Source organism: Streptomyces sp. NPDC049585 (assembly GCF_040675615.1).
GTDB lineage: Bacteria > Actinomycetota > Actinomycetes > Streptomycetales > Streptomycetaceae > Streptomyces > Streptomyces luteosporeus.
The window spans coordinates 56,199-113,869 of record NZ_JBFAPE010000015.1 but is presented as its reverse complement, the minus strand read 5'-3'; the positions used below and the strand labels follow the sequence as shown (position 1 = coordinate 113,869).

At 72.2% G+C, this 57,671-nt stretch carries 48 protein-coding genes (1 of these 48 only partly in view); 26 read left to right on the top strand and 22 right to left on the bottom strand.

The features are described from left to right. Nucleotides 1-1,243, top strand: the 3' portion of a protein-coding gene (locus AB0K17_RS17755) for a nitrate/nitrite transporter (protein WP_365983482.1). It extends 101 nt beyond the left edge of the window; 1,243 of the gene's 1,344 nt are visible here — the last part of the coding sequence; its start codon lies beyond the left edge, outside the window; it ends in the stop codon at nt 1,241-1,243. 172 nt (nt 1,244-1,415) lie between these two features. After that, the gene (locus tag AB0K17_RS17750) at nt 1,416-2,444 is read left to right on the top strand and encodes a hypothetical protein (RefSeq protein WP_365983481.1); all 1,029 of its coding nucleotides are present in this window, start codon (nt 1,416-1,418) and stop codon (nt 2,442-2,444) included. Between the two features lie 46 nt (nt 2,445-2,490). Here AB0K17_RS17750 and AB0K17_RS17745 read toward each other — a convergent pair whose 3' ends face one another. Genes AB0K17_RS17745 through AB0K17_RS17735 form a run of 3 tightly spaced genes read right to left on the bottom strand, consistent with a single transcriptional unit; the run spans nt 2,491 to nt 6,573 of the window. After that, the gene (locus tag AB0K17_RS17745) at nt 2,491-3,486 is read right to left on the bottom strand and encodes a serine/threonine-protein kinase (protein ID WP_365983480.1); all 996 of its coding nucleotides are present in this window, start codon (nt 3,484-3,486) and stop codon (nt 2,491-2,493) included. Further along, nucleotides 3,486-4,157 (bottom strand): hypothetical protein, encoded by a 672-nt coding sequence (locus AB0K17_RS17740; RefSeq protein WP_365983479.1) that lies wholly within the window; start codon nt 4,155-4,157, stop codon nt 3,486-3,488. The genes AB0K17_RS17745 and AB0K17_RS17740 overlap by 1 nt, the downstream gene beginning before the upstream one ends. 34 nt (nt 4,158-4,191) lie before the next feature. Further along, nucleotides 4,192-6,573 (bottom strand): FHA domain-containing protein, encoded by a 2,382-nt coding sequence (locus AB0K17_RS17735; protein WP_365983478.1) that lies wholly within the window; start codon nt 6,571-6,573, stop codon nt 4,192-4,194. A gap of 86 nt (nt 6,574-6,659) precedes the next feature. Between AB0K17_RS17735 and AB0K17_RS17730 the strand changes: the two genes are divergently transcribed. After that, nucleotides 6,660-7,088, top strand: coding sequence for a gamma-glutamylcyclotransferase family protein (locus AB0K17_RS17730; protein WP_365966299.1), 429 nt, complete (start codon nt 6,660-6,662; stop codon nt 7,086-7,088). A 335-nt stretch (nt 7,089-7,423) separates the two neighbouring features. Further along, nucleotides 7,424-9,250, top strand: coding sequence for a M4 family metallopeptidase (locus AB0K17_RS17725; RefSeq protein WP_365966298.1), 1,827 nt, complete (start codon nt 7,424-7,426; stop codon nt 9,248-9,250). Nucleotides 9,251-9,327: 77 nt separating this feature from the next. Here the strand turns inward: AB0K17_RS17725 and AB0K17_RS17720 are convergent, their stop codons facing one another. Together AB0K17_RS17720 and AB0K17_RS17715 are read right to left on the bottom strand one after the other, a co-directional pair. After that, entirely contained in the window at nt 9,328-10,779 is a 1,452-nt protein-coding gene (locus tag AB0K17_RS17720; protein WP_365983477.1) for an NAD(P)/FAD-dependent oxidoreductase, read from the bottom strand. Nucleotides 10,780-10,843: 64 nt separating this feature from the next. Next, the gene (locus AB0K17_RS17715; RefSeq protein WP_365983476.1) at nt 10,844-12,124 is read right to left on the bottom strand and encodes a streptophobe family protein; all 1,281 of its coding nucleotides are present in this window, start codon (nt 12,122-12,124) and stop codon (nt 10,844-10,846) included. A 448-nt stretch (nt 12,125-12,572) separates the two neighbouring features. On the opposite strand from AB0K17_RS17715, the gene AB0K17_RS17710 reads away from it, so the two are divergent. After that, the gene (locus AB0K17_RS17710; protein ID WP_365983475.1) at nt 12,573-13,484 is read left to right on the top strand and encodes a DUF6777 domain-containing protein; all 912 of its coding nucleotides are present in this window, start codon (nt 12,573-12,575) and stop codon (nt 13,482-13,484) included. Nucleotides 13,485-13,496: 12 nt separating this feature from the next. Beyond that, nucleotides 13,497-14,219, top strand: coding sequence for a DUF998 domain-containing protein (locus tag AB0K17_RS17705; RefSeq protein WP_365983474.1), 723 nt, complete (start codon nt 13,497-13,499; stop codon nt 14,217-14,219). A 62-nt stretch (nt 14,220-14,281) separates the two neighbouring features. Here the strand turns inward: AB0K17_RS17705 and AB0K17_RS17700 are convergent, their stop codons facing one another. Both AB0K17_RS17700 and AB0K17_RS17695 read right to left on the bottom strand, forming a co-directional pair. Continuing rightward, a complete protein-coding gene (locus tag AB0K17_RS17700; protein ID WP_365983473.1) occupies nt 14,282-14,890 on the bottom strand; it encodes an RICIN domain-containing protein in 609 nt (202 codons plus the stop codon). Nucleotides 14,891-15,009: 119 nt separating this feature from the next. Then, a complete protein-coding gene (locus AB0K17_RS17695) occupies nt 15,010-16,566 on the bottom strand; it encodes a hypothetical protein (RefSeq protein WP_365983472.1) in 1,557 nt (518 codons plus the stop codon). 174 nt (nt 16,567-16,740) lie between these two features. Between AB0K17_RS17695 and AB0K17_RS17690 the strand changes: the two genes are divergently transcribed. Genes AB0K17_RS17690 through AB0K17_RS17670 form a run of 5 tightly spaced genes read left to right on the top strand, consistent with a single transcriptional unit; the run spans nt 16,741 to nt 19,569 of the window. Further along, nucleotides 16,741-17,787: an SDR family oxidoreductase gene (locus AB0K17_RS17690; protein WP_365983471.1), complete on the top strand. Its 1,047-nt coding sequence runs from the start codon at nt 16,741-16,743 to the stop codon at nt 17,785-17,787. Between the two features lie 7 nt (nt 17,788-17,794). Beyond that, on the top strand, nt 17,795-18,391 hold the full coding sequence (locus AB0K17_RS17685; RefSeq protein ID WP_365983470.1) for a TIGR03086 family metal-binding protein: 597 nt from the start codon (nt 17,795-17,797) through the stop codon (nt 18,389-18,391). Nucleotides 18,392-18,432: 41 nt separating this feature from the next. Then, complete coding sequence (locus tag AB0K17_RS17680; RefSeq protein WP_365966289.1) at nt 18,433-18,858, top strand: peptidoglycan-binding protein; 426 nt, start codon at nt 18,433-18,435, stop codon at nt 18,856-18,858. Between the two features lie 10 nt (nt 18,859-18,868). Continuing rightward, a complete protein-coding gene (locus AB0K17_RS17675; protein WP_365983469.1) occupies nt 18,869-19,135 on the top strand; it encodes a peptidoglycan-binding domain-containing protein in 267 nt (88 codons plus the stop codon). A 35-nt stretch (nt 19,136-19,170) separates the two neighbouring features. After that, complete coding sequence (locus AB0K17_RS17670; protein ID WP_365983468.1) at nt 19,171-19,569, top strand: nuclear transport factor 2 family protein; 399 nt, start codon at nt 19,171-19,173, stop codon at nt 19,567-19,569. 17 nt (nt 19,570-19,586) lie between these two features. Here AB0K17_RS17670 and AB0K17_RS17665 read toward each other — a convergent pair whose 3' ends face one another. Next, nucleotides 19,587-20,594, bottom strand: coding sequence for a hypothetical protein (locus AB0K17_RS17665; protein ID WP_365983467.1), 1,008 nt, complete (start codon nt 20,592-20,594; stop codon nt 19,587-19,589). Nucleotides 20,595-20,649: 55 nt separating this feature from the next. Here AB0K17_RS17665 and AB0K17_RS17660 point away from each other — a divergent pair, with 55 nt between their 5' ends. Continuing rightward, nucleotides 20,650-21,099, top strand: coding sequence for a hypothetical protein (locus AB0K17_RS17660; protein ID WP_365983466.1), 450 nt, complete (start codon nt 20,650-20,652; stop codon nt 21,097-21,099). Nucleotides 21,100-21,110: 11 nt separating this feature from the next. Here the strand turns inward: AB0K17_RS17660 and AB0K17_RS17655 are convergent, their stop codons facing one another. From AB0K17_RS17655 to AB0K17_RS17625, 7 genes are read right to left on the bottom strand one after another with little or no spacing between them, the layout of a single operon-like run. Further along, on the bottom strand, nt 21,111-21,659 hold the full coding sequence (locus AB0K17_RS17655; protein ID WP_365983465.1) for a type 1 glutamine amidotransferase domain-containing protein: 549 nt from the start codon (nt 21,657-21,659) through the stop codon (nt 21,111-21,113). Continuing rightward, complete coding sequence (locus AB0K17_RS17650; RefSeq protein WP_365966282.1) at nt 21,656-22,282, bottom strand: diguanylate cyclase; 627 nt, start codon at nt 22,280-22,282, stop codon at nt 21,656-21,658. The genes AB0K17_RS17655 and AB0K17_RS17650 overlap by 4 nt, the downstream gene beginning before the upstream one ends. A 41-nt stretch (nt 22,283-22,323) precedes the next feature. Further along, nucleotides 22,324-23,436, bottom strand: a complete 1,113-nt coding sequence (locus AB0K17_RS17645; RefSeq protein WP_365966281.1) for an enolase C-terminal domain-like protein — start codon at nt 23,434-23,436, stop codon at nt 22,324-22,326. Continuing rightward, nucleotides 23,433-25,100 carry a GMC family oxidoreductase gene (locus AB0K17_RS17640; RefSeq protein WP_365966280.1) on the bottom strand — a complete coding sequence of 556 codons (1,668 nt, stop codon included), beginning with the start codon at nt 25,098-25,100 and terminating at the stop codon, nt 23,433-23,435. Before AB0K17_RS17640 ends, AB0K17_RS17645 begins: the two co-directional genes overlap by 4 nt. Next, complete coding sequence (locus AB0K17_RS17635; protein ID WP_365983464.1) at nt 25,097-25,705, bottom strand: gluconate 2-dehydrogenase subunit 3 family protein; 609 nt, start codon at nt 25,703-25,705, stop codon at nt 25,097-25,099. The genes AB0K17_RS17640 and AB0K17_RS17635 overlap by 4 nt, the downstream gene beginning before the upstream one ends. A gap of 2 nt (nt 25,706-25,707) precedes the next feature. Next, nucleotides 25,708-26,160 (bottom strand): hypothetical protein, encoded by a 453-nt coding sequence (locus tag AB0K17_RS17630; RefSeq protein ID WP_365966278.1) that lies wholly within the window; start codon nt 26,158-26,160, stop codon nt 25,708-25,710. Then, a complete protein-coding gene (locus AB0K17_RS17625) occupies nt 26,157-27,992 on the bottom strand; it encodes a thiamine pyrophosphate-requiring protein (protein WP_365966277.1) in 1,836 nt (611 codons plus the stop codon). The genes AB0K17_RS17630 and AB0K17_RS17625 overlap by 4 nt, the downstream gene beginning before the upstream one ends. A gap of 316 nt (nt 27,993-28,308) precedes the next feature. Between AB0K17_RS17625 and AB0K17_RS17620 the strand changes: the two genes are divergently transcribed. From AB0K17_RS17620 to AB0K17_RS17585, 8 genes are all read left to right on the top strand, one after another. Further along, on the top strand, nt 28,309-28,479 hold the full coding sequence (locus AB0K17_RS17620) for a hypothetical protein (RefSeq protein ID WP_365966276.1): 171 nt from the start codon (nt 28,309-28,311) through the stop codon (nt 28,477-28,479). Nucleotides 28,480-28,822: 343 nt separating this feature from the next. Next, nucleotides 28,823-29,254: a monovalent cation/H+ antiporter complex subunit F gene (locus AB0K17_RS17615; protein ID WP_365966274.1), complete on the top strand. Its 432-nt coding sequence runs from the start codon at nt 28,823-28,825 to the stop codon at nt 29,252-29,254. Then, nucleotides 29,247-29,540, top strand: coding sequence for a hydrogenase subunit MbhD domain-containing protein (locus AB0K17_RS17610; protein WP_365966273.1), 294 nt, complete (start codon nt 29,247-29,249; stop codon nt 29,538-29,540). The genes AB0K17_RS17615 and AB0K17_RS17610 overlap by 8 nt, the downstream gene beginning before the upstream one ends. Next, complete coding sequence (locus AB0K17_RS17605; RefSeq protein WP_365983463.1) at nt 29,537-30,277, top strand: MnhB domain-containing protein; 741 nt, start codon at nt 29,537-29,539, stop codon at nt 30,275-30,277. Before AB0K17_RS17610 ends, AB0K17_RS17605 begins: the two co-directional genes overlap by 4 nt. Then, on the top strand, nt 30,274-30,618 hold the full coding sequence (locus AB0K17_RS17600) for an NADH-quinone oxidoreductase subunit K (protein WP_365983462.1): 345 nt from the start codon (nt 30,274-30,276) through the stop codon (nt 30,616-30,618). Before AB0K17_RS17605 ends, AB0K17_RS17600 begins: the two co-directional genes overlap by 4 nt. A gap of 16 nt (nt 30,619-30,634) precedes the next feature. Further along, nucleotides 30,635-32,422, top strand: coding sequence for a complex I subunit 5 family protein (locus AB0K17_RS17595; RefSeq protein WP_365983461.1), 1,788 nt, complete (start codon nt 30,635-30,637; stop codon nt 32,420-32,422). A 241-nt stretch (nt 32,423-32,663) separates the two neighbouring features. After that, nucleotides 32,664-36,974 (top strand): LamG-like jellyroll fold domain-containing protein, encoded by a 4,311-nt coding sequence (locus tag AB0K17_RS17590; RefSeq protein WP_365983460.1) that lies wholly within the window; start codon nt 32,664-32,666, stop codon nt 36,972-36,974. Between the two features lie 141 nt (nt 36,975-37,115). Next, on the top strand, nt 37,116-43,958 hold the full coding sequence (locus tag AB0K17_RS17585; protein ID WP_365983459.1) for a polymorphic toxin-type HINT domain-containing protein: 6,843 nt from the start codon (nt 37,116-37,118) through the stop codon (nt 43,956-43,958). A gap of 536 nt (nt 43,959-44,494) precedes the next feature. Here AB0K17_RS17585 and AB0K17_RS17580 read toward each other — a convergent pair. Beyond that, on the bottom strand, nt 44,495-44,866 hold the full coding sequence (locus AB0K17_RS17580; RefSeq protein ID WP_365983458.1) for a hypothetical protein: 372 nt from the start codon (nt 44,864-44,866) through the stop codon (nt 44,495-44,497). 112 nt (nt 44,867-44,978) lie between these two features. On the opposite strand from AB0K17_RS17580, the gene AB0K17_RS17575 reads away from it, so the two are divergent. Together AB0K17_RS17575 and AB0K17_RS17570 are read left to right on the top strand one after the other, a co-directional pair. Then, nucleotides 44,979-45,710, top strand: a complete 732-nt coding sequence (locus AB0K17_RS17575; RefSeq protein ID WP_365966266.1) for a L,D-transpeptidase — start codon at nt 44,979-44,981, stop codon at nt 45,708-45,710. Nucleotides 45,711-45,816: 106 nt separating this feature from the next. Beyond that, nucleotides 45,817-47,466 (top strand): GAF domain-containing protein, encoded by a 1,650-nt coding sequence (locus tag AB0K17_RS17570; RefSeq protein WP_365966265.1) that lies wholly within the window; start codon nt 45,817-45,819, stop codon nt 47,464-47,466. A 480-nt stretch (nt 47,467-47,946) separates the two neighbouring features. Here the strand turns inward: AB0K17_RS17570 and AB0K17_RS17565 are convergent, their stop codons facing one another. Together AB0K17_RS17565 and AB0K17_RS17560 are read right to left on the bottom strand one after the other, a co-directional pair. Further along, a complete protein-coding gene (locus AB0K17_RS17565) occupies nt 47,947-49,290 on the bottom strand; it encodes an MFS transporter (protein ID WP_365966264.1) in 1,344 nt (447 codons plus the stop codon). 60 nt (nt 49,291-49,350) lie between these two features. Then, on the bottom strand, nt 49,351-50,046 hold the full coding sequence (locus tag AB0K17_RS17560; RefSeq protein ID WP_365983457.1) for a response regulator transcription factor: 696 nt from the start codon (nt 50,044-50,046) through the stop codon (nt 49,351-49,353). A 170-nt stretch (nt 50,047-50,216) separates the two neighbouring features. Between AB0K17_RS17560 and AB0K17_RS17555 the strand changes: the two genes are divergently transcribed. Continuing rightward, a complete protein-coding gene (locus AB0K17_RS17555; RefSeq protein WP_365983456.1) occupies nt 50,217-50,789 on the top strand; it encodes a hypothetical protein in 573 nt (190 codons plus the stop codon). 15 nt (nt 50,790-50,804) lie between these two features. On the opposite strand, the gene AB0K17_RS17550 is transcribed toward AB0K17_RS17555, so the two are convergent. Further along, nucleotides 50,805-51,851 carry a zinc-dependent alcohol dehydrogenase family protein gene (locus tag AB0K17_RS17550; RefSeq protein WP_365966261.1) on the bottom strand — a complete coding sequence of 349 codons (1,047 nt, stop codon included), beginning with the start codon at nt 51,849-51,851 and terminating at the stop codon, nt 50,805-50,807. Nucleotides 51,852-52,033: 182 nt separating this feature from the next. Here AB0K17_RS17550 and AB0K17_RS17545 point away from each other — a divergent pair, with 182 nt between their 5' ends. Continuing rightward, a complete protein-coding gene (locus AB0K17_RS17545; protein ID WP_365966260.1) occupies nt 52,034-52,894 on the top strand; it encodes a universal stress protein in 861 nt (286 codons plus the stop codon). Nucleotides 52,895-52,970: 76 nt separating this feature from the next. On the opposite strand, the gene AB0K17_RS17540 is transcribed toward AB0K17_RS17545, so the two are convergent. Beyond that, nucleotides 52,971-53,618 carry a 50S ribosomal protein L25/general stress protein Ctc gene (locus tag AB0K17_RS17540; protein ID WP_365966259.1) on the bottom strand — a complete coding sequence of 216 codons (648 nt, stop codon included), beginning with the start codon at nt 53,616-53,618 and terminating at the stop codon, nt 52,971-52,973. 260 nt (nt 53,619-53,878) lie between these two features. Here AB0K17_RS17540 and AB0K17_RS17535 point away from each other — a divergent pair, with 260 nt between their 5' ends. Next, entirely contained in the window at nt 53,879-54,541 is a 663-nt protein-coding gene (locus AB0K17_RS17535) for a hypothetical protein (RefSeq protein ID WP_365966258.1), read from the top strand. Beyond that, nucleotides 54,534-55,409, top strand: coding sequence for a hypothetical protein (locus AB0K17_RS17530; protein ID WP_365983455.1), 876 nt, complete (start codon nt 54,534-54,536; stop codon nt 55,407-55,409). Before AB0K17_RS17535 ends, AB0K17_RS17530 begins: the two co-directional genes overlap by 8 nt. A 22-nt stretch (nt 55,410-55,431) precedes the next feature. Here the strand turns inward: AB0K17_RS17530 and AB0K17_RS17525 are convergent, their stop codons facing one another. Further along, nucleotides 55,432-56,949, bottom strand: a complete 1,518-nt coding sequence (locus tag AB0K17_RS17525; RefSeq protein ID WP_365983454.1) for a hypothetical protein — start codon at nt 56,947-56,949, stop codon at nt 55,432-55,434. Between the two features lie 10 nt (nt 56,950-56,959). Continuing rightward, on the bottom strand, nt 56,960-57,559 hold the full coding sequence (locus AB0K17_RS17520; protein ID WP_365983453.1) for a hypothetical protein: 600 nt from the start codon (nt 57,557-57,559) through the stop codon (nt 56,960-56,962). Between the last annotated feature and the right edge of the window lie 112 nt (nt 57,560-57,671).

Genomic DNA, 57,671 nt, shown 5'->3' with positions numbered 1-57,671 from the left:
CTTCTGGGACGCCACCGGCGCCCGCGTCGCCCGCCGCAACCTCGTCCACTCGGTCCTGTGCGAACACATCGGCTTCTCGGTGTGGAGCATGTGGTCCGTCCTCGTGCTCTTCCTCGGGCCCGAGTACGGCATCGACCCCGCCGGCAAGTTCCTGCTCACCGCCGTGCCCACCCTCGTCGGCGCCCTGCTGCGCCTGCCCTACACCGTCGCCGTGTCCCTCTTCGGCGGACGCCGCTGGACCGTCGTCAGCGCCCTGGCCCTCCTGGTGCCCACCGTGCTGACCGGCTGGCTCCTGCGGCCCGGCGTCTCCCCGACCACCCTGCTCCTGCTCGCGGCCGCCGCCGGCGTCGGCGGCGGCAACTTCGCCTCCTCCATGGCCAACATCAACGCCTTCTACCCGCAACGCCTCAAGGGCCGGGCCCTGGGCATCAACGCCGGCGGCGGCAACCTGGGCGTCCCCGTCGTCCAGCTCGCCGGACTGCTGGTCCTGACCACCGCCGGCGCCTCCCACCCCCGCCTGGTGCCCCTGCTCTACGTCCCCCTGGTCGTCCTGGCCGCCCTCGCCGCCGCCCTGCGCATGGACGACCTGCCCCGCTCCCGGCCCCCCGGGAACCCGCTGCGCGAGGTGGCCCGCGACCCCCACGCCTGGGCGATCTCCACGCTCTACATCGGCACCTTCGGCTCGTTCATCGGCTTCGGCTTCGCCTTCGGACAGGTGCTGCTCGTGCAGTTCCCCCACGACTTCCCCACCCCCCTGCGCGCCGCCTGCCTGACCTTCCTCGGACCGCTGCTCGGTTCCCTGGCCAGGCCCGTCGGCGGCGCGCTGGCCGACCGGCTCGGCGGCGCCCGGGTCACCTTCTGCGCCTTCCTCGCCATGGCCGCGAGCACCTGCCTGGTCCTGCTCGCCTCCCGCGAAGGCTCGCTGCCGCTCTTCCTCACCGGCTTCGTGCTGCTCTTCGTCCTCAGCGGCGCCGGCAACGGATCGACGTACAAGATGATCCCCGGCATCTACCGGGACCGGCCCGCACCGCTCGCCCACCTGCACGCCAACGCCCTCATGGGCATCGCCGGCGCCGTCGGCGCCCTCGGCGGCGTCCTGATCAACCTCGCCTTCCGCCAGGCCTTCCTCGCCCACGGCACCGGCGAGCAGGCCTACACGGCGTTCCTCGTCCTGTACGTGCTCTGCCTGGCACTCACGTGGGCGGTTTATCTCCGCGGGGCCCGAGCAGTGCGCGGGAACTGAGACCGATTCCGTTCCGCTTGGGGAACCATCGGGTGGGGAAGGCCCTCTGACAGGCCGGAGGCGCACGCACGTGCGCCCGCACAGACAACCCACCACGCGGGGGCGGTACATGACGCGGACAATGCCACGACAGCCCGCACAGCGGCACGGCGCACCGGCAGGACGCCGGGCCATGACCAGAGGCGCGGCGGCGCTCGCGGCCGGGCTGGCGCTCGCCGTGGGCGCCATCGCACCCGACCAGGCGGCCGCCGCCCCGGCGGGCCCCACCTGCGGCGGCGACAGCGCGAGCGCCCGGCGCGCCGCCGCCGAGGCGGCCACCGCGCCCCTCGTCGACGAGACGCCCGCCCTCGCAGCGACCGGCACCGCCACCGACAAGATCTCCTCCAGCCTGCCCGGCCGGCTCCCCATCGGCCTGTGGTCCTCCTCCGGTGTCACCCTGCGCACCCCCGTCGCCAAGGGCGGCACCGTGCGCCTGGACGTCGACAGCAAGGGCTTCAGCACCGACTCCCTGACGGTGCAGCGCTACGACACGGCCACCCGCCGCTGGGTCGACCTCGACACCAGGTCCGGCGGCGGCAGCCGGCCCACCCACGGCGTCTTCACCTTCCCCGTGACGGCCCCCGCGGCCGGCCCCCGGCAGCCCCACACCGTCGCCCTGCGCCTGCAGGACCTCGACCGGCCCGGCACCGTGACCGTCGCCGCCTCCGTCTCCGACGGCCGCGGCCACACCTACCGCGCCCCGGCCCGCACCGCCACCGCCACCCGGCCCCAGGTCGCCCTGACCGGCTGGCAGCGCGGCGCCACGCTGCAGCGCGGCGGGACGGGCCGCGAGGTGACCGTGACGGTGAAGAACACCACGGACCGCACCTACCCGGCCCTGGCCGCCTCCTACTTCGCCTTCGGGGTCGGCACCGGGCACGCCCTGACCCCCAAGGACATGACCCTGCGTCAGTACCGGGCGGGACGGGGCTGGGAGACGGTGCCGCTCGTCGCGACGGGCTGCGACCCGGGCATGAGCGCGGGCCTGCGGCCCGAGAGCGGCACGAAGGCGCTGGCGCCGGGGGCGACGGCGACGTACCGCCTGAAGATCGCCGTCAACCGGGGCGCGCCGCGGGACGTGAAGTCGGCGGACGCGGGCGTCTCGGTGGGCACGACGCAGACGTCGTTCTTCTCCCAGGAGCTGCCGTTCACGCTCCGCTGACGCAGGGGACCGGGGTCCGGGGGCGGAGCGCCCGGGAGACGAACCGTCACAGTTCGGGGAACACCGGTGCGGCCCACATCGGCGGCGCCCGCACCGGCTCCGGTGCCTCCGGCGCCACCGGCTTGGCGGGCGGCGCGCCGCCCGCCCGCCGTAGCGCCGTCACGAAGCGCAGGCAGCTGTCGAAGCGGTCGTCCGGCGATTTCGCCAGGGCCTGCGCCAGGACGTCGTCGACCCCCGCCGGCAGCTCCGGCACGTACTCCGTCAGCCGCGGCGGCGGCTCGTTCTGGTGGGCCCACAGCAGTGCCATGTCGTCCTCGCGGCGGAACGGCGGCGCCCCGGTGAGCGTTTCGAAGACGACGCAGGCCAGGCTGTAGACGTCGCACCGCCCGTCGACCGGTTTGCCGGAGATCTGCTCGGGCGCGACGTAGTCCAGCGTCCCGACGAACTGCCCGACGCGCGTGTAGCCGGTCAGGGACAGCGACTTCTTCGTCAGGCCGAAGTCGGTGAGGTAGACGTGCTCGGGGTGGTCGCTGTCGGTGCCCTCGGCGACGAGGATGTTGCCGGGCTTGACGTCCCGGTGCACGAGGTCGTGGGCGTGGGCGGCGTCGAGGGCGGAGGCGACCTGTCCGGCGATGCGCGAGGCGGTGGTCAGGGGCAGCGGGCCCTCGCGGTCGAGGAGGGCGCGCAGGTCCTGGCCGGGCACGTAGCGCATGGCGATGTACAGGACGCCCTCGACCTCCCCGGCCTCGAAGACCGGCACGATGTGCGGGTGGTCGATGGCGGCGGCGACCCGGGACTCGTGGGCGAAGCGCTGGCGGAAGGTGTCGTTGCGGGCGAGTTCGGGGGCGAGGAGTTTGAGGGCGACGGTGCGCCCGAGGCGCAGGTCGCAGGCGCGGTAGACCACGGCCATGCCGCCGCGCCCGATCTCGCTCTCCACGCGGTAGCCGGCGATCTGCCGGCCGATGAGCCCGCCGGGCCCGGCGCCCAGCGAGGCGTCCGGCCGCGGCAGGCGGTCGCCGTCGCGGTCGTCCGGGGCGCCCATCAGCGCTCACCGCCGGGTCCGTGCGGCGGTCGCCCGGTGCCGTCGTCGAGCCGGGTGGGCGGCGGGGCGCCGGGCGGCCCGGTGTCCAGGCGGGTGGCCTCGGGCGGTACGGAGGGCGCGGGCGGCATGGAGGAGGGCTTGGGGGAGCGTTCCCGGCCGGCGATGCCGGTCAGCGAGGTGCCGTCGCAGTAGCCCCAGTTGTCGCGATCGGCGTCGTACAGCCACATGGAGTCGCCGTCGACGACGACGCCGATGCGCAGGCCCTGGGTCGTCCTGCCGAACGTCTCGCCGTCCGTGCGCCCGGTGGCCAGGTCCTCCACGGCCCGCCGGTAGTGCTCCAGCGTCTCCTGCACCTGCTGCAGCAGCCGCCGGGCGTCGGCGGTGCGGGTGAGGGCGCCGCCCGCCGGGGGCGGGTCCTGCGGCAGGGTGACCAGCAGCCGGGCGTCGACCCAGGCCGACCAGCCGTTGGAGCACAGCACCTGCCCCCAGTCGCCGCGCCGGTCGAGCAGCTGTACGGGCAGCAGGGGGTCGAGGGGGTCGGTGGGGACGACGGCGTCGGGTGCGGACCAGGTGGACAGCCCGCCGGGGGGCACCACGTGGGTGGGCAGGAAGCCGGGGACCTCCTGGCCCTGGGCGCCCGCCGAGCCGTACGGGAACGCGGCCGCGCTCACGGTCGGTCTCCTTGCCCGGTCACGTGCGGCCCGGTCACTTGCGCATGACCTCCGGCTCGTGGCGGCGCAGCAGGCGCGCGACCAGGAAGGCCATGAGGAGGGAGAGGACCACCAGCATCCCCATGTCGAGCGCCCAGGTGCCCATGTCGTGGCTGAGGAGGGGGTCGGCCTTCTCCCCGCCGGGCGGCGGCAGCTGCCCCGTGGCGGGCGGGATGTGGGAGAAGTCGACGGTCGCGCTCATGGCGGCCAGCGCCCATCGCGAGGGCACGAACCAGGCCAGCTGCTCGAACACCAGGCGGCCGTTGACGTCGATCATGCCGCCGCAGAAGACGACCTGCACGAGGGTGATGAGCACCAGCAGCGGCATGGTGACCTCCTCGCGGCGCACCAGCGCCGAGACCACCAGGCCCAGCAGCATGGAGGTGAAGGACAGCAGCGCCACGGCGAGGGTGATCTCCACCAGCGGCGGGGCGAAGACGCCCTGGCCGCCGGGTGCGCGGGTGTCCACCCCGCCCAGGCCCACCACCGACAGCACGATCGCCTGCGCGACGGTGATCAGGCCCAGGACCACGATCTTGGACATGACGTACGCGGATCTGGACAGGCCGACGGCTCTCTCGCGCTGGTAGATCACCCGTTCCTTGACCAGCTCGCGCACCGAGTTGGCAGCTCCCGTCAGCACGCCGCCCACGCACAGGATGAGCAGCACGGTGTTGGCCTTGTCGGCGGAGGCGAAGCGCACGCCGGCGGACAGCCGGGCCATCGCGCCGGTCAGGACCGGCAGGGCGATCATGATGGCGAGGAAGGTGCGGTCGGAGCTCAGCGCCCTCACGTAGCGGCGCATCAGCGTCCACAGCTGGGCGCCCCAGCTCTGGGCCTTGACCGGCTGCAGGGGCTCGGCGGCGGCCGTGCCGCCGACGAGCGGCCGGGGCCGTTCGGTGGCGCTCGCGATGTACTGGCGGTGCAGCGGCGAGGCGCGGAACTCCCCGGCCCAGTCGCGCTCCCGCTGGTTCTCGAACGCCTCGAAGGCCTGCGGCCACTGGGTGAAGCCGAAGAAGCCGAGGGTGTCGCCGGGCGGTCCGTAGAAGGCCGTGCGCCCGCCGGGGGCGAGCACCAGCAGCCGGTCGCAGACGTCCAGGCTCAGCACGCTGTGGGTGACGACGATGACGGTGCGCCCGTCGTCGGCGAGCTCGCGCAGCATGGTCATCACCGAGCGGTCCATGCCCGGGTCGAGGCCGGAGGTGGGCTCGTCGAGGAAGAGCAGCGAGGGCTTGGTGAGCAGCTCCAGGGCGACGCTGACGCGTTTGCGCTGGCCGCCGGAGAGGCTGTGGATGGCCTGGTCGGCGCGCTGTTCGAGGCCGAGTTCGCCGATGACCTCCTCGACGCGCGCGTTGCGCTCGCTGCGGGCGGTGTCGCCGGGGAAGCGCAGTTCGGCGGCGTAGCGCAGGGCGCGGCGCACGGTCAGCTGGGCGTGCAGGATGTCGTCCTGCGGCACCAGGCCGATGCGCGAGCGCAGCTCGGCGTAGTCGCGGTACAGGTCGCGGCCGTCGTACAGGACGGTGCCGCGGTCGGCCGGGCGCAGCCCGGTGAGCGCGTTGAGCAGGGTGGACTTGCCGGCGCCGCTGGGGCCGACCACGGCGAGCAGGGACTTGGCCCCCACGGGGAAGGAGACGTCGTCCAGCAGGGTCTTGCGGCCCTCGTCGACGCTGACGGACAGCTGCTGGACGTCCAAGGAGACCTCGCCGGTGTCGACGAACTCCTGCAGCTCGTCGCCGACCAGGCAGAACGCCGAGTGGCCGATGCCGATGATGTCGCCGGGCAGGACGGGGCCGTGCTGGACGCGCGTGCCGTTGAGGTAGGTGCCGTTGTGGCTGCCGACGTCCACGATCTCGTGCTCGCCGCCGGGCAGGGCGCGCAGCTGCGCGTGGTAGCGGGAGACGGTCAGGTCGTCGACGACGAAGTCGTTGTCCGCGGCCCGGCCGATGCGTACGGTGCGCGTGGGCAGGGGGCGTACGGACGTGGGCCGGCGGAAGGTGCCGGTGCTCTGCGGCTGGGAGACGGCCGAGGGCCGGTCGCTGGCGCGCGGCCGCACGGCGGTGACGACGGCGGCGGGGCCGTCGGCCGGGTTGCCGAAGCGCACGACGCTGCCCGGGCCGAGGTCGAAGGTGGCGATGCGGCGGCCCTCGGTGTAGGTGCCGTTGGTGCTGCCGCAGTCCTCCAGCGTCCAGTGGTCGCCCACCGGGCGCAGGACCGCGTGGTGCCAGGAGACGCGGGCGTCCCGCAGCACGACGTCGCTGGACGGGTCGCGCCCCACGTGGTAGCTCCGGCTCGGGCTCATCACCTGGGAGCCGCCATCGGCCTCGAGGATGAGCTCCGGGGCGGAGGAGGCCGAGGGCACGACCGGCCGCTCTGCCATACCTATAGGTTACGGCCGACGGCCGCGGACCGCCTTTTGGCGGCGCGGGCGGGACCGGGACGCCAGGACGCGAGGGGGAGACGCCGGTGACGGCACGGGAGGCGGCCGGCCGGCTGCCGGTGTTCGTGTACGGGACGCTGCGGCCGGGCCGGCGCAACCACGCCCTGCTGCTGCGCGGCCGTACGGTCGCGCAGGTGCCCGCGTACCTGCCGGGCGCGGTGCTGTACGAAGGACCGGGCTACCCGTACGCGGTCGCCGAGGAGGGTGCCGCCGAGGTGCGCGGCGAGCTGATCACGCTCGCGCCGGAGGCGTACCCGCGGGTGCTGGCCGCGCTCGACGCGCTGGAGGAGTACCGGCCGGGCGATCCGCACAGCCTGTACGTGCGCGTGGTGCGGGAGGTGCGTGTGGCCGGCGGCGGGCCGGTGCCCTGCTGGGTGTACCTGGCGGCGGAGCAGGTGGCGCGGCGGTTGCGCGCGACGGGCCGGCGGCTGCCGGGCGGTGAGTGGACGGGCTGAGAGCCGCGGCCGCCGGGGCGGCGTCCGGCGGCCCGCGTCCCAGCCGGCCGTCTCACATAGTGATCAGTTGTCCAACCCGGGCAACCTCGCGGGGGTTTGACCCGTCCTCACCGGCAGCATCACGGGACGTTTCCGTCCCGTAACGGGGGGTTGGGGCTGTGTAAAGACTGGATCAACTGTTCGGTCATTTGCGCCCCTCGCTCTTTTCATGGGCATGCCAATGCCTGCAAGGTCATCCACGGGACCCACAGGTTCCCGTGGTGCTGCAGTGCCGGCACCGCGTGCATACGGGCGGTCCGGCACACCCGGCCGCCCCCATGACAAAGGGCGCTGACTTGCGTACAACCCCCACGAACTCCATATCCACCGCCCGCAGACGGGCCGTCGCGATCGCCGTCGCCGTGGCGGCGGCCGCGACCACGGCCGGCACGGCGACCGCCCAGGCGACGCCGGCCACGTCGGGCTCCCCGGCGCGGGCCGCGGCCGCCGCGGCGGCCGCCGTCGCCCCGGCGACGTTCGACCCGCGGATCGTCAAGGCGGCCCGGGCGGCCGTCCAGGCCAACGCCCAGGCCGCCGGCCTCGGCGCCGGCGAGGACCTGAAGGTCAAGGACGTCCTGACCGACCCCGAGGGCAAGCAGCACGTCCGCTTCGAGCGGACCTACCGCGGCGTCACCGTCGTCGGCGGCGACCTCGTCGTCCACCTCGACCCCGCGCAGCGCTACCTGGGCGTGACCCGTGCCAAGGCCCGCAAGGCCGCCGTCCCCACCGTCACCCCGAAGCTGACCGCCGAGCAGGCCGCCGCCAAGGCCGCCAAGAGCGCCGCCGGCACCGCCGCGCACACCGAACTCGTCGTGGACGCCCGCGGCGAGAAGGCCGTCCTGGCCTACCGGGTGACCGTCGCCGCCCCCGCGGCCGCCGACGCCGGCACCTCCCACTCCGTGCTCGTCGACGCCGCCGACGGCAAGGTCCTCGGCAAGACCCCGCTCAGCGACGGGTTCATCTCGCCGGCCCTGAAGGCCACGCTGCGCGCCCAGGGCACCCAGGCCGCGCCGAAGACCGCCGCCCCCGCCGCGCCCGGTGCCGCCCGGCCCGCCGCGGGCGCCTTCCCCGCGCCGGCCACCGGCAGCGGCGCCGCCATCTTCGCCGGCACCGTTCCGCTGCTGACCACCCAGACCGCGCAGACCTCCTTCACCCTGAAGGACCCCAGCCGCGGCAACGCCGAGACCCGCAACGCCGGCCGCCGTCAGCTGTCGTCGTTCTCCACCGGCAAGGCGTTCACCGACGCCGACAACAAGTGGGGCAACGGCACCTCGTCCGACGCCGCCAGCGCCGCCGTCGACGCCCAGTACGGCATCACCAGCACCTTCGACTACTACAAGAAGACGTTCGGCCGCAACGGCATCAAGAACGACGGTGCCGGCCCGCACGCCCTGGTGCACTTCGGCAGCGGCGTCGGCAACGCCTTCTGGTCCCCCGACTGCGCCTGCATGCTCTACGGCGACGGCGACGGCGTGACGTTCAAGCAGCCGCTGGTCGCCCTCGACGTCACCGGCCACGAGCTGACCCACGGCGTGGTCGAGGCCACCGCCGACTTCCAGCCCACGCGCGTCGACGAGCAGAACAACCAGTACGGCGAGGCCGGCTCGCTCAACGAGTCCTTCGCCGACATCTTCGGCAGTGGCATGGAGTTCGCCACCAACAACCCGGCCAACCCGCCGAACTACCTCATGGGCGAGAAGCTGGGCCTGCAGCAGACCTTCCTGCGCCGCCTGGACAAGCCCTCCCTCGACAAGCTCGAGGGCACCGTCGACTACTGGGACGAGGGCTCCTACGACCGCGAGGTCCACGCCGGCTCCGGCGTCTCCTCGCACGCCTTCTACCTCCTGGCCGAGGGCAGCGGCGCCAAGACGATCGGCGGCTTCAGCTACGACTCGCCGACCTACGACGGCTCGTCGGTCACCGGCATCGGCCGCGCCAAGGCCGAGCAGATCTTCTACCGCGCCCTGAGCCGCTACATGGTCTCCACGACCGACTTCCACGGCGCGCGCGAGGCCACCCTGCAGGCCGCCGCCGACATCTACGGCCAGGACAGCACCGAGTACACGACGGTCGACCGGGCCTGGGCCGCGGTCAACGTCACCGCCGCGAACGCCCCTTCGTAAGGAGCGAGCGCACGGCGAGGTCCCGCCCGGACGCCATGACCGGGCGGGACCGAGGGGCGGGGCGGGGCCCTGCGGCGCTACGCCAGCAGCTGCAGGGCCTGCTGCGCCGCCCGCCTGCCCGACTCGACGGCGCCCTCGATGTACGCGCCGTGCCAGCCCTGGGCGATGTCCGCACCGGCGAACAGGATCCGGCCGTGCGGCTGCTCGATCTGCGGGAAGAGCCCCAGCAGCTGACCGGGGCGGCGGAAGCCCCACGAGCCGGCGGAGAAGGGGTCCTTGCCCCACTCCATGGCCCGGGAGGCGAGCACCTGGGCGCCGGGGATCCACTGCCGTACGGCCTGCTGGACCTGCACCGGATCGGCCACGTTCAGCTGCGGGCTCGGGAAGGCCACCACGAGGCGGCCGTCCGCCAGCTGCTTCTGCGGCACCATCATCAGGATCGGCGACCCCTCGCTCGCCGTACCGCCGACAGCCTCCACCTCGCCCTTGACGTGCAGCAACATCTTGGTGCCGCTGGGCAGGCCGATGCCCTGGGCCGCGGCCCGGGCGTGCGCGGGGGGCAGGCCGGGGGCGAAGGTGATGTTCCGCCAGACGTTCGCCGGCGTCGCCACGACCACCGTACGGGCCGCGTACCGCCGGCCGTCCCTGGTCTCCACGACCACCCGGCTGCCGCTCTGGGTGACCTTGGCGACCGGCGAGTTCAGCCGCACCCGGGCGCCGGAGTCCTGCAGCATGGCCTGCAGCAGTGCGGTCATGCCGCCGGCCGGCCGGCTGCCGATGGTGGTGGAGTAGCTGTCGTACGTGCCGCCGGAGAGCTGGTACCACTGGGCCATGCCGGTCAGCGAGCCGTTCTGCAGGGAGCCGCCGCAGTAGGCCGCGGTGTCGCCGCTGATGAGGTCCCGCTCGGCGGGGGAGAGGTTCATCTGCCGCAGCCGGTCCGCCACCGACAGCGGGTCCACCGCCGCCAGCAGGTCCTTGCGGTACAGGGGCTCGGCCGGGCGCTCGAAGTACTGCTCGGAGCCCTTGTAGAACTCCTTCCACAGCGGCTCCAGCAGCGCCGCGGCCTCGGCGGGCGCGACGTGCTCCAGCCGGCCGCCGCGGGCGACGGCGATGCGCTCGGGGTCGGGATCGCGCACGATGCCGATCCCGTAGCGGGCCAGCTCGGCGTTGACCAGGCGGTGGCTGGGGGAGACCCACTGGCCGCCCAGCTCGATCTGCTCACCGGCCATCGTGGTCGTCCAGATCCGCCCGCCGATGCGGTCGCGGGCCTCCAGGACGATCGACGTCAGGCCCTTGGCGCCCAGCTCCCGGGCGACCGTGCCGCCCGCGTAGCCGGCGCCGATGACGACGACATCGGTGAACTGCTCCTCGTCGGCGCGGGCCGTGCCCGCGCCCATGGCACCGAAGGAGACGGCCGCGGCGCCCGCGCCGATCGCCTTCAGCACGCGGCGCCGGCCGGGCCGCCCGGCGGGCCCGGCGTGGAGCGGGGAGTCGTCTGCGGGCACGGCGCCCGGGCCATCGGCATGCATGGAAGTCCTCGATCCGTCGGGTGTCCATCGGGTGACAGCGACGGCGAATGTACGCAGCGGCCCGTCATCCCCCGGTCACCCGGCGGTCATCGCCGCCAGGTCCGTCGGCCTCCCCCCGGCGGAGGGTGCGCCGGCCCACCAGGAGGCCGCCCAGGCACCCCGCGACGAACCCCCACAGCAACCCCAGCCCCACCAGCAGCGGCAGGCGCGCCCGCAGCGAGACCTCCCCGCCGAAGTCCCCCAGGTCGCCCACGCCGATCACCGACAGCCCGTAACGCGCCGAGACGTGCGTGAGCAGGCCCACGACCAGCAGCGTCAGGGCCAGCGCCACGGCGAGACGGACGCCGTGCCGCCAGGCCGGCGCGCGCTCGTGGGTCCGGGCGGCCGTGACCAGGCCCGCCGCGATCAGGGCGACCGCGGCCACCACGACCAGCAGCCAGGCGCGGCCGTCGTGCCGGGCCAGGGAGGCGACGTCCACCGTCGCCGGGGCGCCGTCCCCGCCCTCGCGCAGCACGGCCGCCAGCGCCTGCGGCATCGGCAGGCCGATCGCATCCGGCACATGGCCCTCCCACTGGCCGCCCAGCCCCACGCCCAGCGCCATCCACGCGAGGTTGGGCAGGCCCAGCAGCAGGACCGCGAACGTCTCGGCGACGTGCCCGTGCGTGAAGGCGACGACGACACCGATGAGCAGCCCCAGCGCGACGTACGCCAGCAGCACCGCCACCATCGCGAACGCCGCCGGGCGGACGGACTCCTGCAGCCGCACCAGCCGCGTGGGCAGCGGCGTGCCGCGCGAGACCGCCACCGCCACGGCCAGCAGCACCAGCAGCCACAGCAGGCCGTACCCCAGCGTCGGGCCGATGGCCGCGCGGAAGCCGACCGTGGGCGTCACGCCCAGCAGGTCGCCCAGCTCGTCGAGGAACTCCTCGCCGATGCTGATGCGGAAGCTGTGCCGCGCGGCCAGGGCCACGCCCAGCAGGCCCAGCAGCCACAGCACCGCCGTGCGGGCGACCCGCGCGAGCAGCTCGCCGCCCCCGGCCACCGCCCGGTGCCGCAGCGGGCGCAGGAAGAGCCGGGCGACGGTGAGGGCCCCGGCCAGGGTCACCGACAGCGGTACGGCGGCCAGTCCGGCACCCGTACGGCCCAGCACGCCCGCCGCGCCCGACAGTTCCACGGTGCCGCCGACCGCGGCGACCACCGCGGCCGCCACCACGGACGGGAACGCGCCGTCGGGCAGCACGGTCGCGCCCGCGGCCCACAGGCCGAGCGCGGCCACCACGACCATGACGGCCAGTCCGGCGACCACCGTCACCAGGGCGTCCCGCCAGGCCCGCAGCTCGTTCATGTCCGCCAACCTAAACCGGCCGCCGCCCGGCCACCCGTCCGCGCGGGCGGCCGGGGGACCGGTGGCCTGTGCGCCGTACGTCCGCTTGCGGGGCGTACCGGTCAGGAGCACACAATGTGCGCAGGGGCGGTGCATTGCGTACAGACCATCGACAGGAGCAGGGACCGTGTCGTCCGAACCGCCGTCAGGAAACCGTCCCAGCGGCCCGCCGTCCGGCCCCCTGTCCGGGCGGGGCTCCCAGCCACCGGCCTCCTCCGGGGCCGGCGAACCGACCCGGGCCGGCGGCCCCGCGGAGCCCCCCGGCCCGTCCGGACCCTCCGGACCCTCTGGACCCTCCGGCCCGTCCGAGCCGCCGCGGCCCCCGTCCGGGGAGGGCCCCGTCCCGGGCGGCGGCGCACCCACCCGCCCGCCCCGCTGGCGCTCGAAGGCCGTACTGATCACCGCCGGCGTGCTCGTCGCCGCCGCGCTCGCCGTCTTCTTCCTGCGCCAGTCCGGCTCCTCCGGCGGCGAGGTCCTGCTGCAGGCCGCGGGCTCCAACGGCCGCGACCCGTTCACCCAGTCGACGGCCAAGGAGTACGGCAGCTCGGCCAGCGCCCACCCCGCGATCCCCGCGGGCGGCGGCAGCGGCCCCCACAACATCGCCGGCAACACCGCCGGCCTGTACGGCGGCTCCCGCAACCACGCCAACTGCGACGTCGAGCGCCAGATCGGCTACCTGACCCAGGACCAGAACAAGAGCCGGGCCTTCGCCGGCGTGGTCGGCATCGACCCGGGCGGCCTGACCGGCTACCTGCGCGGCCTGACGCCGCTGCAGCTGCGCTCGGACACCCGCGTGACCAACCACGGCTACAAGGACGGCTCCGTCACGAGCTTCCAGTCCGTGCTGCAGGCCGGCACCGCCGTGCTCGTCGACGACCGCGGCCTGCCCCGCGTCCGCTGCACCTGCGGCAACCCCCTCACCCCGCCCGTCGCGGTCCAGGGCACGCCCAAGGCCACCGGCGACACCTGGCCCGCCTACAAGTACGCCGACGTCGTGGTGGTCACACCGGCCGACTCCGTCATGGACGTCATCACCGTCTACGACCCCGACACCGGCGAATGGTTCGAACGCCCGGTCGGCACCGACGGCGACCAGGACCGCTCCGTGTCACCGCCCAAGGGCGGCATGAGCTCCAGCGCACCGGGCAGGAGCAGCGCACCGCCGCCCCCCGGCAGCAGCCGGGCGCCGCAGCCCCCGCCGCCGCCCGCCCCGCCGCACAGCCCGCCGCCGACCTCGCCCCGCACGACCCCGCCCACCACCCCGCCGTCGAACCCCTCACCGCCGCCGGCGTACGGGCCGCCCCCCGTCCGCGCGAACTGAAGGCTCCCGCCGATGCCCGACCCGCCCTCCGCCCTGCGCCCCTCCGCCGCCGGTACCGGCCGACCGGACGGAGGGCGCCCGGCGGCCCGGCCCCCGGCCGGCCCGGGCGTGGCGGCCCCCGTGCTGCTGACCGCGGCGGCCGTGGTCTACAACGACTGGCTGCTGGCCTTCGTCCTGCCCACCGGCCTGGATCCGCGGCACTCCTACGTCAGCGAGCTCTACGCCGTCGACCAGCCCTTCCACCACTTCTTCAGCGCCATCGAGATTTTCGCCGCCGTCCTGGTCACGGCCGGTGCCCTCCTCGCCCTGCGCGGCGCGCGGGGCCGCTGGGCGCAGGCCGGCTGGTGGTCCCTGGTCGCCTTCGGCGCGGCCTCCGTCGCCGACGTCGTCATCCCCATGCGCTGCGCCCCCTCGGTGGAGGCCGGCTGCGAGGCCGTCAACCCCTGGCACACCTCCACCAGCGCCCTGGTCCACGCCGCGCTGTTCGCCTCCATGGCCCTGCTCGTCGTCGCGGCCGCCACCTCCCCGCCCGGTTCCGGCTGCCCGCTGGTGCGGCGCCTGGGGCCCTGGGTGCTCGGCAGCGCGCTCACCACGGCCCTGGCCACGGTCGGACCGCTGTTCGGGCGGCCCGGCTGGCACGGCGTGCCGCAACGGGCCCATCTGGCGCTCGTGGGCGTGTGGTTCCTGCTGCTGGCCCGCTCCCTGGACCGGGCGGCGGCCGCCGCCGGTCGGTAGGGGAGCGGGGCGCCCGTCGGCCGGGCGCCCCGCTGCATGTCGTACGTCGGTACGTCGGTACGTCAGACGGAGTCGACGCGCCACCACTGCTGGGACTGGAAGTTCTTGTCCCACAGCTGAGCCTGGGCGCCGTCACCGGGCACATTGGTGTCCCGGTCCAGCACGGTGTTGCGGTTGTTGTAGAACAGGCCGTTGTAGACGGCGAGGTCGCCCGAGTAGGTGTACCAGCGCTGCTGGGCGGAGCCGTTGCACTGCCACAGCTGCACCCGGGTGCCGTTGCGGCCGCCGCCGTTGGTGTCGGCGTCCAGGCACATGCCCCGGAAGCGGACGCTCTCCAGCGATCCGTCGCCCCAGGAGATCCACGCCTGCTGGGCCGACTTGTTGCACTGCCACACCTGCACCTTGGTGCCGTTGCCGCCGGCGTTGGCGTCCGCGTCCAGGCACTGCCCGGGCGTCGGCTGGTAGAGGCTGGCGATCCGGACGACGCCCGGCCAGGCCTGCGGCCCCAGGGCGCGGGCGCCGTCGGGGAGCCGGTGGGTGGAGGCCGCGGCGGCCGCGGCGCCGTCGGCCGGGTGCGCAGCCCGGGGCGTGGCGGTGGCCGTGGCGATCTGCGTCCCGGTGAGCGCTGCCGTGGCCAGCGCGATGCCGAGCACGACTCGTCTTCGAGGCATGGACGATCCCTTCCTGGGGCCGTTGCCGTGCGTGCGTGATGACGTGGTCATGCCTACTTGGCCGGGTGTCCGCCGTCCATACGCGCAACCGGCCACGCGCCGCCGGTGCCCCGCAGGGCTCAGGGCAGCAGGCCGTAGACGTGCAGCGCCCCGGAGAAGGTGGCCAGGTGGACGCGGCCGTCCGCGATCGTCGGCGGGGTGAACTTCGCGAACAGCCCGACGTCGTCACGGGCGGCGTTCATCGTGCTGTTCCACACCTCCTGCGTCAGGTCGGTGGCCCGGTAGGCCCGCAGGACGCCCCCGACGACCGCTTGATTGGCGTCCGCACGGTAGGGGTGCGAGGCCCACACCAGACCCGAGGCCGGATCCCTGCCGTCGGCGGAGACCGACAGGAAGCCGCCCGGCATGCCCGGCGACCCGCCGGGCACCCCCACCGGATCCACCGTGGTGCTGGTGGAGACCGGTGCCGGGTCCAGCAGGGCGCCGCGGAAGCGGTACGCGCGCAGGTACGCGTTCTCCGGCCAGACGTACACCCACGGGCCGCTGCCCGCGAAGTCGCCGTACACCGCCCCGCCGTGGATGTGGTGACGGGCCCCGTCCGGCGGCACGACAAAGAAACTCTGCGGGATCTGGCTGTCCGAGCCGGCGTGGAAGTGCCCCAGGCCGTCCATGTCGAGCAGGTAGAACTTCCCCTCCTTGCCGCCCCCCAGCAGCCGCCTGGTTCCCGGGATCAGCAGCGGGCCCGACGAGCCCAGGTCCGTGTCGCCGGCGTCCAGAGCGGCGTTGTCGAACGGCGAGAACCAGTCGGCCACGGCGAGGCCGGGACGGAGCTTGACGACGCAGTCGCCCAGGTCCGAGCCATCGGAGTGAAACCCTCCGTTGCCCGTCATGAAATACAGGCAGCCCTCCTCGTCCACCCCCAGGCCGCGCCCCGCCTGCCAGATCCCGCCCAGGCCCGTGTGCGGTGTGCTGACGAACGCGCCCGCCGGCCGCAGCGTCGCCGCGTCGAAGGCGATCACCCAGCCGTGGTACGGACGTCGGTCGCCGTACGCGGCGAACGCCGCGTACACCCGGCCATTGGCCAGCGTCAGCGCCGCCCGCTGGATCTGCCGGCTGCTGGTGAAGGCGATCCGGCCGCCCACGCTGCCCTCGCCGTCCCCCGGCACCTCGGCGGCGATCCGCACCGGACCGCCCAGCACCTCCCGGCCGGTGGCCACGTCGAGCGCGTGGAGGGCGTGGTGGTACTCCCCGCCCTCCTTCGTGAACGCGACCGCGTACAGCACCCCCCGCTCCCGGTCGATCACCGGCGTGCCGACCACCCCCACCTCGACCTCGATGTCCCGGTAGCCCCGGGGGCCGATCTGCGGATCGGGCAGCGGGCAGGACGGCCCCAGCGAGGCCCGCCACAGGGGCGCGGACGCGGCGGGGTCGGCGGCGTCGAAGGCGTACACGCTGTTGTGCATCGTCGCCACGAACACCACCGGGCGCCGTCCCGCGCCCGGCACCTCCACGCACGGCAGGTGGAGCGGCTGTGCGTAGACGTGGCCGTCGACCGCACGGCTGAAGAGCTTGCCGAAGGTGGCCGGGCGCACCGTCTCCGGGCGCAGCAGTACCTCCCGGGCGTTCAGGCCCGTGCGCCGATTGTCGTTGTGCTGCGTCGTGACCGCCACCGGCATGGTGCCCCCGTTCCCCGGTCCTGGCGCCCCCGGTCCAAGGGTCCGTGGCGCGCACCCGGGCCGACAATCACCGGAACGGATGAACGCACCGCGCCGCCGTCCCCGTTTACACCCCCGGCCCCCGGGTACCCGGCGCCGGTGACGAGGAGAGATGCGCATGAGGAGTGACCAGCCGTGAGGGCCCGCCGCCGCAGGAACCGGCCGTCCGTCGTCGTGGTGACCGGCGCCAGCGGCGGCGTGGGCCGGGCCACCGCCCGTGCCTTCGCCGCCCGCGGCGCCGACCTGGCGCTGCTGGCCCGCGGCCACAAGGGCCTGGAGGCCGCCGCCGCCGAGGTGCGCCGCGCCGGGGGAGCGGCCCTGCCGCTGACCGTCGACGTCGCCGACCACCGGGCCGTCACCGCCGCCGCCGACCGCATCGAGGAGGTCTTCGGAGCCGTCGACGTCTGGGTCAACAACGCCTTCACCGGCCTCTTCGCGCCCTTCGTCGAGATCGAGCCCGAGGAGTTCCGGCGCGTCACCGAGGTCACCTACCTGGGCTACGTCTACGCCACGCATGCCGCCCTGTCCCGCATGCTGCCGCGCGACCACGGCACGATCGTCCAGGTCGGCTCCGCCCTGGCCTACCGCGGCATCCCCCTGCAGTCCGCGTACTGCGGCGCCAAGCACGCCATCCAGGGCTGGAACGAGTCGCTGCGCTGCGAACTGCTGCACCAGGGCAGCAAGGTGCGCACCACCATGGTGCAGCTGCCGGCCCTGAACACCCCCCAGTTCGGCTGGGTCCTCAACCGGATGTCCCGCAGGCCGCGCCCCGTCGCGCCCATCTACGAACCCGAACTGGCCGCCCGCGCCATCGTCCACGCCGCCGAACACCCGCGCCGCCGCGAGTACTGGGTCGGCGGCAGCACCGTCGCCACCCTCCTCGCCAACGCCGTCGCCCCCGGCCTGCTGGATCGCTACCTCGCCCGGACGGGCTACGACGCCCAGCTGACCGACGACCCCTCCGCACCCCTGGACCCCGTCAACCTCTGGCACCCCGTCGACGACGACAGCGGGCGCGACTACGGCGCCCACGGCCGCTTCGGCCCCGGCGCCCACGTCCACGGGCCCCAGCTGTGGCTCTCCGAACACCGCACCACCACCGTCGCCGCCGGCGCGGCGGTCGCCGCGGCAGCGGTCGCCGCGTTGCGCACCCGCATGGACCACGGACGGCAGGGCCGGTGACGACGCCATGACCGGTGACGGGGAGCTGACCGACTCCAGGCGCCGCACCCTCCTCGCCCGCCACGGCGAGGCCCTCGACCTGTTCGCGGACCGGGTGCACACCATCCGCCCCCGGCAGTGGCACGACCCCACGCCCTGCACCGACTGGACCGTACGCGATCTGGTCAACCACCTGGTCGTCGAGCAGCTGTGGGTGCCGCCGCTGCTGGACGGCGCCTCGATCGCGGACGTCGGCGACGCGTACGACGGCGACCGGCTGGGCGACCACCCCACGGCCGCCTGGGACCGGGCCGCCGCGGCGGCCCGCGAGGCGTTCACCGCCCCCGGCGCCCTGCACCGCACGGTCGAGCTGTCGTACGGGCGCACCGCCGCGCACGCCTACTGCGCCCAGATGACCGCCGACCTCGTCGTCCACGCCTGGGACCTGTCACGGGCGATCGGCGCCGACGAACACCCCTCCAAGGCCCTGGCCGACTTCACCCGCCGCGAGTTCGGCCCCTACGCGGGCAGCGGCGTCCCCGGCATCTTCGACGCCGCCGTCGACCCGCCGCCGGGCGCCGACTCCTGGCAACGGCTGCTGGCCCAGCTGGGACGCCGGGTCTGACCGGGAATGCACCCGGGAAACCGCACGCCTAGCATAAAAACATGGGAGTAGAGGACACCTTTTATGTCGTCGTAGCGGGTGACACGCTCTCCAAAATAGCTGCGCGGTTCCACACGACCGTCCAGCAGCTCCAGGCGTGGAACCACATCCCCGACCCGGACCACATCGAGGTCGGGCAACGCTTGCTCGTCGCCGAGGCATCCTCCGGGTTCATCCCGTTCCCGGGCGCCGACTGGTTCCGGCTTAAACCGAACAGTCCCCTCATCGGCATGATGGGCATACGGCTGGTGGAGGAGGACTGCTCCGCCTACGGGCCGGACGGCCCCCAGACGCAGTGGAACCAGGAACACCGCAATTCCTATGCGTTGTGGCAGGAGAAGCTCGGCTTCACCGGAGCGGACGCGGACGGCTGGCCCGGGCAGAAGTCCTGGGACAAACTGCGCGTTCCCTATCCCGGTCCCCTCTAGGAGGTGAACCATGGCCACGGAGATCTGCACCCACACCAATCTCAGGCCCACGCTGAAGGTCGGGTCGGAAGGGCCGGCCGTCAAACAGGCACAGTGCTATCTGAACAACAGCCTCTCCCAGACCGAACTCACCGTCGACGGCAAGTTCGGTCCGCTCACCGAGACCGCCACACGGCGCTTCCAGGAATGCGCCCGGATCACCGTCGACGGAGTCATCGGCGCCCAGACCTGGTCCCACCTGACCTTCTTCGCCAACAGCCCGGAGTTCGCCTGCTGAGACCGGCGGCACGAGGCCGCCGGTACGCTCACCCCATGTCCAAGATCGAAATAGATGAGTTGACCGCCGAGTTCTTCGGTGCCTTCGACAACAGGGACGGCCGGACCGCCGACGTGGAGCGGATCCGCCGGCTGTTCCTCCCGGGCGGGATCATCGTCATGACCGGGCCGCAGTTCACGGCGTACACCGTGGAGGAGTTCATCGAGCCCCGCGAGCGGCTGCTGAGTGACGGGCGACTGGTCGAGTTCTCGGAGTGGGAGACGTCCGAACGCACCGAGATCGTCGGCGACATCGCCTCGCGCTTCAGCGAGTACCGCAAGTCCGGCATCCGCGACGGCGAGCCCTTCGAGGGCAGCGGCACGAAGACGACCCAGTTCGTCCGCACCCCCGAGGGCTGGCGCATCGCCGCACTCTCCTGGCACGACCACGGCTGAGGCCGTGCGACCCGTCGTCACTGCATGTGCGTGACGGCGCCGTGCCCGGCCGATGCGGTGCACCGGTAGACCTGCAGGGTGTAGCCGCGGCCGATGCTGATGTGCGTCGGCCCGTTGAGGGAGGGGTACGGTGGCCGCCCGGGAACATCGGTGTCCTCCACGGGACGCCAACTGCCCGAGCCGCCGTCCCACTCGGCGCCGTCGAGCGTCAGCAGCGGTTCGACGGGCGCGCCGCACGGACAGGACAGCGGGAAGGGCCAGGGATCGGTGAACGTCCACCAGGCCGCCCAGCCGCCCGCCTTCCACCCGGGCGCCACCGAAAGGTCGTACTGGTAGTGCCTGCCCTCGCCCTGGTCCTCCCAGGCGTGGATCCGCTCGCACAGCCCCTCCGGAAGGTCGTCGCCCGCCGGGTACTCGACGACCTGCTCCGGATGCAGCACGCACGGCGCGGGCACGTAGTACTGCGAGCCCACCACCTCGGGCCGCGGCGGCTCCGTGAGCACCGCCTCCACGTCCGCGGCCCGCCGCCAGCGCAGGTGCACGGCGGGTACGTAGGCGTCGCCGTGGTCGAACGGACACCACAGAACCTGCAACAGGTCCGTCCCTTCCGGGCAGAAGAGGTCGGGAACGTCCCGTGCGTACAACTGGGCGACAGGTATCAGCGGCACGGGCCCGGCGGGAAGCGCACTCGCCGGCAGCCCCGCATTGATGCGCTGGACGGTCTCGCGCTCCTCGGGCGTCAGGAAGTCCTCCCCGGCCGCACACGACCGCGCCCAGCCGGCGGTCAGGATCCGCCGCAGCGTCCCCACGTCCTCCAGCCGCACCGGCCGGTGCACCTCATGCCCCTCCTCACACACCGGCCACGCCTCCCCGACCGGCCACAACAGCGGCCCACCCACGGAACTCTCCCCCACAGTGGGAGCCCCCGGCCGCGGGTGCAGCCGGGTGGTGGTACGGGCCAGAGCAGTCAGCTCCGGGAAGACGGCGGCGATCTCGAGCGGCCGCGGCGGTGTCGTACGGGTCATGAGGAGCATGCAAACATACGCAGCAGGAACCATGCATGGGTGAAGGGACACGCTGGTGAGCCACCCGGCACAGCGCGAAGTGACGGCCGTGGCCGCCTCGGTGGCGAAGCAGCTGAGCGGCACCGACCACGCGGTCGACGTCACGCTGTCGGCGGTGGCCCCCCTGGAAGAGGGCTTCCCACCCCGCTCGCCACTCCTCCACCTCGCCCGCACCGTCGCCCACCCTGCCACGGTCACGACGGTACGCCCCCTCAAACCCCCGCACCGCTGGCCCAGCCACCTCCAGCAAACCCTCGAATCCATTGCCGCCCACCCCGGCAAGGCAGAGGCCACCCCTGGGGCACCGTCCATCGCCGCCACAGTGGAACACCACCTGGGCACCGTACGCATGGCCGCCGAGGCCGTCGTCACGGAGCCCGGCGACTACGCGTCGACCTGGCGAAGGGACTTCGTACTCGTCACCGCCACGCACATCGCCCTGCTCACCGTGACGATCGACGACTGAGACGGCCGGGCTCAGGAACCGCCCGCCGCCTTGCGGAATTCCTCCGTGAACGCCTCGCAGAACGCCTTCAGGTCGTCCGGCTTGCGGCTGGTGATCAGGGTGTTCGCGCCGCCCGTGCAGACCTTCACCTGCTCGTCGACCCAGGAGCCGCCCGCGTTCTGGATGTCCGTGCGCAGGCTCGGCCAGGACGTGAGGGTGCGTCCGCGCAGGACGTCCGCCTCGACCAGGGTCCACGGGCCGTGACAGATGGCGGCCACCGGCTTGCCGGCGTTGAAGAAGTCGCGGATGAAGGCCACCGCCTTCTCGTCCATGCGCAGGAAGTCGGGGTTGGCGACCCCGCCGGGGAGGACGAGCGCGTCGTAGTCCGCCACGCCCACCTCGCCCACGGTCTTGTCGACGGGGAAGGTGTCGGCCTTGTCCAGGTGGTGGAACGCCTGGATCCGGCCCGGCTTGGTGGAGACGAGGTGCGGTGTGCCGCCCGCGTCCTCGACCGCCTTCCAGGGGCTGGTCAGTTCGACCTGTTCGACGCCCTCGGGCGCCATGAGGAACGCAACCTTCATGATGTCTTTCCTTTCGTGAACTCTTCGGTCCGGCGGGCCTCGCGCCTGCGCGCCTTCCTGCGCCTGCGCCCCGCGCGGGCGCACCGCAGCAGCTCCTCCGCGTACGGCAGGGCCACGAACGCCGCGACGCCCGCGGCGATCCCGGCGAGGTAGCCGGGCGGCAGCGGGGTGCGGCGCGGCACCAGGCGCCAGGCGTGCGGGTCGCCCCGGCCGCCGCGCAGCAGTGAGCGCACCTGGTCGGGGTGCAGGCACATCAGCGAGGCCAGCGCGGCGAAGGGCAGTGTCTCCAGGAAGCTGTGGATGTGCTGTTCAACGGGTGTGACCTCACGCTCGCCCCGTACGGCCGTACGCACGTCCCACAGGGCGGTCGCCTCGTGCGCCGCCGTCGCGCCCAGTTGCACGCTCAGCAGCAGCGGGTTGACCTCGCACAGCAGGGTCAGGGCGATGGGCAGCCCGACCTCGGTCATCATCATCGAGTGGATCACCGACTCCTTGGTGCCGGAGGTCTCCTCGATGGCGGTGCGCCGGTGCATGACCCAGTCGGCGAGGCCGGGGACGAACCATCCCGGCAGCACCCCGTACATCAGGTAGCGGGTCGTGGCGTCCTGGACGTCATCGCTCATGCAAAGGGCTCCTCGAAGACGATGGGACGGAAAGGGCGTTCTCATGCCACCCGGTGGGCCTCGGCCTCGGCGCTGCGGAAGCGCAGCCCGTGCCCGGGCCGGCCGTCCGCGCCCGGGCGCACCGCGCCGCCCGTCGGGTCGAGGGCGCCGGTGAAGTACGCGGACTCGATGCGCACGTGGTCGTGGAACCACTCGATGTGCCGCAGGTTCGGCACGCAGGCGGCCACGTGCGCGTGGACGTGCGGGGCGCAGTGCCCCGAGATCTCCAGGCCGTGCGCCTCCGCGACGGCGGCGGCCCGCAGCCAGGCCGTCAGTCCGCCGCAGCGGGTGGCGTCGGCCTGCAGGCAGTCCACGGCGGGGGCCATGCGCGCGAAGTACGGCAGGTCGTAGCCGTACTCGCCGGCGGCCACGTCGCAGGCGCACGCCTCGCGCACCAGGCGCAGGCCCTCGAGGTCGTCGGAGGAGACGGGCTCCTCGAACCAGCCGACCTCCAGCTCGGCCAGCGTCTTGCCGACCCGCACCGCCTGCTTGCGCGTGTAGGCGCCGTTGGCGTCCACGTACAGCGCCACGTCCGGGCCGACGGTCCGCCGGGCGTGGCGGACCCGGTCCAGGTCGCGCGGCACGGCCCGGCCCCACGACTCCCCGATCTTGATCTTGACGCGGCCGATGCCGTGCCCCTGCACCCAACCGGTCAGCTGCGCCGCCATGTGCGTGTCGTGGTACGTGGTGAAGCCGCCCGAACCGTAGACCGGCACCTCCCGCGCCACCCGGCCGATCAGGCCCGTGAGCGGCACGTCCAGCAGCCGGGCCTTCAGGTCCCACAGGGCGATGTCCACGGCCGACAGCGCGCACGCCACCAGCCCCTGCCGGCCGGCGTTGCGCACCGCTCGTCCCATGGCCTCGTTGGCGCCCGCCACGTCCAGCGCGTCGCGCCCCACGACCTGTTCGCGCAGCAGCGCGGTGACGGCCTGGGCGGCCGTGGCCGGTGCGTACGTCCAGCCGAGCCCGGTGGTGGTGCCGCTGCGCGCCTCCACCACGACGAGCGTGGTCGCGTCCCAGGCCAGCGTGCCGTCGGCCTCGGGGGAGTCGGTGGGGAAGGTGTAGGCGCAGGCCTCGACGGCCTCGATGGTGGCGCCCGTCGCATCCGCGCTCATCGCCGGCCTCCTGCGCTTTCGATCAGCCGGGTCGCCGCCCGGTCGGCCAGGGCCATGATGGTCAGGGCCGGGTTGGCGCTGCCCTGTGTCGGCAGCACGCTGCCGTCCGTGATGAAGAGGTTGGGCAGCGCGAACGTCCTCAAGTCCCCGTCGACCACGCCCTCCTGCGGCGTGCGGCCCATCCGGCAGCCGCCCACCAGGTGGGCGTAGCGCTCCATGGTCATCAGTTCCGTCGCACCGGCCGCGGTGAGGATGCGCTCCATCGTCTTGCGTGCCGCCTCCAGCAGCAGGTCGTCGTTCTCGCAGTGGCTGTGGTCGAAACGGGCCACCGGCAGGCCGTGCCGGTCCTTCTCGTCGGCGAGCGTGACGCGGTTGTCCGCCTGCGGCAGGAACTCGCACAGCGCCCCCATGACCGCCCAGTGCACGTAGTCGGCCATGCGTTCGCGCAGGTCCCGCCCGTAGTGGCCCTGCGCCGCAACGTGCTCCGCCCAGGTGATGGGCAGCGGCGAGACGGTCTGCAGGGAGAACCCGCGCCGGTACGGGCGCGTGGGATCGGTCTCGTAGAACTCCTCCGAACACACCTCCGGCGGCGGCGCCTTGTACATGCGGATCTCTTCGGCGAAACGGCCCGCGGTCTGCGGCGCGCCCTGCACCATCACGTAGCGCCCCACCAGGTCGTGGTCGTTGCACAGGCCCTCGGGGAAGCGGGGCGTGGCCGAGTTCAGCAGCAGACGGGGCGTTTCGATGGAGTAGCCGGCGATCGCCACCGCCGCGGCCCGCTGGAAGCGCTCCCTGCCGCCGCGCACGTACCGCACGCCCGTCACCCGCCGGCCCTCCCGGTCGGTCTCCACCCGGGTGACCATGGCGTCCGCGCGGATCTCCGCGCCCCGGTCGATCGCGTCGGGCACGTGCGTGATCAGCGGGGACGCCTTGGCGTCCACCTTGCAGCCCTGCAGGCAGAAGCCCCGGTAGATGCAGTGCGGACGGTTGCCGAAGCGGCCGTTGGCGATGGCGACCGGTCCCACGCGCGCTTCGATGCCCAGCGCCGCGCACCCGGCCAGCACCACTTCGCCGTTGCCGCCGACCGGGTGCGGGGGATGGGGGTGGGGGTGCGGATCGCCCCAGGGCCAGAACTGCCCGGCCACCGGCAGCTCCCGCTCGATGCGCTCGTAGTACGGCTTGAGGTCCTCGTACGCGATCGGCCAGTCGGCGCCCACGCCGTCGAGGGTGCGCGTACGGAAGTCCGAGGGGTGCAGGCGCGGCACGTAGCCCGCGAAGTGGACCATCGAACCACCCACGCCCCGTCCGGAGTTGTTCGACCCGAGCGGCACGGGGTGACTGCCGCCGACCACCCGCGGCTCGTTCCAGTACAGGTGGTGCGAGCCCCACTCGTCGCTGACCCAGTCGCGCTGCGGGTCCCAGAACGGGCCCGCCTCCAGGCACACCACGCGCCACCCGGCGTGCGCCAGCCGCTGGGTGAACGTCGCCCCGCCCGCCCCGCAGCCGACGACGGCCATGTCGACCTCGTCATCGTCGTCGAAGCTGCGCATCGTCTCGCGCAGCCGGCCGACGTGCGGCAGCCAGGCGGAGGCGTTGCGCCGCCGCACGTCGCCCTGCGGCCGCGCGGTCTCCCGCAGGGTCCGCCACCAGGCGCCGTCACTCACCGCTTCTCCTCCCACGGCTCGCGCAGCCCCCGGCCCAGCCGCAGGTAGCCGCGCGGATAGGCCGGTCCGCCGAAGCCGATCTCGTCCCAGGCGTACGGGTGCGCGTAGTACGCCTCGCAGGCGTAGCGCGTCCAGAGCGACCACACGTGGGAGGCCTTCATGCCGTACCACTGGCCGCCGCTGAGCTGCAGGATGTGCCGCAGCAACCGGTCGCGGTCGCCGTAGCCGAGCTCGGCGAACGTACGGCCGTCGTGCCGCAGCCGGGCGTCCTCGTCGAGGCCCGCCAGCGAGCGCCGCCACGCCTCGTCGTCCTCCGGCACGTCCGCGTACCGCCAGCCGTCGCGTTCCGCTGTCGCCAGGCGCGCGTCGATCACGCTCAGCACCGGGACGGGCGGGTCCTCCGGCGTACGGGCCAGGAGGTGGTCGAGCAGCGCCTCGGCCGCCGCCTCCTCGGCCGGCGTGAAGAACCGCAGCGGCGGCTGCGGCGGGGCCGCCAGCCGGGCGAGCACCACGCCCGCCGTCACCGCGTCCCAGGTGCCCGCCCGCCCCACGACGTCGCGCCCCCGCCGCCCCGGCCGCCGGGTGCCGGCGTGCTGATCCGGCATGCTCACTTCTCCCGCCGCAGGGCACTCGCCAGCAGGCCCATGCCGCCGACCATGCTCATCAGCAGCGGGGCGAACAGGGGAGGCCCCAGCTCGATGTTGTAGCGGGCCATCCGCCAGCCGCCGGGCTTCGCGGCGATGCCGCGTACGTGCAGGTACGTGCCCTGCAGGCCGTTGGCGACGATCGCCGCCGACGCCAGGGGCAGCGCCGTGCGCGCGGCCCGTTCGCTGGAACAGCCGGCGATGCCCGCCGCCAGGCCCACCGGCCCCAGCAGCACCGGCCACCACATGACGCGATTGCCGAAGCCGGCCCGGTCGTGCTCCAGGAAGATCTCCGCGGCCGTCACCGCCGAACCGGCGGCCGTCAGCAGCGACAGCGACCGCTGCAGCCGCCCGTGCCGGATGTCGTACGCCGCACGCCGCGGGCGGCCACGGGTGCGCACCTGCGGCCGCCTCACGACTCCCGCTTCCCTTGCGCGTCGGACCCGCTGGACGATTCGGACCTGTGGCCGCCCGGCAGGAACTCCTGGATCTTCGCCTTGATGCCCTGCCGCAGCACGTTCTTGCGGTCCGAGTCGCCCTTGAGGATGGCCGCCGCGGTCGACTCGATCTGATCCCAGTCCGCGTGCGGCGGGATCGGCGGCACGGCCGGGTCGGTCACGAACTCCACGACCGCCGGGCCCTTCGCCGCCAGCGCCTGCTGCCAGGCGTCCGTCACCTGGTCCGGGTCCTCCACGCGGATGCCGGTCAGCCCCAGCTGCCGCCCGAACTCGGCGTACGAGACGTCGGGCAGCTCCTGCGAGGGCAGGAACTGCGGCGAGCCGCCCATCGCCCGCAGCTCCCAGGTGACCTGGTTCAGGTCGCGGTTGTTCCACACCGCCACCACCAGCCGCGGGTCCTCCCACTGGTGCCGGTACTTGGCCACCGTGATCAGCTCGGCCATGCCGTTCATCTGCATCGCCCCGTCGCCGACCAGCGCCACCACCGGCCGGTTGGGGTGCGCGAACTTCGCGCCGATCGCGTACGGCACCCCGCAGCCCATCGTGGCGAGCGTGCCCGACAGCGAACCGCGCATCGAACCGCGCATGGTGATGTGGCGCGCGTACCAGTTGGCGACCGACCCCGAGTCGGAGGTCAGGATCACGTCGTCGGGCAGCAGCGGCGACAGCGCCCGCGCCACGTGCTCGGGATTGACCGGCTGCGCGGAGACCGCCGCCCGCCGGTCCATCACCTCGTGCCAGCGCTGCACATTGGAGATGACCTGGCTCTGCCAGCCGCGCTTGTCCTTGCGCTTGAGCAGCGGCATTAGCCGCAGCAGCGTCGCCCGCGCGTCACCGATCAGGTTGACCTCGTACGGGTAGCGCAGGCCCGCCATGTGCGGGTCGAGCTCGATCTGCACCGCCCGCGCCTTGTCGAACTCCGGCAGGAACTGCGAGTACGGGAAGTTGGAGCCGATCGTCAGCAGCGTGTCGCAGTCGCGCATCATCTCGTACGACGGGCGGGTGCCCAGCAGCCCGATCGCGCCCGTGACGTACGGCAGCTCGTCGCTGAGCACGTCCCTGCCCAGCAGCGCCTTCGCCACGCCGGCGCCCAGCAGCTCGGCGACCTGCTCCACCTCGCCGCGCGCCCCGCGCGCGCCCTGGCCGACCAGGATCGCCACCTTCTCGCCCGCGTTGAGGACGTCCGCCGCCCGCTGCAGCGCGTCGTCCGAGGGCACCGCCTGCCAGCCGCTGCGGTCCAGGCTGGAGGGAATCATCTTGAACGAGTGCGTGGGCGGCGAGTACTCCAGCTCCTGCACGTCACCGTGGATGATCACCGCCGTGGGGGCCCGGCGCGCGTACGCCGTGCGCACCGCCCGGTCCAGCACGTTCGGCAGCTGCTCGGGGACGGTCACCGTCTCCACGAAGTCGGAGGCGACGTCCTTGAACAGCGTGTGCAGGTCCACCTCCTGCTGGAACGCCCCGCCCATCGCCGAGCGCGCCGTCTGGCCCACGATCGCCAGGACGGGCACGTGGTCGAGCTTGGCGTCGTAAAGCCCGTTGAGCAGATGGATCGCACCCGGCCCGGACGTCGCCACGCACACCCCCAGCCGGCCGCTGAACTTGGCGTAGCCCACCGCCTCGAAGGCGGCCATCTCCTCGTGCCGGGCCTGGATGAAGCGCGGCTGGTCGTCGGCGCGGCCCCAGGCCGCCAGCAGACCGTTGATGCCGTCGCCGGGATAACCGAAGACCCGCTCCACGCCCCACTCGCGCAGCCGCTCCAGGATGTAGTCGGAAACCTGCTCGCTCATGCCTGTCCTTCTCCACCTGTCGCTGATCGTTGCCTGGTCGTCGCCTGGTCGTTGCTCGTCCGTTCGTCCGTTCGGGGTGGTTCGGGCGTGCGTTCCGTCCGCACGGGTAACCCCGGGCCGCGGTGCCGAAACCTCCCGCTCCCGCATGGCCCAGCGCCTCCCGGCGCACCGACCCGGCGCCGCCCCGACACGCCGCACCCGCCCGGTGGCCGGGGCGCGCCCGGCCGATGGCCGATACTCGGGGCATTCCGGGCCCCGCCGCGCGGGCGGGGCCCGGTACGCGCACGGGCAGGCGCAGGGCGGAGGAGGAGCGACGATGCTGGCCGCGGCGGCGGAGATCCTCGGCTGGTGGGCCGGGCTCACCGCACTGTGGGCCGTGCTGATCAGCTCCCTCGACCCCCTCGACCTGGCCATCGGCGCCGCCGCCTCCCTCCTGGCAGCGGCCGCCGCCCGCGGCGCCCGCCGCGCGGCACGGGGCGCGCGGTGAGGCGCACGGCGCGGAGCGCCATGCGGCGGGCGGCAGGGCGAGCGGGGAGCGCGCGCGGCGCAATGCGCCGCTGTGCCGGCGCATACGGCGTGCGCTGCGCCGGCGCGTACGGCGGGCTCATGCCGTGGGCGCGCGGGGTGCGTTGCTCCGGCGGCTACGGTGGCCTTGCCCCGTGCCCGTGCGAGGAGCGTAGCCTCGGCGCATACGCTGGGCTGGGCGTACGTACGCGCGGGGTGCGCCCCGCCGGCGGGTGCGGCGGCGCGCCGCGCCCCGGCACGTACCGCGTGCGCCACCGCGCCCCGTACCGCGTCCCCGCCGCGCGCCCCGCACCGCAGGGCGCGCCGTGAACTGGTGGCTCGCGGCCGCCGCCGCCCTCGTGCTGGCCGGTCTCGGGCCGTGTCTGTGGGCCGCCGCGCGCGGCGGCGCCGGGCGGCGCGTCGTCGCCCAGAACATGGCCACCCTGCTGCTGTGCCTGGTCTTCCTCCTGCTCGCCCAGGGTTACGGCCGCCCCTCCTACGTCGACCTCGCCCTCGTCGTCTCCGTCCTCGGACCGACCGGGACCCTCGTCTACGCCCGTCTGCTCGCCGAGGAGATCGAGCCCGACCCGCCCGGTGCCCGTCTGCTCACTCCTGCCGTCGCCGTCGGCACCCCCGCCACCGTCGTGCCCCTGTGCGTGGCCACCGGCCCCGGCCGGGCGATGGTCAAACTCCTGGTCATCGGCGCCCTGCTGGTCGCCGGCGGGGCCGTCACCAGCAAGGCGGTGCGCCGTGCCTGAGGTGCTGGCCGCGGCCCGCGCGGCGGACGCCCGCCAGGCCCTCGACGACACCCTCCTCGTCCTGACCCTGCTCCTGGTCGCGGTCGCGGCCACCGCCGTCGTCCTCAACCGCGACCCCGCCCGGCAGGCCGTGGTCCTCTCCCTCCTCGGCCTGAGCCTGGCCCTGCTGTTCACCGTCGTCCAGGCGCCCGACGTGGCCCTGTCCCAGCTGGGCGTCGGCTCTGCCGTGACCCCTCTGATGGTGCTGCTGACGGTGCGCAGGGTGCGCCGGAAGCGGCGCGAGTGACGCGCCGGGCGCGGCTGTGCGTCCTGGCCGCCGGACTCCTGGTCATCGCGGTCCTGCTGACGGTCGCGTGCCTGCGGCTGCCGCCCTTCGGCGCGTCGTGGCACCCGTACGGCGACCGGGCCGTGGCCACCGCCCTGCAGCAGCGCACCGCCAACACCGTCTCCTCCGTCAACTTCGACCAGCGCGCCTTCGACACCTTGGGCGAGGAGAGCATCCTGTTCGCCTCCGTCCTCGGCACGCTCGTCCTGCTGCGGCAGACCCGTGACGAGCACCGCGTCGCCCCGCAGCCGACCGCCGTGCCCGTGGCGCTGCGCCGCTACGGCGTCGTCATGCTGCCGCTCGCCCTGCTCGCCGGCCTGTACGTCATCGCCCACGGCCAGCTCAGCCCGGGCGGCGGCTTCCAGGGCGGCGTGGTCGTCGCCACCGCCCTGCACCTGCTCTACGTCGCCGTCGACTACCCAGCCCTCGAACGCCTGCGCCCCGTCGACCTGTACGAGCTCGCCGACGGTGTCGGCGAGGCCGCGTACGTCGTCCTCGGCGGCGCGGGACTGCTCGCCGGCGCGGCCTACCTGGCCAACACCCTCCCGCACGGCACGTTCAACACCATGGCCTCCGGCGGCACCGTCCCGCTGCTGAACGCGGCCGTCGGCATGGAGGTCACCTCCGGCATCGTCGTGCTGCTCGCCCACTTCCTCGCCCAGGCGCTGGAGATCACCGACGAAGGGAGCCGGTCGTGACCGTCCTGCCCTACCTGGTGGCCGCCTATATCTTCCTTGTCGGCGCCGCGGGCATGGCCACCAGCCGCAACCTCGTGCACGCCGTCGGCTGCCTGGCCGTCGCCCAGTCCTCCACGTACGTCCTGCTGCTGGCCGTCGGCTACCGGCGCGGCGGCACCGCGCCCGTCTTCTCCGACGTCGCCCCCGGCATCCGCGTCGTCGACCCCGTCGTCCAGGCGCTCGCCCTCACCGACGTCGTCGTCGGCGCCACCGTGACCGCGCTGCTGCTCGCCCTCGTCCTCCAGGTGCACAAGCGGCACGGCACGGTCGACCCCGACGAACTGACTGAACTGCGCGGCTGAGAGGCGGCCAAGGACGATGGACCGGCTCCTGCCGCTGATCGTGGCGCTGCCGCTGCTCGGCGCCGCCGTCCTCGTCGCCGCGGGCCGGCACCTGCCGCGACCCGTCGCCGAGGTGCTCGGCCTCGCCGGCGCCGCCGTCCCCGCGGCCCTCGCCGTGGCCGCGCTCGTCCCCTGGCACGGCTCCCGCATCGTCTGGCTCGGCGACTGGCGCCCCCACCACGGCGCCGGCGTGGGCATCGTCCTGGTGGGCGACCGTACGGGCCTGGGCCTCGCCGCCCTGACGTCCCTGCTGGTCGTGGCCGTCCTCGCGTACTCCTGGCACTACTTCGACGAGCCCCCGCACGGGCGCGCCGGTGCCTTCCCCGCGCTGATCCTGCTCTTCCAGGCGGGCATGTGCGGATTCCAGCTCACCGGCGACCTCTTCGACGCCTTCGTCTTCTTCGAGCTGATGGGCGTCGTCGGCTACGCCCTGACCGGCTACCGCGTCGAGGAGCCCCGGCCCGTCCAGGGCGCCCTCACCTTCGGCTTCGTCAACTCCCTCGGCGGCTACGCCAGCCTGCTCGGCATCGGCCTGATCTACGCGCGCACCGGCGAGCTCGGCATGGCCCAGGCCGGCCGACAACTGGACGCCGCGCCCCGCCACGACGCCCTGCTCCTGGCCGCGTTCGTCCTCGTCATGACGGGACTGCTGGTCAAGTCCGCGGCCGTCCCCCTGCACTTCTGGCTGCCCGACGCCCACGCCGTGGCACCCACCCCCGTGTGCATGCTGCTGTCCGGCGTCATGGTCGAGACCGGCGTCTACGGCGTCGCCCGCATCCACACCACCGTCTTCGGCGGCCCCGGCGGCATCCCCGGCGATCACATCCAGCGCGCCCTGCTCGTCCTCGGCGTCCTCACCGCCGCCGTGGGCGCCGCCATGTGCTGGCAGCAGCGCCACATCAAACGCCTGCTGGCCTTCTCCACGGTCGCCCACGTCGGCCTCTTCCTCACAGGGATCGCCCTGCTCACCCCCGAGGGCGTCGCCGGCACCGAGCTGTACGTCCTCGGCCACGCCGGCACCAAGGCCGCACTGTTCGCCTGCACTGGCATCCTCCTCGACCGCCACGGCAACGTCGACGAACACGAACTGCACGGCCGCGGCCGCGACACCCCCGGCCTCGGCCTCCTCTTCACCACCGGCGCCCTGGCCCTCGCCGGACTGCCCCCCTTCGGCACGGCCCTGGGCAAGGCAATCGTCGAGGAACAACGCCCCTGGCTGCCCGTCCTGTTCGTCCTCGTCTCGGCGGTGACGGGCGGTGCGGCCCTGCGCGTCGCGGCACGGGTCTTCCTCGGGGCGGGCCCGAGCCAACGCTCCGACGCGGGCCCGGAAACCCCCGGCGACGAGGAACACCCCGAAACCGGCCGCCGAGTACGCCTCCTGCCCCGCCCCATGGTCACCGTGACCACGCTGCTCCTGGCCGGCGCACTTGCCGTGGGCGTCTTCCGCGGCCTGACCGACGCCGTCACGGCCGCGGCGCAGGCGTTCACGGACCACGCCGGCTACGCGGCGGAGGTCCTCGACGCCAAGCCGGGGCACGCTACTCGCGCCACCGAGTGGTGGACCCCGCCGGGCGTGGCCCTGGGCCTCCTCTCCACGGCCCTGGCCACCACCCTCGCCCTCTGGGCCACCCACCACCCCGACACCCTCCACCGCCCGGGCACCCCCCTCCGCCGCCTCCAGCGCCTCCAGTCCGGCCACGTGGGCGACTACGTGGCCTGGACCATGGCGGGGGTGGGGTTGTTGGCGGTGCTGGTGTGGTGGTGAGCGTTTCGACCCAGAAATCATTGCTTGTTACAGTCGATCCAACGAGAGTTCCCAAGACGGGTGATTTGTGATGTAAGACACGTCAAGTTGTGGGGCTTCTGGGGTGCTTGATGTCGAAGTGCCTGATATTTCAGATGTAGACCCCATGCTTCGGAACCCCCTACCTTCTCGTTCCACGACCTTTATGTGGTCTTCATTTACAGCCTTGGGGAGGGCTGGGGGGATGTTTCGTCATACGCGCATGCGCGCGTTCAGATGTTTTCTCGCCGGCGGTACGGGCTTGGCCCTGGCCGCCGGGATGTTAGGAACCGCCGCGATTGCGGAGGCCGGGGCCGTTGGCCCGGGCCGGGCGCTGCACCGGAACACCGGTTCCGAAGGGCCGGAAACGTCGGCGCCCACCGAGCGCGAGGCGCTCGATGAAGCGAAACGATCCGGCAAGAAGGTGGAAGTCGTCGCCCTGCGCGGCGAGACGAGGGACGTGTTCGCCACGCCGAAGGGCACGCTGGAGGCCCGGGAGTACTTACGGCCGGTCCGTACTCGCTCCAACGGCGAGTGGAAGCCCGTCGACACGACTCTGACGAAGGCGACCGACGGAAGGGTCGCACCTCGTACGGCAACGATCGGCATCAGGTTCTCCGGCGGCGGTGACACCGCGCTCGTCGAACTGGACCGGGCGGGCAGGAAAGTCGCGCTCTCCTGGCCCACGAAATTGCCGGAACCGCGATTGGACGGCGACACGGCCACATACCCCGATGTCCTGCCGGACGTCGACCTACGGGTGGCCGCCCAGGCGGACGGCTTCACGCAGCTTCTCGTCGTGAAGTCGGCCAAGGCCGCGGCGAGCAAGGAACTCGCGCAGTTGCGTTTGAAGATGCAGGGCACAGGGGTGACCGTCCAGCAGACGCCGCAAGGCGGACTCAAGGCGGAGGACCAGGGCGCGGGAGGCGTCGTCTTCGAAGCCCCCACCCCGATGATGTGGGATTCGAGCAGTGGCCCGAGCCCTTTACCCAAGACCGGCGACAAGAACGCGAAGCGCGGCGCGGTGTCGCGCCCACGCAGTGAGCAGGAACCGACCGCCGGGGAGTCCGGCAAGCTCGCCAAGGTCGGTGTGGACGTCCCCTCCGGCGGACGGGAACTGGTCCTGACCCCGGACAGGAAGGTACTCGCCTCCGCCGACACCGTGTACCCGGTCTTCATCGACCCCCAGTGGTACTCACCCAGGTCCTCGACCTGGACCATGGTGTCGAAGTACTGGGCCGACACGCCGCAGTGGAAGTTCAACGGCAACAAGGACGCCGGACTGGGCTACTGCGACTGGAACCACTGCAATCCTGGGGACACCAAGCGTCTCTTCTACGAGATCCCGACGAGCCAGTTCGCGGGCAAGAGCATCCTGTCCGCCGAGTTCGTCGTACCCGAGACCTGGTCGGCGTCGTGCGAGAAGAAGGGCGTGCAGCTGTGGCTGACGCGCGGCATCTCGTCGTCGACCACGTGGAACTCCCAGACCGGATCCGACTTCTGGGCGAAGAAGCTGGACGAGCAGTCGTTCGCCCACGGATACGAGGGCTGCGCCTCCGACGACGCGGAGTTCAACGTCCGCGACATCGTGCAGAACGCGGCCAATCGCTCCTGGAACGACATCACCTTCGGACTGAAGGCGTCCGACGAGAGCGACACCTACGCCTGGAAGCGGTTCGCCGACCGCGCGTACCTGCGGGTTCAGTACAACCAGCCGCCCCAGCAGGTCGCCATGTCGCAGTTGTCGATGGAGTACGGCGGTGCCTGCAAGGAGCCCGAGCAGGCGGCCCACGTCCGCACCCTCGGCCAGGTGTACGCCAATGACGTCACCGACCCGGACGGCGACGACATCGCCGTGGAGTTCCAGGCCGAATGGGACAACGGCGACGGCAAGGGAACCGTCGCACGCTGGACACCGGGACTGACCGGCTTCAAGAAGTCCGGCTCGGACTTCTCCATGGCCCTGCCGGCCGACCTTCCTGTCAACACCACGATCAGCTGGTACGTCCGCGCGTACGACCGTCTGGGGTACTCGCCGTGGTCCGCGGCAGGCCCGCCGACCGGCTGCTACTTCGTCCGGGACCCCAGGACGCTGCCCGCGCCCAAGGTCTCGTCCATCGACTACCCGGAGTCGAAGCCGGGCGCTGCTGGTGACGGGGGCGATCCGTGGATCGACGGCGTCGGCAAGTACGGCAGTTTTACCTTGGGGCCTGCCACCAAGGACATCACGAAGTACATCTACGGCGTCAACGGTGACGCGTCCGCCAAGAACACCGTGGCCACCACGGAGGGCGCGGCCAGGACGATCAAAGCGCTGCCGAGCGAGCCGGGGCTGAACTTCGTCACGGTGCAGGCGCTCGACGCGGCAGGCAATACGAGCGAGCCCTACACGTACCGGTACAAGGTGCGGGCGGGCCAGCCCGAGCGGGCGGCCTGGCAGATGGACGACGGCCCGGATGCCCAGCAGGCGCAGGGAACGAGCCCGGCGCGGACGGCACAGCTTCATGGTGGCGCGGTGACGGGAGGCGAAGGGATCCAAGGAAAGTCCCTTTCCTTGAACGGCACCGATGCCTACGCGGGTGCGGACGCCTCCGCGGTCGACACCTCGACCGGATTCACCGTCTCGGCCTGGGCCAGGCTCTCGAAGGCTCCGGCGGGCGATGCGGTCGTCGTCGCTCAGGCGGGTAACAACGTGCCGGCCTTCCAGCTGGGATATTCCCGGAACGACGACCGATGGACGTTCGACCGGTACGCCTCCGACACCGCCGGCACCCAGGCTGTGCGGGCAAAGCAGCAGAACGCCGGCGGTGCGAAGGCCGGTGAGTGGAATCACCTCGTGGGCGTGTACGACAACGTGGCGGGGGAACTACGCCTGTTCGTCAACGGCAAGCAGGAGGCCGGCGCCCCGTTCAAGACTCCGTGGGATGCCCACCGAGGTCTGCAGATCGGTGCGGGGACGGTGGCCGGCAAGGCGACGGCCTTCTTCCCCGGCGACATCGACGAATTGCAGGTCTTCGACCGCGCCGTTCCGGCGAGCGAAGTGGCACGTCTGTACGCCAAGGAACACCTCGGCGGACCCGGTGGTCCCGCTCGGGCGAGTTTCCCCTTCGACGAGGCCGAGGGAGCCAAGGAGGTGACCGGGCGGGCGGAGGTCCTGCCCGCGGTGTTCCATGGCGGGCCGAAGGCCGCAACGCCGGGAGTCGCCGGCAAGGCGCTCGCACTCGATGGTGTCGACGACTACGCCACCGTCGATGCACCGCACTTCAACAGCACAGGAAGCTTTGCTGTCTCGGTGTGGGCACGGCTGGCGAAGGACAAGCTCAACCGAAGTGGGGTGGTTTTCACTCAAGCCGGGGTGAATGCCAGTGGTGGCGAGTTGTTCTACTCGACCTCCCGCGGCGGATGGGTCTTCAACCAGCACACAGCCGATGTCATCGACCCCACCGACAACAAGGTCGTCCAGAATGCCGGCACTCCGGCCAAGAACGGGGAGTGGGCCCACCTGGTCGCCATACGCGACACCACGGCAGGCACGCTGACGTTGTACGTCAATGGGATACTCGCCGGCAGTACGCCCATCAGCAGCACCCCGTGGTACGCGGGCAAGCAGTTCCAGATCGGGGCCGGATCCTACGCGGGCAAGCCCGGCAACTACTTCCCCGGCGAGATCGACGATCTACGGATCTACGACCGCCCGCTGGCTCCGGGTGAGGTGCAGCAACTGTTCAAGCAGCGCCCGCTGGTCAAGGGGCGGTGGCAGTTCGATGCCGCTTCGGGCACGCCGGCGGTGTCGCCGGACGCAGTGACCGATCCGGGCGCTGTCCACCACGACATGCTGCTCGCGGGGAAGGCCGAGATCGGCGCGGGCCATGTGGACGCTGGTGGTCTGAAGCTCAACGGTGTCGATGCTTCCGCTTCCACGAATGGGGTGCCGGTCGACACGAGCGGCAGCTTCACGGTGACCGCTTGGGCCCAGCGTGTGGCGGACAGGCCGGGACGCGCTATGACGCTGCTGAGCGCCGAGGGCAATTCCCAGAACGCCTTTGCCGTGCGCTATGTGCCGGGGGCCGCGCCGGCCGAAGGCGGCAGGGCCGAAGGGCGCGGACGCTGGCAGGTCACGTTGCCGAGCAAGGACGCCGACAAGGACGTCACCGTCACGACGGTGGACAACGGCGCCTTCGAGGACGCCGGGGCATGGAACCACATTGCCGTGGTGTACGACGGTTTTGCTCACGAGCTGCGGCTCTACGTCAACGGAAACCTGGAGCAGCTGGCTTGTGGCGCTGCGGGTGACGGGACACAGAGCGATCCGATGCCGTGCACCGACCGATTCTCCCGTGCAGGCAATGCTCTGGCCTTCGCAGCCACCAAGTCCTTCCAGGCGGGGCGCTCCTTGGTGAAGGGGACGGCCGGCGAGTACTGGTCCGGGCAGGTCGACGACGTCTGGGCGTTCCAGGGTGCTCTGACTGGTCAGCAGGTGCAGCTGCTTGCCAAGGCCACGGACGGACGATCCACCGAAGTCCCGCAGACCTGAGCGCACCAGGCAGCTTTCATCGTCATTTTTCCGATGGTCCGGGCAGGGCGCAGGAGTCGCCCTGCCCGGACCCGGCCGAGGACACGAGGTATGAACAGCAAAGGCAGATTACGCAAGTCCAGACGTCAGAGACGTATAGGCGTGGTGCTGTCCACCGTGCTGGTGGGAGCCCTCCTGCAAGGCGCCGGATTCTCCGCGGCCGCGGGTCGTGCGGGGAACCTCCCGGGCGCACCCGACGCGGGTGACCCGGTGGCCGGCCATGTGACGGCAGGCAAGCCGCGCAAGGTCGACAACGCTCCGAGAGCACCGCAAGTTCGCCCCGACGCCACATGGCCGCAAAGCGGCAGCATGCTCGGTGAGCCGGCAAATGTGTCCGGAGCCGACGGCCCGGCGGCCGGTAGGTCGCTCACGGGCAATGCCTGGCCGGTGAGCCTGTTCTTGGACCAGCCGTCGAAGACCCGGAGCGTGGCCCCTGTCGCCGGGACGGGCGCCGACATCCGCATTCTCGACCGCAAGGCGAGTGAGCGGGCCGGAGTGAACGGTCTGGTGTTCTCCGTTACGCCTGCCGCCGAAAAGAACAACGTGACGGCCCCGGCACCCGAGAGCCTGGGCCTGCGGGTGAACTACTCCACCTTCTCCCAGCTGTACGGAGGCGGCTACGCCTCCCGCCTGCACCTGGTCGAGCTGCCGGCCTGTGCACTGACCACTCCCGAGAAGGCCGCCTGCAAGCAGGCCAAGCCGGTCGCGGCGACGAATGACACCGAGAAGAAGACGCTGACCGCCACCAAGCTGGGGTGGAAGGCCGGGGTCGCCAAGGTCCTGGCCGCCGCCCCGGACGCCGCCGGCGAAAAGGGCGACTACAAGGCGACGTCGCTGTCCCCGTCCTCGACGTGGAAGACGGATCTGAACACCGGCGCGTTCAGCTGGTCGTACCCCATGTCCGTCCCCGAGGTTCCGGGTGGGCTCAAGCCGAACGTCAGCATCGGCTACTCGTCCTCCTCGATCGACGGGCGCACGGGGAACACCAACAACCAGGCGTCCTGGGTCGGCGACGGGTTCGAGATGTGGCCCGGGTTCATCGAGCGCCGGTACAAGCCCTGCGCCGACGACGGCGAGGAGCACTCCGACGGCAACAAGCCGGGCGATCTGTGCTGGGCGTACGACAACGCCACGATCTCCTTCAACGGCAAGGCCGGCGAACTCGTCCCGTCCGGTGACAACCAGTGGCGACTGAAGAACGACGACGGCACGAAGATCGCTCGCCTCACGGACGCTGCGCGCGACAACGGCGACAACGACAACGAGTACTGGCGCGTGACCGTGCCGAGCGGCACCCAGTACTACTTCGGCTATCACAAGCTCAACGGATGGGCGAGCGGCAAGGGCACCACCGATTCGGTGTGGACCGTCCCCGTCTACGGCAACAACGCCGACGAGCCCTGCCACAAGAGTGCCTTCAAGGACTCCTGGTGCCAGCAGGCCTGGCGCTGGAACCTGGACTACGCCGTCGACCGGCACGGCAACGCGGTCACGTACTACTACAACAAGGAAAACAACTCCTACGGCCGCAATCTCGAAGCCAAGGACAACACGTCGTACGTGCGAGGCGGATACCTCAAGCGCATCGAGTACGGCCTGCGGACCGGCGACCTCTTCGCCAAGCCCCTGGCCATGGTCGCCTTTACTAATGCCGAACGGTGCCTGCCGCAGGACCTGGACAAGGTGACCTGTGCCGAGGACACCATCGACGACAAGAAGCAGTACTGGTACGACACCCCGTGGGACCTGAACTGCAAGTCCGGCGCGGAATGCGACAAGGGCCGGCTTTCGCCGTCGTTCTGGACGCGCAAGCGACTGACCGAAGTCTCCACCAGCGTCCTCAAGAGCGACGGCACGTACGCGCCCGTCGACTCCTGGAAGCTGGATCACCGATGGGGCATGGCCGACACGGATTACCAGCTGTTGCTGAGTGCCATCGAGCACACTGGAAAGTCGGTCACCCCGGCCATCACTCTGCCGAAGACGACCCTCGCCTACACGCAGCGGCCGAACCGCCTGGACAAGACCGGTGACGGGAAAGCGCCCTTTATCAAGGAGCGCCTCTCGACCGTCGCTGACGAGCACGGCGGCCAGACGGACGTCACGTACTCGCAGCCGGTGTGCGACTGGAACGGCCTGCCCACGCCGGAGACGAATACGAGCCGGTGCTTCCCCCAGTACATCGGCGGCACCAGCACCACGGATCCGACGCAGCAGTGGTTCAACAAGTACGTCGTCGACAGCGTGACCGCTACCGACCGCACCGGCGGATCGCCCGACCAGGTCACGAAGTACGACTACCTCGACGGCGCGGCGTGGCATTTCGATGATGACGACGGTCTGACGAAGGAGAAGTTCAAGACCTGGTCGCAGTGGCGCGGCTATGGGCACGTGCGCGTGCAGACCGGGAGCCAGGGCGTCGGCGGCATGAAGTCGCAGGAGGACACCTACTTCCTGCGCGGCATGGACGGCGACAGGAAGTCGGCCGGCGGCGGCACGAAGTCCGTGAGCGTACCGCTCGGCGCGGGCGAGGGTGACGCACTGGCCGACCACGAATCCGCTGCCGGCTTCGCCTACAAGAAGGAGACGTACTCCGGCCCGGGCGGAAAGGTACTGGGGAAGACCGTCAGCCGGCCCTGGCACCACGAAACGGCGAAGAAGGTCCGCTCCTGGGGCACGGTGACCGCCAATTTCACGGGCACCGAGGCCAACCGCACGTTCACGTCGATGGACGAAGGAGCCGGTGAGAAGTGGCGGCAGACCGCCACAGCCACGGTCTACGACGATGCGACGGGCCGGGCCACGCAGGTGTCCGACTCCGGAGACGTCGCTACGTCGACTGACGATCGCTGCACCCGCACCACGTACGCCGACAATACGGACGCCAATATCCTCAGCCTCCCTTCGAGGGTGGAGACGGTGGCGGCCGCCTGTGACAGCGCGAATGTCGACCGGAGCAAGGCTGTCATCTCCGATGTGCGCACCGCCTATGACGGCGGAGCGTACGGCGGGGTGCCGGACAAGGGCGATGCCACCAGCGTGGCGACCCTGAAGAAGCACGACGGCACGCTGGCCACCTACCTCGAGTCGGGGAAGACCGTCGACGCCTACGGGCGCGACCTGACCACGACGGACATCACGGCGGAGGTCGTCTTCGACGCCGGCGGCAAGCTCGTCTCCTCCAGCAAGCGGAACGACGGCCGTACGAGCACGACGACGTACACCCCGGCTGCCGGATTCCCGACGAAGGTCACCACAACGGGGCCGCCGGCGAAGGCGGGGGATGCGACCACGGCACAGACCAGCACGACGTCGGTCGACCCGGTCCGGGGCCAGCCCCTCAACGTCACGGACGCCAACAACAGGGTGACGTCCATTGAATACGACGCCCTGGGCCGCACGAGGAAGGTGTGGTTGGCGGACCGGTGGAAGCCCCGTGCGCCCAGCTACGAATTCACCTACAGGATTGCCGACGGCAAGCCCGTGGCCGTGGGTACCCGGACCGTCAACAACAGCGATGGTCAGATCACGTCGTACACGCTGTACGACGGCTTCCTCCGCCCTCGTCAGACGCAGAGCCCCGGCCCGGACAAGGGCCGTCTGATCGCCGACACCTTCTACGACGACCGTGGCCTGACGGCCAAGTCGTTCGCCCCTTACTACGCCACCGACGCTCCCGGCACCACCCTGTTCACCCCGGACAACGCCCTGAAGGTCGAGTCCCAGACCTGGAACGCCTATGACGGCCAGGGCCGGGTCACGGAGAGCAAGCAGATCGCGGGCAACGGCGAAGCCGGCAAGGTCCTGGCGACGACGCGCACCATCTACGGTGGCGACCGCACGACGGTTATTCCTCCGGTGGGGTCCACCGCCACTACGACAGTGGTCGACGCCCGGGGCCAGACGACCGAGCTGCAGCAGCTGCACGAGCGCACGGTAGGCGCCGAGGCCGACATCACGCGCTACGCCTACGCCCCGACCGGGAAGCTGGCTCGTGTCACCGACCCGGCAGGCAACGCGTGGACGTACGAGTACGACCAGCTCGGCCGTCAGATCTCGACCACTGACCCCGACAAGGGCACGACCACCAGCACGTACGACGATCGCGGGCAGCTGATCTCCACGACGAACTCGCGGAAGTCCAAGAACACGCTCTTCTACGCGTACGACGACCTCGGCCGCAAGACCGAGCTCCGCGAGGGGTCGGCGACCGGAGCGAAGCTCGCCGAGTGGACGTACGACACGGTCACCAATGGGAAGGGAAAGCCGGCTTCCTCGACGCGATACGTGGACGGCAACGCCTACACGAGCCGCATCGACGAATACGACACCCGGTACCGGGCCAAGCAGACAAGCGTTGTCATTCCTCCGAGTGAGGGCGCACTGGCCGGCACGTACAAGAGTCGGACCAATTACACCCTGTCCGGTTCGGTCATGGGCATGAGCTTCCCGCAGGTCGGCTCCCGACCCGGCCAGGGTCTCATCTACGACTACGACGAGATCCTGCGTCCCACTGCGGTGATCACGGACGAAGGAATCAAGTCCGAGATCACCAGCTACAGCCTCACCGGAAAGCCGCTCCAGGCCAAGCTGCGGCAGAAGGACGGCCGCTTCACCCAGGTCACCAACGGCTACGAGTGGGGAACGCAGCGCCTGGCCACCACCCGTGTCGACCGGGAGAACGCTCCCGCCGCCGACAAGGCCGCCACGTACACCTACGACGAGACCGGCAACATTCGCGCGATCTCCGATGCCGCAGGCGACGGCACGGACATTCAGTGCTTCACCTACGACTACCTCCGTCGAGTCACGGACGAATGGACCCAGCCGGCCGGGGCCTGCGCGGGTGCACCGTCGGGCAACCTGATCGGCGGCCCTGCGCCGTACTGGAACTCCTACACCTACGACAAGACGGGCAACCGCCTCACCGAAACCCAGCACGACCTCACCGGCAACGCCGCCAAGGACACCAAGCGCACCTACTCCTACCCCGGTGCCGGCAAGCCCCAGCCGCACGCCCTGGCGGCGGTCGACACGGCGGGACCGACAGGCACGGCTCGTGATTCCTACACCTACGACCCGACGGGCAACACGGCCACCCGAACCATCCGCGGTGACACGCAGACGATGGACTGGGACGCCGAAGGCCACCTGGCCAAGGTGACCGAACCGGCGGGCGACAAGGGCACGAAGACCACGTCGTACCTGTACGACGCGGACGGCCAGCGCCTCATCGGCCGCACCGACACGGAGACGACGCTCTACCTCGGCCCCCTGGAGATCACCCTCCCGAAGGGCTCGACGACACCGAAGGGCACCTACTACTTCGACCTCGGCAACGGCATCCAGGCCGTCCAGACGGACGACGGCTCAGCCTCCTTCGTCCTGGGCGACCACGTCGGCACGGGCCAACTCGCCATCGACACGGCCGCAAAGACGGCAACCCACCGCCGCACCACACCCTTCGGCGCCCCGCGCGGGCAACAGCCGAAGAACTGGCCGGGCACAAAGGGCTTCGTGGGCGGCACGAATGACACGTCGACCAACCTGACCCACTTGGGCGCCCGCGAATACGACCCGTCGACGGGCCGCTTCATCAGCGTCGACCCACTGATGGATCTGGGGGACCCTCAGCAGAACCACGGCTACAGCTACGCGAACAACAATCCGATCACACTCTCGGATCCATCCGGACTGCGTCCTGAGGGCGCTTGTGGCGGAAACGGTACCTGCATCCTCGGCTATTCCGACGGCAATCCGGTTTACGAGACTTGGGATTACTCGACGGATGAGTGGGAGTGGGGGTGGTCCAGTAGTACGAGCTCGTCCTGGGTCGAAGAGGAGGACGGAGAGGATTACACCTATACGGAAACGGCCTACGTCTCCTACACCAACGGAGACGACAGATACGACTACCGCACAGTAGTGGATAAGCAGCCTGGCGCGCCGAAAGAGGCCGCCGAGCCTTATGCGATGGGGACGAATCCGAAGTATTGGGCTCAGCATGATCGAACCATCGCGTCCTCCAAAAATGCAATGCCCGACCTCGTCGATTGCTCGTCCGGCGACACATTGTGCAAGGTGCGCAATTCCTGGTATAAGACCGGACTGATGCTGGGGTATATGACCCCTGCGATGACTGGCGCTCGCCTGGGAGGGAGGGAATACTCGCCTTGCCATAGTTTTACCGAAGAAGCCGAGGTCGAGCTTGCGGGGGGTGAACGGAAGGGTATTGGCGAAGTTAAGATTGGCGATCGCGTGGTCGCAACGGACCCTGAAAGCGGGATAGTGGAATCGCGGCCTGTAGTGGCTGTGATTGTTACCGACAGCGATAAAGATTTCAGCGACCTCACAATAAAGACAGCCAGTGGTAACGCATCGATCGTCGCAACTGACACTCACCCCTTCTGGTCCCCCGTGGAGCATCGATGGGTCGAAGCTGGTGCGCTCGCCCCTGGCTCCGAGCTCCGCACTGATAAAGGAGATCAGGTCACCGTTGTAGCGGTCCGTCATTTCAAGAAGAGGCAACGGACCTACGACCTCACCGTGGACGGTATTCATACGTATTACGTATTGGCTGGTGCCGCTCCGGTTCTGGTCCACAACTGTAGTGAAGCTGATCCGTATACTCTCAAGCGAACCGAAGCACTGACGGGCAATGCGTCGAAGCGGAACGTCGATAATCTGACTGCTTCGATGAAGGAAAATGGTTGGCAGGGTGCCCCGATCAAAGTCGCAAAGGGCGATAATGATCTGTTCATTCTTGACGGTCATCATCGTGTTGCTGCAGCCAAGCGGGCCGAGATCAACGTCCCGTACCAGATGGTGTCCGAGGAGGAGCTCTTGGCTCGATACCCTGGGGGTATAAGCGAGGTAGTCAACGCCTGGGCTGAGGTCGGTCCGGATAGGCTTGTGAACCGCTATAAGAAGCCGGGGTACAGATGACGGTTGGACCGTTGGGGGAAGTTGAGGAGTACCTGCGGGCCGTGTCCCGGGTGCGTGACGCAGTGCAGCACCGCTACTCAGGCAGTCAGGGGCTGACTGACCTCCTCAGGCTCTATCGCTCGCGTGCTATAGGAAAGACGGGCAGCATCTGCGATGGTCTTGAGTATAACTTCCATGGTTTTGGCTGTCTCTTCGTAGGGGTCGATGGGGTCGAAGTCGACATCGAATTCCTAGAGGGAGAGTTGGAGGCATTTGACCCGTGGCGGGTGAGACGCTTTTCGATGAGCGTAGAGATTGAGCCGTCGGGGGGTCTTGAGGAGATTGCTGCAGTGTGCCGTTCCTTGGTTGCCGAAGGCCGGTTGGAAGAGCCTCGCAGCGGATGGTTCTCGACAGTCGCGTAGCGCTGCGCTGAATCGCGTCAGGAAGACGACTGGTAACCCGGCATCGTAAACGCCGTCGAGGCGCCCTTTCTTTAGTTGGAGAGGGCGCCTCTTGGAATTTTTTTGGGGGATGTCAGTGACCGTAACTTTTGCGAATCAGTCGTGCTCAACGCGCGGGCGAAACTCGTGGAGCACCTCGATGCGGCCCACGATGTGCGCGTTGAACTCCTCCAGCTCCTCCGCCGGCACCCACAGTTCCAGGATCGTGCTGCCGCCCGCCTGTTGGATCGGGTAGCGGCTCACGAATTCCGTTTCCACCTCGAAGCGCGTGACGTAGCCCGCGCCGTCGTGCTTGACGTTCCAGTCGCGTGCGATGCGGATCGCGTAGTCCTCGTTCAGGACGGGGTAGAAGATGGGCTGCTCCGGCAGGCGCGGTGGCCAGGCTCGCCAGTCGAGGGCGCGGACCAGGTCCAGCTCCACCGGGCCGGTGGGGCGCCACAGGGTTGTTGTCGGGGGGCGGGTGGGCATGGTGTGCTCTCCGGGGCCAGTGGTGGGGGTGGGAAACCGTAGCCGGGCAGAGCGCCGTGCGGCGAGCTGTTTTTCGCGCAACCAACGCCGCTCCCCAGTAGTCGTACTGCACATGGTGAACTCAGCGAGCAGCAGAGCGAGATGTCGCGCGGCCGCGCGCGCCGCCGGGGTGGTGGCGGGTGCCGTCGCGTTGGCCGTGCCGGTCGGGGTCGTGGCGGGCACAGGGACGGCTCAGGCAGCGAGTAGTGCGTGCACCGCGAGTGCCGGGCCGTACCAGAAGCAGGCGGAACGGTTCCTCGGGCGGCCCGTCGACGGGCGGCAGTCGCAGGCCGACTGCCGGGCCATCCGTGACTTCCAGCTCGACCACGGCATCAGCCCCGCCGCCGGCTACGCCGGCCCCGTCACGTGGGACGTGATGCAGGTCGTCGACCGGCAGCGCGCCGCCGGCAGTAATCCGAACGCCGCCGGCAAGTGCCCGACCAACAAGGGGCGCATAGCGTGCGTCGACCTCACCCGGCAGTTGAGCTGGGTGCAGGACGGCGGGAAGCTGAAGTTCGGGCCGGTGCCGATACGGTCCGGGCGTGACGGGTACGAGACCCGCACCGGGCTCAAGAGGATCTACTGGCGCAGCATCGACCACTGGTCGACGATCTACAAGGTGCGCATGCCCTACAGCCAGTTCTTCGACGGCGGGCAGGCGTTCCACTCCATCGACGGCAGCGTGTGGTCGGCGCCCGGCTCGCACGGGTGCGTCAACATGCGGCGCGCGGACGCCAAGACGTACTGGTCGTTGCTCAAGAACGGCGACGACGTGTACGTGTACGGGCGCAAGCCCGGGACGTGATCCCTGCGGGCCGGCGGACGTTCCGTGCCGGCCCGCACCCGCGCCCCCTCCCGCCTGCGGATACGGTGTTCTCCGCAAGGGCACAGGGCGAGGAGGAGCGGTAGCGGTGGTGCGGTTACCCCAGCTGAGGCTGGACGAGCTGCTGGAGGAGCTGCAGGCGCGGATCGACGCCGCGCGCGGGACCCGTGACCGGGTGCACCACCTGCTGGAGGCCGTGCTGTCGGTCGGGCGCGGGTTGCAGCTGGAACAGGTGCTGCGCCGGATCGTCGAGGCCGCCGCGGCCCTGGTCGACGCCCGGTACGGGGCGCTGGGGGTGATCGGGCCGGACGGGCGGACGCTCTCGCAGTTCCTGACGGTCGGCGTGAGCGAGGCGGAGATCGAGGCCATCGGGCCCTATCCGTCCGGTCACGGCATCCTCGGCGAGCTGATCCACCGCCCGGAGCCGCTGCGGCTGTCGCGGATCTCCGCGCACCCCGCCTCGTACGGCTTCCCGCCCGGGCATCCGCCGATGAACACCTTCGTGGGCGTGCCCATCCGCGTCCGCGACCAGGTCTTCGGCAACCTCTACCTCGCCGAGAAGCGCGACGGGGCGGACTTCGGTGACGAGGACGAGGCCGTGCTCGCCACGCTCGCCGTCGCGGCCGGGGTGGCGATCGACAATGCGCGGCTGTACGAGGAGTCCACGCGCCGCGAGCGGTGGCTGGCGGCCGGCGCGGAGGTGACGACCCGTCTGATGTCGGGCGGGCGGCCGGAGGAGGCCGTCGGACTGATCGCCGAGCGGGCGAAGGAGATCACCGGTGCGGAGCTGGCCGTCGTCGCCGTGCCGCTGCCCGGCGGGGAGTCCCTCGCGGTGGAGGCGGTGGTGGGGGAGCGGGGCGCGCAGCTGCGCGGCACCGCGCTGCCCGAGGACGGCCCGGCGCTTCGGGCCCTGGCCGGTGGCGGCGGCCCGGTCCGGGCCGAGGGGCCCGGTGGCCCGGCCGTGGCGGTGCCGCTGACGTCGGGGGACGCCGTACGGGCCGTGCTGCAGCTGGAACGGGCGCGGGGCGGGCCGGCGTTCCGGGACGAGGAGCTGGGGCCGCTGGTCGCCTTCGCCGGACAGGTGGCCGTCGCCATGGAGCTGGCCGAGCGGCGTGCGGACGCCGAGCAGCTCGCGGTGCTGGAGGACCGCGACCGCATCGCCCGCGACCTGCACGACCTGGCGATCCAGCGGCTGTTCGCCACGGGCATGACGCTGCAGAGCGCGGAGCGGTTCATCGACCACGGGGAGGCCGGGGAGCGGGTGCGGCGCGCGGTGGACGACCTGGACGAGACCATCAAGATCATCCGGTCGACGATCTTCGGGCTGCGCTCGCGCGAGACCGCGTCCCGCCAGGGCCTGCGCACCCGCCTCGTCCGGACGGTGGGGGAGGCCGGAACGCTGCTCGGCTTCACCCCGGGCCTGCGCATGGAAGGGCTGCTGGACACCCAGGTGCCGCGCGAGGCCGCCGACGACGTGCTGGCGGTGCTCGGCGAGGCGCTGGCCAACGTCGCCCGGCACGCCCGTGCCTCGTCCGTGGACGTCGCGGTGGTCAACGACGGCCGGCACCTGGAGCTGACCGTCACCGACGACGGCGTCGGCATGCCTGCGGACGGCGACCGCCGCAGCGGCCTGCGCAACCTCGCCGAGCGGGCGGCCCGGCACGGCGGCCGGCTCTCGCTCGACCCGGTCGGCGACAGAGGTACGAGGCTTACCTGGCGGATTCCCCTGGCGATGTGACGGCGATGTGACGGCGATGTGACGCAGCTCTCCGGCAAACGGTGACAGAGCGCTGTCGCGGACGGCTGCGATCGTCGGCGGCATGGTGATCACCGACGGGGACTGCCTCGCCGAGACCCTGGCCGTCAACAAGGAATGCGAAGCCGCGGCCGCGGGCCGCCCGGCGCGCGAAGGGGTGCCGGACGCCGCCACCTTGGCCACCCTTCACCGCAATCGCCTCGGTGGCGACACACCACCCGTGCGCCTGCCGCAGGGCCGGGACCGCGTCGTTCCCGGCGGCGTGGGGGTACGGGTGTTCCCCTCATCGCCTGGTGCCGCACGCGCCGGACGGGCCGGGGCTTCCGGCCGGACCGCATCGCGGCAGCGGCTCCGACGACGGAGCACGCACCACCCCGCGACCTGGCCGCACTTCTGCGCGACCTGGCCGCACTTCTGCGCGGCCCGGCCGCGGCCGACGCGGCGCAGCCCACCGCACTGGCGTCACTGACACCCCGCACCTGAACGCTGTGCGGTCATCGCGCCCCGGGCCCCCGCGAGGCCGGGCGCCGGCTCCTCCTCGTACGCCTCGGGCAGGTCGCGGCGCCTGCGCAGGGGGCCCAGGGCCAGGATCAGCCAGCAGGGCGCGAGCAGCCCCGCCATCACCCACAGGGCGACCCGCGGCCCGAGCAGGCCGCCGAGCCAGCCGCCCAGCACCGAACCCACCGGAATGGTGCTGTGGTTGAGGACCATCGTCGTCGCGACGACCCGGCCCAGCAGGTGCGGCGGGCAGTAGCGCTGGCGGAAGCCGCCCAGGACGACGTTGCAGGCCACGACGCCCGCCGAGACCATGAAGGCGCCCACCGCGAAGAACAGCAGGCCGGCACCCGGCGTGGTGAGCGGCAGCAGCAGCGCGAACGGGCCGGTGCACAGCTGCAGCAGGAGCGTGCCGCGCGCGGTTCCCAGGCGCCTGCCGACCGCGGTGGCGAGGAACGCGCCGAGCACGCCGCCCAGGCTGCCGGCCATCACCAGCGCGCCCACCGTCGCGGAGTCCACCCCGACCGCACGGACCAGGAAGACGATCTGCACCGCCTGATAGCCCATCAGGGCCAGGTTGAGCACGGCACCGTAGGTCACCATCGGGCGCAGGTAGGGGTCACGGGCGACGAAGCGCAGGCCTTCGGAGATCTGCCGGCGCAGGGTGAGGCCGTCGGCGGGGTGCGCCGGTGCCGGTTCGCGTACCCGCAGCCGCAGCAGGCACACGGTGGAGACCACGAATGTCAGCGCGTCGACCAGCAGTCCGGTGACCGCGCCGACGACGTCGGCGATCAGGCCCGCCGCGCCGCGCCCCAGGACGAGAGTGGCGGCCTCGCTGCCCTGCAGCTTGGCGTTCCCCTCCAGCAGGTCGCGCTCGTCGAGGACGGCGGGCAGGTATGCGTGGTACGCCGTGCTGAAGAACACCGCCGAGGCGCCGCACAGCAGCGCCACCACCAGCAGGTGGGCGAAGGTGAGCACGTCGAACCAGGCGGCGAGCGGGACCGAGGCGTACCCGGCGGCGGAGACCAGGTTGCACGTGATCATCACCGGCCGCCGGCGGAGCTGGTCCACCCAGGCACCGGCGGGCAGTCCCACGACCAGCCACGGCAGCCAGACGGCGGCCGCCAGCACGCCCACCGCGAGGCTGCCCGCGTGGAGCACCACCACGGCTGTCAGGGGCAGCGCGATCGTGGTGATGCTGCTGCCCAGGCCACTGGCCGACTCGCCGGCCCACAGCAGGCGGAAGTCCCGCTGCCGGAGCACCCCGAAGCGGCGGCCGGCCCCGGAGGAGGTGTCGTACGTCGTGTTCATGGCGGGATCGTCGCGGCAGCGCCCCGCCCCTGTCACAGCGTTTTCCGCCGCGCGGACCGCTCAGGCGGAGGACGGGCGGTTCGTGGCGATGACGGCCGCCTGGATGCGGCGTTCGACACCGAGCTTGGCGAGCATGCGGGAGATGTGGTTCTTCACGGTCTTCTCCGACAGGAAGAGCCGCTGGGCGATCCGACGGTTCGTCAGACCCTCCCCGATCAGGTCGAGGATCTCCCGCTCGCGCGGCGACAGCGCCGCCAGGCGCTCGTCCTCCGGCTCGGCCCCCGTCGTCCCGTTCTCCCCGCGCAGGCTGTTCATCAGCCGCGTCGTCGTGGCCGGGTCCAGCATCGACTGGCCGGAGGCGACCGTACGGATCGCCGCGACGAGGTCCGAGCCCTTGATCTGCTTGAGCACATAGCCCGCCGCCCCCGCGAAGATGGCGTCCAGCAGGGCATCGTCGTCGTCGAACGAGGTCAGCATCAAACACGCCAGCTGCGGCATGCGCGAGCGCAGTTCGCGGCAGACCGAGATGCCGTCGCCGTCCGGCAGCCGGACGTCCAGCACCGCCACGTCGGGACGCACCGCCGGGCCGCGCGCCAGGGCCTGCTCGATCGTGCCGGCCTCGCCGGCCACCACGATGTCCTCCTCGGCCTCCAGCAGGTCACGGATGCCGCGCCGGACGACCTCGTGGTCGTCCAGCAGGAACACCCGGACCGGCTCCTCGCCGGAGAACACCCTCGAACGATCGGGCTGCTCCACTGTCCTGCTCCTCGTCCGTACGGTCCGTCCGCTCGCCATCCTGCCCCACCATGATCATCCACTGTCGCCCGGCGGCGCCATGGGCCGAACGGCCCAGGGGGCCGCCTCCGGGCCGTCCCGCCCCGTCGGGGATGATCGGGGCCCGGCCAGGAGGGGAGAGGAAGAAGGACATGGTGGAGAGCCTGCAGAGCCTGCGCTCCTGCTGGTGGGCCGCGGCGGTCACGCTGGCCACCGAAACCATGCTCGCCGGCGCGGGCCTCGGGGTGGCCGACGGGGCGCGCCGGGCCCACGACACCGCCGGCAGGCTCACCGAGAGCGCCGCCGGGGCGGTCCTCGGCACCGTCGGCGCCGTTCCCTTCGTCCTGGTCCTGTGCGCCGTGGGAGCCCCCGGCGCCGTGCTGACCGTGCTCGCCGCCCGCTGGAGCGCCGCCCGGCGCCGCCGCCCGGACACCTGGCAGTGGTGTCTGGCCGTCCACGGCGCGCTCAGCGTCCTCGCCGCACTGTGCTTCGGCGGGCCGTACGCGATCGCCGACCCGGCCGCCGGCCCGTCCGTGTTCGCCTGGTGGGCGGCCGTCCACGCCGCCGTCCTCGCACCCGCCGTGCTCGTCGCCCGCACCGCCGAGGCCCGGCGCATGCACGGCCGCAGCTACCGCCGGCTCCTGGGCCGCGTCACCGCTGCCGCCGCCCTCGCCCTGGCCGCGGAGACGGTCGCCTTCCTCGCGTACGCCCTCGCCCGTACGTGAACACGTCCCCCCGTATCACTCCTCGGCCACCAGCACCGCCGCCCCCGTGACCCGGTCGGCCGCAAGATCCGCCAGGGCCTCGTCGGCCCGGCCCATCCGGTAACGCTGCACGTGCACCACCGGCCGGTGGCGGGCCACCTCCGAGAGGTACGCCCGCCCGTCGGCCCGGGTGTTCGCGGTGACACTGCGCAGCGTGCGCTCCTGGAACAGGTGCTTGTCGTACGTCAGTGACGGGATGTCGCTCAGGTGGATGCCGGCGACGGCGAGCGTCCCGCCACGGTCCAGGGCCGACAGCGCGGCCGGCACCAGCTCGCCCACGGGAGCGAAGAGGATCGCCGCGTCCAGTGGCACCGGCGGGCTGTCGTACGCGCCGCCCGCGGAGGCCGCGCCCAGCTCCAGGGCCAGGCGCCGTGCGTCCTCCGACCGGGTCAGCACGTGCACCGTCGCCCCCCGTGCGATCGCCAGCTGGGCCGTCAGATGCGCCGACGCGCCGAAGCCGTAGATGCCCAGCGCACCCCCGTGCGGCAGATCCGCGCGCTGCAACGCCCGGTAGCCGATGATGCCCGCGCACAGCAGCGGCGCCAGCTCCTCGTCCGGCGGACCCTCCGGCAGCCGGTACGTGAAACGGGCATCGACGACCACATGCTCGGCGTACCCGCCGTGCACGTCCCAGCCGGTGTAGCGCGACCGCGGACACAGGTTCTCGCGCCCCGCCGTGCAGTAGCCGCACGTCCCGCACGTGCTCGCCAGCCACGCCGCGCCCACCCGGTCACCGGCGGCGAACCCCTCCGCCTCCGGACCCGCCGCCAGCACCCGGCCCACCACCTCGTGCCCCGGCGTGCAGCACGGCGTACGCGGTGGCAGGTCACCCTCCGCCAGATGCAGATCCGTACGGCACACCCCGCACGCCCGCACCTTCACCAGCAGATCCGCCGGCCCCAGCCCCGGCAGCGCCCGGCGCACCCGCCGCAGCGGACCACGCCCGACCGCAGCCGGACGGTCGACCACCCAGGCCCACGTGTCGGCCGGGCCGCCGGTGCCGGCCGCCTGCGGCTCGGTCATCACGCTCACCTCCGCCCATCCCCTCCACGGTGCGCCGGGCCGGCCACCGGGGCAAGGCGCGCGCAGGCCCCGCCCACGCCGGGGGCGGGCCGCGGGCGCCGCCGCCCGCTCGTGCCGCCGCCCCGTGCGGGCCGACACTGGAAGGGAAGCCCCGGACGCCGGACACGACGGAGGTGCCCGCCATGGAACCCGCACCGGTCACCGTCGGACTCGACGGAACCCCCGAGAGCCTGGCCGCAGCGCACTGGGCGGCCACCGAAGCCGACCGGCGCGCCCTGCCGCTGCACCTGCTGCACGCGTGGATCCTGCACGTGCCCGAGCCGGCCGGCCTCCCCGCCGAGCGGGACCGCGACCACTGGGCCAAACGCATCCTCGGCGCCGCCCGCACGGAGATCACCGAGCGCTTTCCCGGACTGCCTGTTGTCGAAGAACTCGTCTCCGACGAACCCGCCGCCGCGCTCCTCGACGCGGCCGGCCGCTCCGAGATGGTCGTGCTCGGCTCCCGCGGCCTGGCCCGCATGCAGAGCTTCTTCCTCGGCGACGTCGCCCTGCACGTCGCCGGGCGCGCCGAACGGCCCGTGGTCCTCGTACGCGCCGGCATGGGCGAGCAGCACCCGCACGGCGGCGTCGTGGCCGGCATCAGCCTGCGCGGCCGCTGCGACGAACTGCTCGGCTTCGCCTTCTGTGCCGCCGCGGCACGGGGCGTGCCGCTGCGCGTCGTCCACGGACGCACGCTGCCCGTCCAGGCGTACGCCCCCTGGGGCGTCGACCCCGACATCGCCCAGGACATCGGTCGCGACGCGGAACGCGAACTCACGGCGGCACTGCGGCCCTGGTGCGAGACGTACCCGGACGTCACCGTCGTCGACACCGTCCGCCTGGAGAGCCCGGCACAGGCCGTCGTCAACGCGGCCGACGGCGCCGACCTGCTGATCGTCGGCCGCCGGCGGCAGCGGGCGGCGCTGCGGCCGCGGCTGGACGCGGTGGTGCAGGCTTGCGCCCACCATGCGAGGTGCCCGGTGGCGGTGGTCCCCCACGACTGACCCCTGCGGGGTGAAGCGGTGCGGCGGGCCTCTTTCACGGCGCCCCGTAGGGGTGCAGGGGCCGAGGCCCCCGAGCTCAGCCCTCCTCGCCGCCCGCGGCGGGCTCCTCCTCCGCCGGCGGCGGCGCCGCTGCACCCTCCGCGGCCTCGGCCGCTTCGACTTCCTCCTCCTCCGGGACTTCCTCCGCCTGGGCCAGGACCACTTGCAGCAGGGCCGTGCTGCCGTCCACCGCCAGGGAGCAGCCGCGGGGCAGGTCGATGTCCTCGGCGCGGACCGTGTGACCGGCCTCCAGGCCCTCGATGGAGACGGTGAAGGACTCCGGGATGTGGGTGGCCTCCGCCTCCACCGGGAGCTTGTCGAGCATGTGCTCCAGCAGGTTGCCGCCCGGCGCCAGCTCCCCTTCCGTGAGGACCGGTACCTCGACGGTGACCTTCTCGCCCTTGCGCACGGCCAGCAGGTCGACGTGGACGAGGAAGCCCTTGAGGGGGTCGCGCTGGACGTCCTTGGGGATGACGAGTTCGCCCTTGCCCTCGATGTCGAGGCGGATCAGGACGTTCGGCGTCTTCAGGGCCATCCACAGCGCATGGCCGTCCAGGGAGATGTGCTTGGGGGCGGCGCCGTGGCCGTAGATGACACAGGGGACCTTGTCCGCGCGGCGGATGCGGCGCGCGGCGCCCTTGCCGAAATCGGTGCGTCGTTCGGCGGCAAGCTTTACCTCGGCCATGGCGGGACTCCTCGCGTTCGGACTCCGGGGAGTTGTAACCGGCGACGGCGCCCGGATATCCCGCTGCTGCGCCATTCGGCCGACCCGCGTCCCCGAATGGGCCCCGTACGCCGGAGTGCGGGCGCCGTGACGTGCTCCCGGTGCGCCCCACGGCGCCGGTGACGTCGGGAAATCCGGGTGAAACGATCGAAATGACATCGGAATGCCAACGGAACACCGCCGGAACGCCGCAGCATTCGGCCACGCGAAGGGCTCGGTCCATGCCAGAACAGCCGCCGCAGATCCGCCTGGGGCCGCCGCCGGACCGGCCCGGCCTCCCCGAGTTCCCCGCCGTCGTCGAGCCGGCGATCGAGGACATCCCCGCACCGCCGCCCGCGCCCGCGCCCGCCGAGCCGGTCGCCTGGCAGCGCCTCGCCGTCCCGTCCGCCGAGGACCTGCTGGACCGGGCCGTCCCCGCGATCCTCGCCGATCAGGGGGCCCGTTCGGCGCTCGACGGGCACCGCTACGTCTTCCTGGGCGCCGCCCGCCTCGCCGACGCCAAGGCGCCCGCCCTGCCCGGTCTGTTCGTCCTGGCCTACGACTACACCGACGAGCGTGCCCTGGAGTTCACCCTCGCCGACGGCGACCCGCCGCTGCTGCTGGCCATGGCCGAGAGCGCCGTGCAGCCGGCACTGTCCCCGGCGGAGGCCGACCGGGCCGTGGCGATCGCCCGCGCCCACAGCGAGGCGGCGCGCCGCGCCCCGCAGGGCTCGGTGCCGATGGTGCTGCTGACCAGCGATGTGCGCGAGGGCGACGAGCACCACGGCCGGCGCCGCGCGTACGTCGGGTTCGGTTCGCCGGCCCGGCGCATGCCGGACGTACGGCTGGTGGTCGATCTCGGCGAGGAGCGGGTACTGGGGACGGGCGGAGGCGGCGATGAGTGAGTCCGGCCGGGTCAGCTGGCCCCCCGAGGCCCCGCTGTGGACCTTCGACTGGCGGCTGGCGGACGCCCCCGACGAGGAGGGCATCGTCGTCCTCGGCGCCGCCTACCGGGGCCACGAGGTCTTCCACAAGGCCAGCCTGCCCTCGCTGCGGGTGCAGTACTCCGGCCCCTGCGGCCCGTACAAGGACCCGCTCAACTACGACAACTCCCACCCCACCTCCCGCTGCCCGGGCAGCAGGGTGTGCGTCTACTCCTACACCGCCGGCGGCCTGCGGGCGCTGAGCGTGGAGTCGTACCACACGATCGGCGCCTACCGGCTCACCCACCGCTGGGTGTTCTGGGAGAACGGGGTGGTCATGCCCCGGCTCTACAGCGCGGGCCTGCAGTGCCCCTTCGACCACCGCCACCACGTCTACTGGCGGCTGGACTTCGACATCGACGGCGCCGCGCGCGACCTGCTGCTGGAGTACAACACCTACACCCCCGACGAGGGCTGGGGGCCGGGCTGGCACCCCTTCCGCACCGAGACCAGCCGGGTGAAGAACGCCGGCTCCCGGCGCAGCTGGGCCGTGCTCGACCTCGACAGCGGCCGCGGCTACCACCTGCTGCCCGGCGCGGCCGACGGCACCGCCGACGCCTTCTCCACCGCCGATCTGTGGCTGCTGCGCTACCGGGCGGCCGAGGACCGCTACGGGCGCCAGGGCAGCGCCGCCGACGACGGCCTGGCCGCGTACGTCTCGGGGGAGTCCACCGACGGCCAGGACATCGTCGTCTGGTACGCGGGCCACCTGCTGCACCGCGTCAGCGAGGGCGGCGACGACTGGCACGCCACCGGGCCCGACCTGGTGCCCTTCGGCCCCTGGTCCTGACGCCGCGCCGGCGCGCCGGGCCTCACCGGCGGGTCGGCGGGGACAGCCGGGCGTGCAGCCCGGCCGCTTCGCCGGGCAGCGCGGGCAGCGATGCGGCGCGCCAGGTGCGCGCGTACGGCGGTGGGTGCGTGCCGTCGGAGGTCACCACCGCCACCGGCTGCCGTGCCGCGTCGGCCACCAGCCGCGCGACGGTGGTGTTCGCGTCGTGCCCGTCCGTCTGCCGCGAGGCGCACCCGGCGCGGAAGGCGATCCGCACCGCCTCCGTGCCCGTGACCGTACACGGCGGCCGCAGCCCCTGGCGACGCAGCTCGGTGACGATGCGTCCGAGGGCCCGGTCGGTGGCGGCGCTGCGCGCCACGGCCCGGCCCAGCACCACGTACTGCACCGCCAGGTGCGCCAGCAGCGCCATCACCAGGGCCGCCGCCGCGACCGGCCGCAGCCGCGGCGGGCCGCCCTCGACGGTGGTCACCAGCCGCAACAGGCACAGCGTCACCGGCAATGCCAGCAGCCCGTACGCGGGCAGCAGGAACCGGGGCGCCGCGTAGTCGAGGAACTGGTACGGCACCGCCATCGACAGCGCCACCACCACCGGCAGGGCGTACACCGCCGGCCGGCGCACCCGGGAGGCCACCAGCAGGCCGCCCGCGGTCAGCGGCGGCACCGCGAACCACCACACCGCCGTCACCGGATGCCGCCAGGGAATCGTGCACGGCCGGCACAGCGCCCGGCCCTCCAGCGCCCGCATGTGGTCGTCCAGGGCCAGCGGGGCACCCCAGCCGCCCTGGATCTGCGAGGCCCGCGCCAGCCGCGCCGCCAGCCCGCCGTAGTGCAGGTACGCCTCGACCACCCACTCGGCGCCGCCGGCGAGCGCGCCGCCCACCACGGCGAGCAGGACCACGGGCCGGCGCCAGGACCGTACGCACACCGCCGCGCCCGCCAGCGGCAGCAGCAGTGACAGGCCGTCACCCGGGCGCATCAGCGCGGTGAACGCCACCGACGCGGCGAGGGCCACGAGCGCCCGCCGGTCCGCACCCGGACCGCGCACGGCGCACAGGAACCAGCCCGTGGCGGCCAGCGCGCCGAAGGCCACCCACAGGTTCGGCATGGCCTGCGGACCGTAGAACAAGGTCATCCACAGCCCGCAGAACAGCAGGCCCGCAAGCGCCGCCAGCGGCACGGGCACCAGCCGCCGCCACGGCCACAGCGCCAGCAGCAGGCCGCACCCCGAGACCACTGCCAGCCACAGGCGCAGCACATCGGTGGAGTCCGTCAGCGCCACCACGGGAGCGACCAGCAGGCTCACCCCGCGGGCCCGCGGCGCGCTGAAGAACGCGGCCGGGGTGTGCGGGGCGACCTGGCTGACGTACACCGTCTCGTCCCAGCCGAGCCCGGTGTCCGGCACCACGAGCAGCAGCTGGGCCACGGTGTAGGCGGTGGCCACGCCCGCGAACCACGGCAGGGCCGCGGGCGCCGGGACGTCGGACGCCGGGGGGCGGGCCTGCCGCCCGGGCCGGGCCGGAGCGGGGGCCGCCGGATGCACAGCTGCCGCCTCAGCCGCCGGCCATCAAGGCCCTCACCAGGCCGATGACCATGTTGCTGACGCCGCCGACGACACCGTTCATGGTGGAGGCAAGTCCCACGACCAGCCCCTGCACCGTGCCGATCAGGCCGCCGGGGCCCTCCCGGCCCTGCCGGCCGTGCCCCCAGCCGTCGTCGCTGCGGGCGCGCTCCTTGGCCAGCTGCACGGTGGCCGCCACCGCGTCCAGGGTCGAGGCGGTGATGGCCCCGAGGTCGGGCCGGCCGGTGTTCGCCTGGCGCTCCAGGCCCGCCCGGGCCCGGCCCAGCCGGTCGAGCTGCTCCCGGACGGCGGCGCAGCTCCCGGCCTTCGGCCCCTGCGCCTGGTGGGCGGCCGCGCATCCCGCGGCGACGTCGGCCGCCTCCTTGCCGATGGCGTTCTCCTCGATGGCGCGCACCCCCTGGCCCGCGGCCCTGCGCAGGGCGTCGGGGGCCGGGGCGGCCTGCGCGGGGGCGGCGGCGTCGGCGGGCGAGCGCGTGGTGTCGGCCGTGGCGGTCCAGTCGGCGGTGCCCAGGGCCAGGGCACCGCACAGGGTGCCGGACAGCAGGAGACCGGTTCTTCGGGAGAGGGCCATGGAGTACTCCTCCGGGCAGAAGGGATCGTCACGACGACCCTGCGTCGCCCCTCGGCCGCCCGCAAACGGAGCGACTTCTGACGACCCGCCACCCGGGGCGTGCGCACCTGAC

Bases quoted from the DNA above. Each gene is read 5' to 3' on its own strand.
- AB0K17_RS17520 (WP_365983453.1), bottom strand. From the start codon at position 57,559: ATGGCCCTCTCCCGAAGAACCGGTCTCCTGCTGTCCGGCACCCTGTGC.
- AB0K17_RS17545 (WP_365966260.1), top strand. From the start codon at position 52,034: ATGGAACCCGCACCGGTCACCGTCGGACTCGACGGAACCCCCGAGAGC.
- AB0K17_RS17590 (WP_365983460.1), top strand. From the start codon at position 32,664: ATGCGCGCGTTCAGATGTTTTCTCGCCGGCGGTACGGGCTTGGCCCTG.
- AB0K17_RS17700 (WP_365983473.1), bottom strand. From the start codon at position 14,890: ATGCCTCGAAGACGAGTCGTGCTCGGCATCGCGCTGGCCACGGCAGCG.
- AB0K17_RS17550 (WP_365966261.1), bottom strand. From the start codon at position 51,851: ATGACCGAGCCGCAGGCGGCCGGCACCGGCGGCCCGGCCGACACGTGG.
- AB0K17_RS17705 (WP_365983474.1), top strand. From the start codon at position 13,497: ATGCCCGACCCGCCCTCCGCCCTGCGCCCCTCCGCCGCCGGTACCGGC.
- AB0K17_RS17580 (WP_365983458.1), bottom strand. From the start codon at position 44,866: ATGCCCACCCGCCCCCCGACAACAACCCTGTGGCGCCCCACCGGCCCG.
- AB0K17_RS17595 (WP_365983461.1), top strand. From the start codon at position 30,635: ATGGACCGGCTCCTGCCGCTGATCGTGGCGCTGCCGCTGCTCGGCGCC.
- AB0K17_RS17625 (WP_365966277.1), bottom strand. From the start codon at position 27,992: ATGAGCGAGCAGGTTTCCGACTACATCCTGGAGCGGCTGCGCGAGTGG.
- AB0K17_RS17635 (WP_365983464.1), bottom strand. From the start codon at position 25,705: ATGCCGGATCAGCACGCCGGCACCCGGCGGCCGGGGCGGCGGGGGCGC.
- AB0K17_RS17695 (WP_365983472.1), bottom strand. From the start codon at position 16,566: ATGCCGGTGGCGGTCACGACGCAGCACAACGACAATCGGCGCACGGGC.
- AB0K17_RS17535 (WP_365966258.1), top strand. From the start codon at position 53,879: ATGCCAGAACAGCCGCCGCAGATCCGCCTGGGGCCGCCGCCGGACCGG.
- AB0K17_RS17565 (WP_365966264.1), bottom strand. From the start codon at position 49,290: ATGAACACGACGTACGACACCTCCTCCGGGGCCGGCCGCCGCTTCGGG.
- AB0K17_RS17750 (WP_365983481.1), top strand. From the start codon at position 1,416: ATGACCAGAGGCGCGGCGGCGCTCGCGGCCGGGCTGGCGCTCGCCGTG.
- AB0K17_RS17680 (WP_365966289.1), top strand. From the start codon at position 18,433: ATGGGAGTAGAGGACACCTTTTATGTCGTCGTAGCGGGTGACACGCTC.
- AB0K17_RS17715 (WP_365983476.1), bottom strand. From the start codon at position 12,124: ATGAACGAGCTGCGGGCCTGGCGGGACGCCCTGGTGACGGTGGTCGCC.
- AB0K17_RS17670 (WP_365983468.1), top strand. From the start codon at position 19,171: ATGTCCAAGATCGAAATAGATGAGTTGACCGCCGAGTTCTTCGGTGCC.
- AB0K17_RS17720 (WP_365983477.1), bottom strand. From the start codon at position 10,779: ATGCATGCCGATGGCCCGGGCGCCGTGCCCGCAGACGACTCCCCGCTC.
- AB0K17_RS17650 (WP_365966282.1), bottom strand. From the start codon at position 22,282: ATGAGCGATGACGTCCAGGACGCCACGACCCGCTACCTGATGTACGGG.
- AB0K17_RS17665 (WP_365983467.1), bottom strand. From the start codon at position 20,594: ATGACCCGTACGACACCGCCGCGGCCGCTCGAGATCGCCGCCGTCTTC.
- AB0K17_RS17735 (WP_365983478.1), bottom strand. From the start codon at position 6,573: ATGGCAGAGCGGCCGGTCGTGCCCTCGGCCTCCTCCGCCCCGGAGCTC.
- AB0K17_RS17555 (WP_365983456.1), top strand. From the start codon at position 50,217: ATGGTGGAGAGCCTGCAGAGCCTGCGCTCCTGCTGGTGGGCCGCGGCG.
- AB0K17_RS17575 (WP_365966266.1), top strand. From the start codon at position 44,979: ATGGTGAACTCAGCGAGCAGCAGAGCGAGATGTCGCGCGGCCGCGCGC.
- AB0K17_RS17530 (WP_365983455.1), top strand. From the start codon at position 54,534: ATGAGTGAGTCCGGCCGGGTCAGCTGGCCCCCCGAGGCCCCGCTGTGG.
- AB0K17_RS17675 (WP_365983469.1), top strand. From the start codon at position 18,869: ATGGCCACGGAGATCTGCACCCACACCAATCTCAGGCCCACGCTGAAG.
- AB0K17_RS17620 (WP_365966276.1), top strand. From the start codon at position 28,309: ATGCTGGCCGCGGCGGCGGAGATCCTCGGCTGGTGGGCCGGGCTCACC.
- AB0K17_RS17745 (WP_365983480.1), bottom strand. From the start codon at position 3,486: ATGGGCGCCCCGGACGACCGCGACGGCGACCGCCTGCCGCGGCCGGAC.
- AB0K17_RS17655 (WP_365983465.1), bottom strand. From the start codon at position 21,659: ATGAAGGTTGCGTTCCTCATGGCGCCCGAGGGCGTCGAACAGGTCGAA.
- AB0K17_RS17540 (WP_365966259.1), bottom strand. From the start codon at position 53,618: ATGGCCGAGGTAAAGCTTGCCGCCGAACGACGCACCGATTTCGGCAAG.
- AB0K17_RS17685 (WP_365983470.1), top strand. From the start codon at position 17,795: ATGACCGGTGACGGGGAGCTGACCGACTCCAGGCGCCGCACCCTCCTC.
- AB0K17_RS17645 (WP_365966281.1), bottom strand. From the start codon at position 23,436: ATGAGCGCGGATGCGACGGGCGCCACCATCGAGGCCGTCGAGGCCTGC.